Source organism: Caballeronia sp. Lep1P3 (assembly GCF_022879595.1).
In the GTDB taxonomy this organism is placed as follows: Bacteria; Pseudomonadota; Gammaproteobacteria; order Burkholderiales; family Burkholderiaceae; genus Caballeronia.
The window spans coordinates 514456-572126 of sequence record NZ_CP084267.1 but is presented as its reverse complement, the minus strand read 5'-3'; the positions used below and the strand labels follow the sequence as shown (position 1 = coordinate 572126).

At 61.2% G+C, this 57671-nt stretch carries 52 protein-coding genes and 7 pseudogenes (1 of these 59 running past the window's edge); 19 read left to right on the top strand and 40 right to left on the bottom strand.

Features of this window, described 5'->3' with window-relative positions; genetic code table 11:
• Positions 1 to 25 precede the first annotated feature (25 nt).
• Positions 26 to 253, bottom strand: coding sequence for a hypothetical protein (locus tag LDZ27_RS23210; protein WP_244817459.1), 228 nt, complete (start codon positions 251 to 253; stop codon positions 26 to 28).
• A gap of 377 nt (positions 254 to 630) precedes the next feature.
• Between LDZ27_RS23210 and LDZ27_RS23205 the strand changes: the two genes are divergently transcribed.
• The 7 genes from LDZ27_RS23205 (at position 631) to LDZ27_RS23175 (ending at position 7803) form a co-directional block, all read left to right on the top strand.
• A complete protein-coding gene (locus LDZ27_RS23205; protein WP_244817458.1) occupies positions 631 to 1233 on the top strand; it encodes an amino acid synthesis family protein in 603 nt (200 codons plus the stop codon).
• Positions 1202 to 2020: an alpha/beta fold hydrolase gene (locus tag LDZ27_RS23200; RefSeq protein ID WP_244817457.1), complete on the top strand. Its 819-nt coding sequence runs from the start codon at positions 1202 to 1204 to the stop codon at positions 2018 to 2020. The genes LDZ27_RS23205 and LDZ27_RS23200 overlap by 32 nt, the downstream gene beginning before the upstream one ends.
• 70 nt (positions 2021 to 2090) lie before the next feature.
• Positions 2091 to 2954, top strand: coding sequence for a flavin reductase (locus LDZ27_RS23195; RefSeq protein WP_370653484.1), 864 nt, complete (start codon positions 2091 to 2093; stop codon positions 2952 to 2954).
• 11 nt (positions 2955 to 2965) lie between these two features.
• Positions 2966 to 4003: an LLM class flavin-dependent oxidoreductase gene (locus LDZ27_RS23190; RefSeq protein ID WP_244817455.1), complete on the top strand. Its 1038-nt coding sequence runs from the start codon at positions 2966 to 2968 to the stop codon at positions 4001 to 4003.
• Between the two features lie 10 nt (positions 4004 to 4013).
• Entirely contained in the window at positions 4014 to 5483 is a 1470-nt protein-coding gene (locus LDZ27_RS23185) for an aldehyde dehydrogenase (protein ID WP_244817454.1), read from the top strand.
• Between the two features lie 99 nt (positions 5484 to 5582).
• Positions 5583 to 6995, top strand: a complete 1413-nt coding sequence (locus tag LDZ27_RS23180; RefSeq protein ID WP_244817453.1) for a cytosine permease — start codon at positions 5583 to 5585, stop codon at positions 6993 to 6995.
• 79 nt (positions 6996 to 7074) lie between these two features.
• Positions 7075 to 7803 (top strand): glutamine amidotransferase, encoded by a 729-nt coding sequence (locus LDZ27_RS23175; RefSeq protein ID WP_244817452.1) that lies wholly within the window; start codon positions 7075 to 7077, stop codon positions 7801 to 7803.
• A gap of 9 nt (positions 7804 to 7812) precedes the next feature.
• Here LDZ27_RS23175 and LDZ27_RS23170 read toward each other — a convergent pair whose 3' ends face one another.
• The 12 genes from LDZ27_RS23170 to LDZ27_RS23115 form a co-directional block, all read right to left on the bottom strand.
• On the bottom strand, positions 7813 to 9141 hold the full coding sequence (locus tag LDZ27_RS23170) for an aromatic acid/H+ symport family MFS transporter (RefSeq protein ID WP_244817451.1): 1329 nt from the start codon (positions 9139 to 9141) through the stop codon (positions 7813 to 7815).
• Between the two features lie 20 nt (positions 9142 to 9161).
• Positions 9162 to 10628 (bottom strand): NAD-dependent succinate-semialdehyde dehydrogenase, encoded by a 1467-nt coding sequence (locus LDZ27_RS23165; protein WP_244817450.1) that lies wholly within the window; start codon positions 10626 to 10628, stop codon positions 9162 to 9164.
• A gap of 69 nt (positions 10629 to 10697) precedes the next feature.
• A complete protein-coding gene (locus LDZ27_RS23160) occupies positions 10698 to 11816 on the bottom strand; it encodes a porin (RefSeq protein WP_244818020.1) in 1119 nt (372 codons plus the stop codon).
• Between the two features lie 129 nt (positions 11817 to 11945).
• Positions 11946 to 12653: a GntR family transcriptional regulator gene (locus tag LDZ27_RS23155; protein WP_244817449.1), complete on the bottom strand. Its 708-nt coding sequence runs from the start codon at positions 12651 to 12653 to the stop codon at positions 11946 to 11948.
• 3 nt (positions 12654 to 12656) lie between these two features.
• Positions 12657 to 13745: an ABC transporter ATP-binding protein gene (locus LDZ27_RS23150; RefSeq protein WP_244817448.1), complete on the bottom strand. Its 1089-nt coding sequence runs from the start codon at positions 13743 to 13745 to the stop codon at positions 12657 to 12659.
• A 10-nt stretch (positions 13746 to 13755) separates the two neighbouring features.
• Positions 13756 to 14559, bottom strand: coding sequence for an ABC transporter permease (locus LDZ27_RS23145; protein WP_244817447.1), 804 nt, complete (start codon positions 14557 to 14559; stop codon positions 13756 to 13758).
• Between the two features lies 1 nt (position 14560).
• Complete coding sequence (locus LDZ27_RS23140) at positions 14561 to 15442, bottom strand: ABC transporter permease (RefSeq protein ID WP_244817446.1); 882 nt, start codon at positions 15440 to 15442, stop codon at positions 14561 to 14563.
• Positions 15443 to 15493: 51 nt separating this feature from the next.
• The gene (locus LDZ27_RS23135) at positions 15494 to 16522 is read right to left on the bottom strand and encodes an ABC transporter substrate-binding protein (protein WP_244817445.1); all 1029 of its coding nucleotides are present in this window, start codon (positions 16520 to 16522) and stop codon (positions 15494 to 15496) included.
• 68 nt (positions 16523 to 16590) lie between these two features.
• Positions 16591 to 16905 carry an NIPSNAP family protein gene (locus LDZ27_RS23130; RefSeq protein ID WP_244817444.1) on the bottom strand — a complete coding sequence of 105 codons (315 nt, stop codon included), beginning with the start codon at positions 16903 to 16905 and terminating at the stop codon, positions 16591 to 16593.
• 17 nt (positions 16906 to 16922) lie between these two features.
• Complete coding sequence (locus LDZ27_RS23125; RefSeq protein ID WP_244817443.1) at positions 16923 to 17879, bottom strand: flavin reductase; 957 nt, start codon at positions 17877 to 17879, stop codon at positions 16923 to 16925.
• Positions 17872 to 18744 carry an alpha/beta fold hydrolase gene (locus LDZ27_RS23120; RefSeq protein WP_244817442.1) on the bottom strand — a complete coding sequence of 291 codons (873 nt, stop codon included), beginning with the start codon at positions 18742 to 18744 and terminating at the stop codon, positions 17872 to 17874. Before LDZ27_RS23120 ends, LDZ27_RS23125 begins: the two co-directional genes overlap by 8 nt.
• A 215-nt stretch (positions 18745 to 18959) precedes the next feature.
• Positions 18960 to 19637, bottom strand: coding sequence for a GntR family transcriptional regulator (locus LDZ27_RS23115; RefSeq protein WP_244817441.1), 678 nt, complete (start codon positions 19635 to 19637; stop codon positions 18960 to 18962).
• Between the two features lie 263 nt (positions 19638 to 19900).
• Here LDZ27_RS23115 and LDZ27_RS23110 point away from each other — a divergent pair, with 263 nt between their 5' ends.
• From LDZ27_RS23110 to LDZ27_RS23085, 5 genes and pseudogenes are all read left to right on the top strand, one after another.
• On the top strand, positions 19901 to 20341 hold the full coding sequence (locus LDZ27_RS23110; protein ID WP_244817440.1) for a LysR family transcriptional regulator: 441 nt from the start codon (positions 19901 to 19903) through the stop codon (positions 20339 to 20341).
• Positions 20248 to 20796 carry an SDR family NAD(P)-dependent oxidoreductase gene (locus LDZ27_RS29095; RefSeq protein WP_370653461.1) on the top strand — a complete coding sequence of 183 codons (549 nt, stop codon included), beginning with the start codon at positions 20248 to 20250 and terminating at the stop codon, positions 20794 to 20796. Before LDZ27_RS23110 ends, LDZ27_RS29095 begins: the two co-directional genes overlap by 94 nt.
• A 395-nt stretch (positions 20797 to 21191) precedes the next feature.
• Positions 21192 to 22574, top strand: a pseudogene (locus tag LDZ27_RS23095) (IS5 family transposase); the annotation flags it as partial.
• A 484-nt stretch (positions 22575 to 23058) separates the two neighbouring features.
• Positions 23059 to 25230 carry a hybrid sensor histidine kinase/response regulator gene (locus LDZ27_RS23090; RefSeq protein ID WP_244817439.1) on the top strand — a complete coding sequence of 724 codons (2172 nt, stop codon included), beginning with the start codon at positions 23059 to 23061 and terminating at the stop codon, positions 25228 to 25230.
• A gap of 355 nt (positions 25231 to 25585) precedes the next feature.
• Complete coding sequence (locus LDZ27_RS23085) at positions 25586 to 26854, top strand: hypothetical protein (protein WP_244817438.1); 1269 nt, start codon at positions 25586 to 25588, stop codon at positions 26852 to 26854.
• A gap of 12 nt (positions 26855 to 26866) precedes the next feature.
• Here LDZ27_RS23085 and LDZ27_RS23080 read toward each other — a convergent pair whose 3' ends face one another.
• Together LDZ27_RS23080 and LDZ27_RS23075 are read right to left on the bottom strand one after the other, a co-directional pair.
• Entirely contained in the window at positions 26867 to 27802 is a 936-nt protein-coding gene (locus LDZ27_RS23080) for a glycosyltransferase family 2 protein (protein ID WP_244817437.1), read from the bottom strand.
• Between the two features lie 50 nt (positions 27803 to 27852).
• A complete protein-coding gene (locus LDZ27_RS23075) occupies positions 27853 to 28536 on the bottom strand; it encodes a glycosyltransferase (protein ID WP_244817436.1) in 684 nt (227 codons plus the stop codon).
• Between the two features lie 132 nt (positions 28537 to 28668).
• On the opposite strand from LDZ27_RS23075, the pseudogene LDZ27_RS23070 reads away from it, so the two are divergent.
• From LDZ27_RS23070 to istB, 4 genes and pseudogenes are all read left to right on the top strand, one after another.
• A pseudogene (locus LDZ27_RS23070) lies at positions 28669 to 29463 on the top strand (IS21 family transposase); the annotation flags it as partial.
• Between the two features lie 61 nt (positions 29464 to 29524).
• Positions 29525 to 31101, top strand: a protein-coding gene (locus LDZ27_RS23065; protein ID WP_244814132.1) for an IS3 family transposase whose coding sequence is annotated in 2 segments (ribosomal slippage) — positions 29525 to 29993 and positions 29993 to 31101 — 1578 coding nt in all. Because the reading frame shifts where the segments join, the coding sequence is not laid out codon by codon here.
• A 40-nt stretch (positions 31102 to 31141) separates the two neighbouring features.
• Positions 31142 to 32041: pseudogene (locus LDZ27_RS23060) on the top strand (IS21 family transposase); the annotation flags it as partial.
• A complete protein-coding gene (istB, locus tag LDZ27_RS23055) occupies positions 32038 to 32808 on the top strand; it encodes an IS21-like element helper ATPase IstB (protein WP_244815404.1) in 771 nt (256 codons plus the stop codon). The pseudogene LDZ27_RS23060 and the gene istB, both read left to right, overlap by 4 nt.
• A 144-nt stretch (positions 32809 to 32952) precedes the next feature.
• Here istB and LDZ27_RS29090 read toward each other — a convergent pair.
• The 17 genes and pseudogenes from LDZ27_RS29090 to LDZ27_RS22970 all read right to left on the bottom strand — a co-directional run.
• Positions 32953 to 33348 (bottom strand): annotated as a pseudogene (locus LDZ27_RS29090) (glycosyltransferase); the annotation flags it as partial.
• A 106-nt stretch (positions 33349 to 33454) separates the two neighbouring features.
• Positions 33455 to 35005 (bottom strand): GMC oxidoreductase, encoded by a 1551-nt coding sequence (locus tag LDZ27_RS23045; RefSeq protein WP_244817434.1) that lies wholly within the window; start codon positions 35003 to 35005, stop codon positions 33455 to 33457.
• Positions 34995 to 35810, bottom strand: coding sequence for an aldo/keto reductase (locus LDZ27_RS23040; protein ID WP_244817433.1), 816 nt, complete (start codon positions 35808 to 35810; stop codon positions 34995 to 34997). Before LDZ27_RS23040 ends, LDZ27_RS23045 begins: the two co-directional genes overlap by 11 nt.
• Positions 35811 to 35822: 12 nt before the next feature.
• A complete protein-coding gene (locus LDZ27_RS23035; protein ID WP_244817432.1) occupies positions 35823 to 35966 on the bottom strand; it encodes a hypothetical protein in 144 nt (47 codons plus the stop codon).
• Between the two features lie 49 nt (positions 35967 to 36015).
• Positions 36016 to 37251, bottom strand: coding sequence for a glycosyltransferase (locus LDZ27_RS23030; protein ID WP_244817431.1), 1236 nt, complete (start codon positions 37249 to 37251; stop codon positions 36016 to 36018).
• 56 nt (positions 37252 to 37307) lie between these two features.
• A pseudogene (locus tag LDZ27_RS23025) lies at positions 37308 to 37706 on the bottom strand (GDP-mannose 4,6-dehydratase); the annotation flags it as partial.
• A gap of 144 nt (positions 37707 to 37850) precedes the next feature.
• Positions 37851 to 38462 (bottom strand): annotated as a pseudogene (locus LDZ27_RS23020) (transposase); the annotation flags it as partial.
• 55 nt (positions 38463 to 38517) lie between these two features.
• Positions 38518 to 40104: an IS66 family transposase gene (locus LDZ27_RS23015; RefSeq protein WP_244817430.1), complete on the bottom strand. Its 1587-nt coding sequence runs from the start codon at positions 40102 to 40104 to the stop codon at positions 38518 to 38520.
• Positions 40105 to 40186: 82 nt separating this feature from the next.
• The gene (gene tnpB, locus LDZ27_RS23010) at positions 40187 to 40537 is read right to left on the bottom strand and encodes an IS66 family insertion sequence element accessory protein TnpB (protein ID WP_244817429.1); all 351 of its coding nucleotides are present in this window, start codon (positions 40535 to 40537) and stop codon (positions 40187 to 40189) included.
• Entirely contained in the window at positions 40518 to 41006 is a 489-nt protein-coding gene (locus LDZ27_RS23005) for a transposase (RefSeq protein WP_244817428.1), read from the bottom strand. The genes tnpB (LDZ27_RS23010) and LDZ27_RS23005 overlap by 20 nt, the downstream gene beginning before the upstream one ends.
• 18 nt (positions 41007 to 41024) lie before the next feature.
• A complete protein-coding gene (locus tag LDZ27_RS23000; RefSeq protein WP_244817427.1) occupies positions 41025 to 41561 on the bottom strand; it encodes a helix-turn-helix domain-containing protein in 537 nt (178 codons plus the stop codon).
• Positions 41558 to 42055 carry a transposase gene (locus tag LDZ27_RS22995; RefSeq protein WP_244817426.1) on the bottom strand — a complete coding sequence of 166 codons (498 nt, stop codon included), beginning with the start codon at positions 42053 to 42055 and terminating at the stop codon, positions 41558 to 41560. The genes LDZ27_RS23000 and LDZ27_RS22995 overlap by 4 nt, the downstream gene beginning before the upstream one ends.
• Before the next feature lie 328 nt (positions 42056 to 42383).
• Positions 42384 to 43519 (bottom strand): annotated as a pseudogene (locus tag LDZ27_RS22990) (IS3 family transposase); the annotation flags it as partial.
• A 50-nt stretch (positions 43520 to 43569) separates the two neighbouring features.
• Positions 43570 to 45105 (bottom strand): IS66 family transposase, encoded by a 1536-nt coding sequence (locus tag LDZ27_RS22985; protein WP_244817425.1) that lies wholly within the window; start codon positions 45103 to 45105, stop codon positions 43570 to 43572.
• Positions 45106 to 45135: 30 nt separating this feature from the next.
• Positions 45136 to 45480, bottom strand: a complete 345-nt coding sequence (gene tnpB / locus LDZ27_RS22980) for an IS66 family insertion sequence element accessory protein TnpB (protein WP_244818019.1) — start codon at positions 45478 to 45480, stop codon at positions 45136 to 45138.
• Positions 45477 to 45896: a transposase gene (locus LDZ27_RS29085; protein ID WP_370653460.1), complete on the bottom strand. Its 420-nt coding sequence runs from the start codon at positions 45894 to 45896 to the stop codon at positions 45477 to 45479. Before LDZ27_RS29085 ends, tnpB (LDZ27_RS22980) begins: the two co-directional genes overlap by 4 nt.
• 482 nt (positions 45897 to 46378) lie before the next feature.
• The gene (locus tag LDZ27_RS22970; protein ID WP_370653459.1) at positions 46379 to 46927 is read right to left on the bottom strand and encodes a putative colanic acid biosynthesis acetyltransferase; all 549 of its coding nucleotides are present in this window, start codon (positions 46925 to 46927) and stop codon (positions 46379 to 46381) included.
• Positions 46928 to 47400: 473 nt separating this feature from the next.
• Between LDZ27_RS22970 and LDZ27_RS22965 the strand changes: the two genes are divergently transcribed.
• A complete protein-coding gene (locus tag LDZ27_RS22965) occupies positions 47401 to 48777 on the top strand; it encodes a glycosyltransferase family 1 protein (RefSeq protein ID WP_244817423.1) in 1377 nt (458 codons plus the stop codon).
• A gap of 13 nt (positions 48778 to 48790) precedes the next feature.
• Here the strand turns inward: LDZ27_RS22965 and LDZ27_RS22960 are convergent, their stop codons facing one another.
• Both LDZ27_RS22960 and LDZ27_RS22955 read right to left on the bottom strand, forming a co-directional pair.
• Complete coding sequence (locus LDZ27_RS22960; RefSeq protein ID WP_244817422.1) at positions 48791 to 49933, bottom strand: GNAT family N-acetyltransferase; 1143 nt, start codon at positions 49931 to 49933, stop codon at positions 48791 to 48793.
• Positions 49934 to 49986: 53 nt separating this feature from the next.
• On the bottom strand, positions 49987 to 50910 hold the full coding sequence (locus LDZ27_RS22955; protein ID WP_244817421.1) for a class I SAM-dependent methyltransferase: 924 nt from the start codon (positions 50908 to 50910) through the stop codon (positions 49987 to 49989).
• A gap of 294 nt (positions 50911 to 51204) precedes the next feature.
• Here LDZ27_RS22955 and LDZ27_RS22950 point away from each other — a divergent pair, with 294 nt between their 5' ends.
• Together LDZ27_RS22950 and LDZ27_RS22945 are read left to right on the top strand one after the other, a co-directional pair.
• Complete coding sequence (locus LDZ27_RS22950) at positions 51205 to 51939, top strand: PadR family transcriptional regulator (RefSeq protein ID WP_370653483.1); 735 nt, start codon at positions 51205 to 51207, stop codon at positions 51937 to 51939.
• Positions 51940 to 51959: 20 nt separating this feature from the next.
• Positions 51960 to 52799, top strand: coding sequence for a siderophore-interacting protein (locus LDZ27_RS22945; protein WP_244817419.1), 840 nt, complete (start codon positions 51960 to 51962; stop codon positions 52797 to 52799).
• Between the two features lie 19 nt (positions 52800 to 52818).
• Here the strand turns inward: LDZ27_RS22945 and LDZ27_RS22940 are convergent, their stop codons facing one another.
• The 6 genes in view from LDZ27_RS22940 to LDZ27_RS22915 are tightly spaced (at most 41 nt apart) and all read right to left on the bottom strand, a layout consistent with a single transcriptional unit that may run on beyond the window.
• Positions 52819 to 53700 carry an oxaloacetate decarboxylase gene (locus tag LDZ27_RS22940; RefSeq protein ID WP_244817418.1) on the bottom strand — a complete coding sequence of 294 codons (882 nt, stop codon included), beginning with the start codon at positions 53698 to 53700 and terminating at the stop codon, positions 52819 to 52821.
• 41 nt (positions 53701 to 53741) lie between these two features.
• Entirely contained in the window at positions 53742 to 54359 is a 618-nt protein-coding gene (leuD, locus tag LDZ27_RS22935; RefSeq protein WP_244817417.1) for a 3-isopropylmalate dehydratase small subunit, read from the bottom strand.
• Positions 54356 to 55777 carry a 3-isopropylmalate dehydratase large subunit gene (leuC, locus tag LDZ27_RS22930; protein WP_244817416.1) on the bottom strand — a complete coding sequence of 474 codons (1422 nt, stop codon included), beginning with the start codon at positions 55775 to 55777 and terminating at the stop codon, positions 54356 to 54358. Before leuC ends, leuD begins: the two co-directional genes overlap by 4 nt.
• A 3-nt stretch (positions 55778 to 55780) precedes the next feature.
• Complete coding sequence (locus LDZ27_RS22925) at positions 55781 to 56557, bottom strand: ABC transporter permease (protein ID WP_244817415.1); 777 nt, start codon at positions 56555 to 56557, stop codon at positions 55781 to 55783.
• Positions 56554 to 57312 (bottom strand): ABC transporter permease, encoded by a 759-nt coding sequence (locus tag LDZ27_RS22920; RefSeq protein WP_244817414.1) that lies wholly within the window; start codon positions 57310 to 57312, stop codon positions 56554 to 56556. The genes LDZ27_RS22925 and LDZ27_RS22920 overlap by 4 nt, the downstream gene beginning before the upstream one ends.
• Positions 57309 to 57671: the final stretch of an ABC transporter ATP-binding protein gene (locus LDZ27_RS22915; protein WP_244817413.1), read on the bottom strand. Its footprint extends 498 nt past the window's final position; only the last 363 of its 861 coding nucleotides appear in the window; the start codon falls outside the window, past its right edge — the gene reads right to left on this strand; the stop codon is at positions 57309 to 57311. The genes LDZ27_RS22920 and LDZ27_RS22915 overlap by 4 nt, the downstream gene beginning before the upstream one ends.

Below are 57671 nucleotides of genomic sequence, written 5' to 3'. Positions count from 1 at the left end.
CGACGCTCGAGGCCAGGCTCACAAGTCAATTGGCATGGGCCCAGTTGTTCTCGACGACGTCGCCAAGCAGGTCGTGTAACGTCAGAAGCCGTTGCCGGTCGCGGATCGTGATGTCGGCGCCGCCCAGCAGACGCTCGACTTCCGATCTCCAGTATTCGCGGCGGATCAGTCGCGGACGGTTCACAAGTGTGAGCACCGCCTTTTCGATTGTCCCAATGTCGCCCTTCGCGTCATCCAACGACTTTCTGTTCATTCCTGTGACCCCCGAGTTTTCCATCCAGCCGACGTTTGCGGTCGATGGGTTGTGATAGTGCTCGCCGCGACGACGCGTCGGCTTCCGAATCACGCAAACGTTTGGCCTTGAATAAGACGTTTGAGCTGACGTTTGACGCTGAGTTCTGTGCTCAGGCTTCGTTCGGAATTTATTACGCGCGCTTTGGCAGCGAACTAGTGCATATCGGCAGGTATGGCTTTTACTGAAATAGCGTTAACCCTGATGAGCGCGCTTTGATCTTGAGGAGAAAAGATGCGTCCATAGGAGACCCCTACGCACCGGGTAAACGCCGATGGCATGCCGTACTATGGAATACCAAAATACGACACATCATCAACGTACCCGAGGATGCTCCCGTGACCCTTATCCGAAAGTCAGTCCTGCATGTCGAAACCGTTTTTGTCGATGGCGACAAAGACGCGAGCAAGCCGCTCAAGATGATCGGCGCGGCGGCCGTCATCAAGAATCCGTGGGCCGGCCGGGGCTACGTCGAAGACCTGTCGCCCGAGATTCGCGAACTGGGTCCGCAGTTGAGCGCGCACCTGACGAAGCTGATCCTCGACGAGGCCGGTTCGGGCGAAGCGGTCGAAGCCTTCGGCAAGAGCGCGATCGTCGGCGTGAACGGCGAACTGGAGCACGCCTCCGCGCTGATCCACACCCTGCACTTCGGCAACATCTATCGCAGCGCGGTCGGCGCGAAGTCGTACCTCGCGTTCAACAACACGCGCGGCCCGGCGAATGCACCGCTTCTAATCCCGATGATGGACAAGAACGACGAGGGCCGCCGCTCGCACTACCTCACGCTGCAATTCGCCATTCCCGACGCGCCCGCAGCCGACGAACTGGTCATCGCGATCGGCGGCGCAACCGGTGGCCGCCCGCATCACCGCATCGGCGATCGTTACAAGGATCTCGCAGAGCTCGGACATGACGCAAAGAACCCTGCAGCTGTCAAATAACCGCGCCGTTCACTATCTCGAGCGGGGGATCGGTGAACCGCTGGTCTTCATCCACGGCGTCGGCATGCAGGCGAACGCGTGGTATCCGCAGATCGAGAACCTCTCGGCCGATTTCCGCGTGATTGCCGTCGATATGCCCGGCCACGGCAAAAGCGCATCGCTCGATGCAGGCGCCGGCTTGCCGCAGTTCGTGGAATGGGCCGCCGAATTCATCGAAGCGCTGGACGCCGGACCGGTCAATCTGGCCGGTCACTCGATGGGTTCGCTGATCGCGGCGGGCGTCGCGGTCACGCGTCCCGATCTGGTCCGGCGCGTCGCGGTGCTCAACGGCGTCTATCGGCGCACGCCTGAAGCGCGGCAGGCGGTGCTGCAGCGCGCGGCCGAACTGCGCGCCGGAACCATCGACGTGGAAACGCCGTTGCGCCGCTGGTTCAACGCCGAGGAAGCGCAGCAAATCGCCGCAGTGCGCGTCGAGTCGTGGCTGCGGTCCGTCGATCTGGATGGCTACGCGACCGCGTACACGGCCTTCGCCAAGGGCGACGAGACCTACGCTGACGGCTGGCACGACATCGCGTGTCCGGCGCTCGTGCTGACCGGCTCCGACGATCCGAACTCGACGCCCGCCATGGCGCGGCAGATGGCCGAGGCGGCGAAGCACGGCAAGGCGGTCGTCATCGAAGACGAACGCCATATGGTGAACCTGACCGCGCCCGATCGGGTCAATCGGGCCCTGCGCGCGTGGCTGCAATTCGAGCCGCATGAAGCAATCATCAAGTCGGAGGTTTGACGTGAGCCAGGAGACCGTTCCCGCAGTTCCCCTCAACACCCGCGAGTTGCGCGACGCGTTCGGCGCCTTCATGACCGGCGTGACGATCGTGACGACCGCGACCAGCGACGGCAAGCCGCTCGGCTTTACCGCCAACTCGTTCTCGTCCGTGTCGCTCGATCCGGCGCTCCTGCTCGTGAGCATCGCGAAGACGTCCGGCAACTTCACGACGTTCTCGACGACCGGGCACTTCGCGATCAACGTCCTCGCGGAAGGACAGAAGGACTTGTCGAACACGTTCGCGCGTCCGAGCGACGACCGCTTCGCCCACGTCGACTGGCAGATGAGCGCGCACGACAACCCGCTGCTTTCCGGCGTGAGCGCGTGGTTCGACTGCACGACGCACGAGATCGTCGATGCGGGCGATCACGCGCTCATCATCGGCAAGATCGAAGCGTTCCATTCGGCGGGCTATGCGGGCCTCGGCTACTACCGCGGCGGCTATTTCACGCCGGCCAAGGTGTCGGCGGAAGTGATCGCCGGGCCGAAGGTGATCGTGAGCGCGATCATCGCGCGGGACGACAAGGTGCTGCTCGCGAAGACGCCGGATGACAAATGGGGACTGCCCTCGCGCGAGATCGGTCAGGAAGGCGCCGACAAGGCGCTCGCCGCACTCTTTCGCCGATACCAGCCGGACGCATCGGCGAGCTTCATCTACTCGGCGTACAACAACACCGAAACCCAGCACCAGTACATCACTTTTCTCTGCAGCGCGCCGGATGAATCCGCCGCCGCGGGCGAGTTCGTCGATCTCGACGATATCGATTCGCTCGCATTCGAGGACAGTGCACTCGCCAGCATGCTCGAGCGCTACCGCAAGGAAAGCCAGTTGAAGAGCTTCGGCCTATATCTGGGCGACCATAGCAGCGGCACCGTCCGCCCGCTTCATTCCTGAAAGGTCACATCATGCGTTTTTCGCTTTTCGTTCACATGGAGCGCGTCTCCGACAAGACCAGCCAGAAGCAGCTCTACGACGAGATGGTCGAGCTGTGCCAGATCGCCGATCGCGGCGGCATGCATGCCATCTGGACCGGCGAGCATCACGCGATGGACTTCACGATCGCGCCGAACCCGTTCATCAATCTCGTCGATCTCGCGAACAAGACGAAGAACGTGAGGCTCGGCACCGGCACGGTCATTGCACCGTTCTGGCATCCGATCAAGCTCGCGGGCGAAGCGGCGATGACCGACATCATCACGGACGGACGGCTGGAACTCGGCATCGCGCGCGGCGCGTACTCGTTCGAATACGAACGTCTGCTGCCCGGCCTCGATGCATGGAACGCCGGTCAGCGCATGCGCGAACTCATTCCTGCGGTCAAGAAGCTCTGGGAAGGCGATTACGCGCACGAGGGCGAATACTGGCAGTTCCCGTCGACGACGTCTTCGCCGCTGCCGCTGCAACAGCCGCATCCGCCGATCTGGGTCGCCGCGCGCGATCCGAACAGCCACGAATTCGCGGTGGCCAACGGCTGCAACGTGCAAGTTACGCCGCTGCATTTTGGCGATGAAGAAGTCGAAAAGCTCGTCGGCCATTTCAACGCCGCATGCCGCAAGTTCGACAACGTGCCGCGTCCGCAGATCATGCTGCTTCGCCATACGTATGTGGCGAGCAACGAAGAAGATGCGCAAGTCGCCGCCGACGAAGTGAACGTGTTCTACAACTACTTCGGCGCGTGGTTCAAAAACGAGCGTCCTGTGAGCCAGGGCATGATCAAGCCGCTGACGCAGGAAGAGATCGCGGCGCACCCGTTCTATACGCCCGAGGCGATGCGCAAGAACAACGTCATCGGCACGCCGGAAGAAGTCATTGCGCGCCTGAAGAATTACGAAGCACTCGGCTTCGATGAATACTCGTTCTGGATCGACACCGGCATGAGCTTCGAGCGCAAGAAGGCTTCTCTCGAACGCATGATCCACGACGTGATGCCCGCCTTCGCGTGAGGTTCTCTCCATGAACGATCAATTTCAGCTTTATATCGACGGACAGTTCGAAACTGGCGCGGCCACCTTCGGCAGCGTGAATCCGGCGACGGGCAAGGTGTGGGCGCAGATGCCCGAAGCACGCACCGAGCAGGTCAATCGCGCAGTCGATGCAGCCGAGCGCGCGTTGAGCGATCCCGCGTGGGCGGGCCTGACCGCATCGAAGCGCGGCAAGCTGCTCTACAAACTTGCCGAACTCGTCGAGAAAGCCGCGCCGCGTCTCGCCGGGATCGAAACGAGCGACACAGGCAAGATCATCCGCGAGACGTCGAGCCAGATTGCGTATGTGGCCGAATACTATCGGTACTACGCGGGCATCGCCGACAAGCTGGAAGGCAGTCACATTCCCGTCGACAAGCCGGACATGCAGGTCTGGCTGGAGCGCGAACCCATTGGCGTAGTCGCGGCCATCGTTCCGTGGAACAGCCAGCTTTTTCTGTCCGCGGTGAAGGTCGGTCCGGCGCTCGCCGCCGGTTGCACGGTGGTGCTGAAGGCATCGGAAGACGGCCCCGGCCCGCTGCTCGAATTCGCGAAGCTCGTTCACGAAGCCGGTTTTCCGCCGGGCGTGGTCAACGTCATCACCGGCTTCGGACCGGAATGCGGCGCGGTGCTGAGCGGCCATCCGAAAGTGTCGAAGATCGCGTTCACCGGTGGCCCCGAAACCGCGCGGCATATCGTGTCGAACTCGGCGAACAATCTCGCCAAGGTCTCGCTCGAACTGGGCGGCAAGTCGCCGTTCATCGTGTTTGCGGATACCGACATCGAAAGCGCGGTGAACGCGCAAGTCGCGGCCATCTTCGCGGCCAGCGGGCAAAGCTGCGTGGCCGGTTCGCGGCTGCTGATAGAGCAATCCGTGAAGGACCGTTTCCTTGCGATGCTGGTGGAGCGCGTCGAGCGCATCCAGATAGGCGCACCGAACGAAATCGCGACGGAATTCGGGCCGCTGTGCACCGAGCGCCAACTACGCAACATCGAGTCCATCGTCGAGAAGTCGCTTCAGCAAGGCGCGAAGGCGCTCACGGGTGCGAAGACGCTGGAGCGCGACGGCTTCTATTACGCGCCGACGATTCTCGACTGCACGGGCGTCGATCGTCCCGACTGCATCACGAAGGAACTGTTCGGGCCGGTGCTGTCGGTCGATACGTTCACGTCGGAAGAGGAAGCCATCGCGAAGGCGAACAGCACGGTTTTCGGTCTCGCCGCGGGCATCTTCACGACCAATCTGACGCGCGCACACCGCGTCTCGAAGCGCATCAAATCCGGCATCGTCTGGATCAACACGTATCGCGTGGTTTCGCCGCTCGCACCGTTCGGCGGCTTCGGCCTGTCGGGACACGGACGCGAAGGCGGAATGAGCGCGGCACTCGAATACACGACAACCAGAACAGTGTGGCTGCGCACTTCGGACGATCCGATCAGCGATCCGTTCGTGATGCGTTGACCGCAGCGTATTCGAAGGCCATTCGGCTTCTCGCCGATCCGGCTGCGCCTCGTCAGTGACATGGCGTAGCCGGCCCCATAAGCTGGAGATGGAGACACCATGAAGGATGCAGCAAACGACAACAGCGTTCTGGCGATCGAGAGCAATTCGATCGAGTACGTCGGAGCCGAACATCGGCATGGCAAGCCGAGTGATCTATTTACCCTCTGGTTCTGCACGAACGTCGCACCGCTGGCGGTGATTTCCGGCGCGACGTCGGTGCTGGTTTTCAAGCTCGACTTCGTGAGCGCGATTCTCGCGATCCTGGCCGGGCAGTTCTTCGGCGCGCTCTTTCATGCGCTGACGTCCGCGCAAGGGCCGCTCGTCGGCGTGCCGCAGATGATCCAGAGCCGTGCCCAGTTCGGTCGATACGGCTCGTTGCTCGTCGTCGGATTCACGACCGTCATTTACCTCGGCTTCTTCGTATCGAACATCATTCTTGCGGGCAAGACGCTTCATACGGCAGCGCCCGCGATACCCGCTTCGGTCGGGACCATTCTGGGCGCGATCCTCGCCACGCTCATCGGCGTGATCGGCTATAACTTCATTCACCGCTTCAACAAGGTGGGCGCGTGGTTCATGGGCATCGCGCTCATGATCGGCATTGCACTGATGCTGCCGGGGCTCGACGCGCAGATGCTTCAGCGCGGACACTTCGAGTTGTCGAACTGGTTCGCGATGTTCGGCCTGTGCGCGGTCTGGCAGATCAGCTTCGCACCCTATACGTCCGATTATTCGCGCTATCTGCCGAAATCGACCGGCTTCGCGAGGACGTTCGCCTTCACGTACTTCGGCACGTCGCTCGGCACCATTTTCGCGTTTATCTTCGGCGTGCTGGCCGTCAGCACGAGTCAAGGCACCGATGCGATGGACGCGGTTCAGACCCAGACAGGCATGTTCGGCTACGTGCTGATTTTTCTCTTTCTCGTGAACATCATCGGCCACAACGGGATGAACCTCTACGGCGCGGTGCTCTCGTTCATTACGGCCGCGCAGACATTCCGTCCGAAGTGGGTGCCGGGCCGGGGCGTGCGGATCGGCGTATCGGCGGTGCTGTTACTGGCATCGACGATGACCGCGCTGTGGGCGTCGAGCAACTTCCTTTCGATCTTCCTCACCGCCGTCTTCGCGATGCGTATCGTGCTCGCGCCGTGGATCGCGATCAATCTCGTCGACTTCTATCTGATCAATGACCGGCACTATCAGGTGTCGGAGATAATCGGCAGCACGCGAGGCGCGTATGGCCGGTTCAACGCGAAGGCGATTTTCATCTATGTCGTCGGCATCGTCGTTCAGGTGCCGTTCATGGAAGAGAGTTTCTTTCACGGGCCACTCGCGCATATCGCGGGCGGCGCCGATGTGTCGTGGATGATCGGCCTCGTCACCACGGCGCTCGTCTACTACGTGTTCGCAACAAAGCGCGATCTTCGTTCGCATCACAGTGCGCCTGCAGGCGCTCAAGTCACGAAATAAGCGGCAAGCTGATCGTCTCTATGCGGTAGCCGTGCATCGCACGGCTACCGCGTTTTCGTTTTATCAACTCCATTGAACGATGACTTCGCCTTCCCTTCTGCTCATACAAACCGGCACCCCGCCTGCAGACATCCGGTCATCGCACGGCGATTTTCCTCTTTGGTTCAGGCGCGTGCTGGGTAGTGAATCGGAAACGATGCGGGTCGTTCGCGTCTTCGAGGGCGAGGCATTGCCACGGCCTCAGTCGAATCAGATTGCTGTGATCACCGGCTCATGGTCGATGGTCACGGACAGACTTGCGTGGAGCGAAGCGACGGCTCAATGGATTCGTGAGGCGATGACAGTCGGCGTGTCGATGTTCGGCGTATGTTATGGCCACCAACTCATGGCTCATGCGCTCGGGGGACGTGTCGACTACCATCCGCGAGGACGAGAGGTCGGATGCCAGCGGATACGTCTCTCATCCGAAGCCGCGAATGACGCGCTACTCGCCGGCAGCCCGCAGACGTTCGAAGCCCACCTGATGCACGAGCAATCGATCGTGAAACTGCCGCCTCACGCGCAAGTGCTCGCGTCGTCGGCCCACGATGCGTATCAGATCGTGCGTTACGGGCCGAACGCCGTATCGACGCAGTTCCATCCAGAGTTCACGCCGGGCATCACCGAGGCATGCATCCGCCGGCGCGCCGACGCGTTATCGGAAGAAGGGTTGAACGTCGATGAATTGATCGGCAATTTGCGGGACACGCAGGAAGCGCGCGACTTGCTCACGCGCTTCGTCGAGTCCGCCGCTTTGCGCGGCTCGTAAAGGCTTACGTCACTGCGGCTCGCTGGCGCTCTTCGGCACCAGCGCGAGCACACACGCAGCCAGAACACCCGCAATCGCGAAGACATAGAAGTTCCATGTCAACGGCGCATCGAACTGCACCATCAATCCGCCGATCAGCGGACCGGCGATCGCGCCGAAGCGCCCCACGCCGAGCGCCCAGCCGATTCCGGTCGCCCGGCTCGCCGGCGGATAGTAGCGCGTGATATACGCGCCGAGTAGCATCGTGTTGCCTATCGTGCCGACGCCCGCGATACCGACCAGTACGTAGATTCCGGCGAGTTCGTGCGTAAACGGCAATGCGCAGAGGCTTGCCGCCGCCAGCACGTACAGCGTGCCGACGACCGGCTTCGAGCCGAACCGGTCCGCGATCGCGCCACCGGCGAGCGATCCGAACGCCGCCGTGAGGTTCAGCACGGCGAGCAGCGCCAGGCTCGATCCCAGCGGAAAGCCGGCCTTTCGCATCAATTGCGGCAGCCACGTGCTCAGGCCGTAAAGCAATAGCAGACCCATGAACATGGCGATCCAGAACGCGACTGTCGCGCGAATGGACGACGCATCGAAGAGCGCGCGAACCGGCGCGGCGCGTCCATCGCGCGGCACGTCACGCGCGTCGCATGCGTTCGAAGGCAAGTGAATGCCGAGCCGTCGCGCGACCGAGCGAGCTTCATCGATACGTCCTTTCGCGACGAGAAAATCGATCGATTCCGGCAAGTAGCGCGCGACCAGCGGCATGAGGGCGAGCGGCATCGCGCCGAGCCAGAACATCCCTCGCCATCCATGCGAAGGCAGCCACGCGATCGCGAGCAGCGCAACCGCGATGCCGCCGATCGAATAGCCGGTGTAGATCAGCGCGTAGTTGAACGAACGCCGGTTCTCGGGCGAGTATTCGACGGTCAATGCCGCCGCCGTCGGCACGACGCCGCCAAGCCCGAGCCCGCCGATCACGCGCGCGATGACGAACCATGTCGGCGTTGGGGCGAGCGCGGCGGCGGCCATCATCAGCGAGAAGAGGCTCGCGCTGCCGAGCAGCATCGAACGTCTGCCGACGATGTCGCTCATCGTTCCCGCGCCCATCGCGCCGATCATCATGCCGGCGAGCGAACAACTCGCTATCGCGCCGAGTTGCAGCGGCGAGAGCGACCAGTCGGTGCCGTGCGTGAGCATCGGCAGCACGGCGCCGTAAATGGCCACGTCGTAGCCTTCCGCGAAGATCATCAAAAGGCAAATCGCGACGATGCGCAATGTAACCCGTGACGGTATGCGCGAGCGCGCCATCGACGCACGAGCTTCGGCAGTGTTGAACGACGACGTGTCCATATCGGTCCTCTCTTCTCGATTCAAACAGCCATGCAGAGATACTTGATGACGAGATAGTCGTCGATGCCGTAGTGCGATCCTTCGCGTCCCAGCCCCGACTGCTTCACGCCGCCGAACGGCGCGACTTCGTTCGAGATCGCGCCTGTGTTGATGCCGACCATGCCGTATTCCAGTTGCTCGGCCACGCGCCAGATGCGCCCGATATCGCGGCTATAGAAATACGCGGCGAGACCGAACTCGGTGTCGTTGGCGAGGCGCACGACTTCTTCATCGCTCGAGAAGCGGAACAGCGGCGCGAGCGGGCCGAACGTCTCCTCTTTCGCGACGCACATATCGACGGTCGCGTTCACGAGCACGGTCGGCTCGAAGAAGCCGTGTCCCAGCGCGTGACGCTTGCCGCCCGCGACCACGCCGGCGCCCTTGCCCACCGCATCCGCGATATGCGCTTCGACCTTTCTCACGGCGGCATCGTCGATGAGCGGCCCGAGCGTCACGCCCGCCTCGGTGCCATGCCCGACCTTCAGCTTGCCGACGGCAACGGCCAGCTTGCGCGCGAATGCGTCGTACACGCGTTCGTGCACATAGAAGCGATTCGTGCACACGCACGTCTGCCCGTTGTTGCGATATTTCGATGCGATCGCGCCTTCGACCGCAGCGTCGAGATCGGCGTCGTCGAACACGATGAACGGCGCATTGCCGCCCAACTCCAGCGTGACTTTCTTGACCGTCGGCGCGCTCTGCGCCATGAGCAGGCGGCCCACGCCCGTCGATCCGGTGAACGACAGCTTGCGAACGATCGGGCTGCTGGTGATCGCGCCGCCGATGGCCTTGGGATCGCCCGTCAGGACGTTGAGCACGCCTGCCGGAATGCCGGCGCGCTCGGCGAGCACGGCCATCGCAAGCGCGGAAAACGGCGTGGATTCGGCCGGCTTCACGACGATCGGGCAACCGGCGGCAAGCGCGGGGCCGACCTTGCGCGTGATCATCGCGGCCGGGAAATTCCACGGCGTGATCGCGGCGCACACGCCGATCGGTTCCTTCACCACGACGATGCGCTTGTCGGCGGCGGGCGTGGCGAGCGTATCGCCGGCGACGCGCTTGCCTTCTTCCGCGAACCATTCGATGAATGACGCCGCATACGTAATCTCGCCCTTCGCTTCGGCGATGGGCTTGCCCTGCTCCGCCGTCAGGATCAACGCGAGATCGTCCGCATGTTCGAGCATCAACTCGTACCAGCGGCGCAGCAGGATCGCGCGCTCCTTGGCCGTCTTCGCGCGCCACGCGGGCCACGCTGCGTTGGCGGCGTCGATGGCGCGCAGCGTTTCGGCTTCGCCCATCTTCGGCACGTGGCCGAGCGAGCGGCCCGTCGCCGGGTCGAACACGTCGAAGCTCGCGCCTGAATCAGCCGCACACCACTGCCCGCCGATAAAAGCCTCGTGGCGAAGCAGCGATGCGTCCTTCAGCATGGATTTGAGTTCCACGATCATTCCTTTACTGTGAGAAAGCGCCGGAAGGCCCGCTGTGAAAGCGAGCCACGGCGCGTATGACGAAGCGAATCAGAAGAGGTGATAGATGCCGACGCGTCCCATGAGCTGATGGTTATTGGTCGACGCAGACGCGATCGCGCCATCGAATATGTCGGCGTTCGCGGCCGCGCCGGCCGCCTTTTGCCAGACGCCCATCGCGTAGAGCGACGTGCGCTTCGAAAGCGCATAGGCCGTGGTGAGACCGACCTGGTGATAGATCGGAATGGCCTGGCTATAGCCGATATTGCCGTGCGTGTAGACGTACTGTGCGCCGACATACCACGCTGGCGTCAGGTTGTAGCGTCCCCACGCTTCGTAGTTGTCGAAGCGCACGGTGCCGTTGGTGCCGTTCGCGTCGTTGAACTTCGTGTCGGTGTAATCGATGCCGAGCGTCGCCTTGCCGAGCGCATAGTTGATGGCCGCGCCGAAGATCTGCTCGTTGCCCGGATTGCCGACATAGCTGAACGGTCCGGACGCGCCGATGGCCGCGCCTGTCGTGTTGCCGATATAGTTTCCATCGGACAGCAAGAGCGCCGGGTTCTTCGCATACAGGTATGCGCCCGCGACGTTCACCGGACCGAACGCATAGTTCACGCCGACGCTCCACAGGCCCGTGGTGCCGCGTCCTGTCGCATTTGTATTGGTGAACGAATACAGTCCGCCAAACGTCAGGCCGCCGATTTTCGGGCTCGCGTATTTCACTGAATTGTCGACGCGAAACGAGTTGTCGGTATTGTCGATATCGCCTGCATGAATCAGCGGCCCGGCGAGTTGTCCAGGCGCGGTCAGTGGCTGCAGATAATCGACGACGGAATCGTATTGACGGCCGAGCGTAACGGTGCCGAAACGCGCATCCGAAAGACCCACATACGCCTGTCGCCCGAAGAAGCGCCCACCTTGCCGGCTTTGTCCGTTCTCCGTGCTGAAGCCCGCTTCGAGCTTGAAGATCGCGCTCAATCCACCGCCCAGGTCCTCGCTTCCCTTCAGGCCCCAGCGGCTGCCGTACACGCCGTCATACGTGCCGTCGCGCATGCGCCAGAGCGCGTGCCCGCCGCTGTTGTTCACATAGTCGATACCTTCGTCGATGACGCCATACAACGTCACCGACGACTGCGCGTGTGCGTTTGCCGCGAGCAATGCGCCGCCCATCAATGCGCATGCGACGTGTGCCTTGACGAAACCTTTAGCCATGCTTTCTCCTCCAGACCCGCTGGATGTTTATGGTTCGGTATTGGAAAACGCTTCTGAAACGGAACGGCCTTCGGAATGGCTAGATTTTTATCCGGCGCGCTTTTGCAGTGCGTGCTCATGTCCTTCGCCCAGCAGTCTCTGCGCGATCTCCGCCACGCGTTCGACATGCGCGCGAGCGGCATCGCGCGCCTCTACAGGTTCTTTCGCGCGTATCGCGGCGAGAATTCGACGCATCTCCTCGACCGCTTGCCGGCCACGATCGTCGGAGGCGATCGTCAACGCTCTCAGGCGATTGATACGCGCGGTCAGCGACTGAACCACTTCCCACGCGACACATCGTTGTCCGCCCCGAAACATGCGCTCATAGAACGCCGTGGTGAGGTCGCGCACTTCGTGGTGATCGCGTGCGTCGAAAGCGGTCTGAATCTGCTCGATGCACTCGGCGAGCGCCGCGACCACACTCTCATCGGCGAGCCGCGCGCACGCCATCGCCGCTTCTCCTTCGAGGAGCGCACGGATATCGTAGATTTCGGCGGCGGATTCCATGTCGAGGATCGCGACGATCGGACCCTGGTTCGGCAGAGACTGAATGAGCCCTTCCGTTTCCAGATGACGCAACACCTCACGCACGACGGTACGGCTCACGCCGAGTTCTTCGCAGAGCGCGCGCTCGACGAGACGATCGCCGGGCAAGAAGCGCGCATCGAGGATCGCAGTGCGCATCTTCTGCAGTGCAAGCTCGCGCAGCGTGACGGTCGGGCGTTCGACTTTCAGGGAAGGCAACGTCTCGCGCATACATCAGGCCTGTGCAAAGAGTCTGACATCGCGTGCATCCCAATCGACCAGCGCCTCGGTTCCGATCGCAAGCCCGCTGTCGCGATGATCGCCCGCGGGCATGCGAATCGAAATCTCCTGCTGCCACGGCGTCTGGACCGCATAGTGCATCGCGTCGCCGAGATACGTGATGTCGCGCACCGTAACCGGCAATCCGGCCGATCCGTTCGATACACCGAGCGGGCGGATGCGCATCTGTTCCGGACGCACCATCAAGGCGCCGTCATCGCCTGCACAGAGCGCGGAGCTGCCGGTAGTGGCGACGGCATGGCCATTCGGAAACACACCGGTCGATTGCCCGGCGTTGCTCGTCGTCACGCGAACCGGAAGGAAGTTGGAATTGCCGATGAAATTCGCCACGAACTTCGATGCCGGATTCGCATACAACTCCTCGCCCGTGCCGCATTGTTCGATGCGCCCCTTGTTGAACACCGCGATGCGATCCGACAACCGCAGTGCCTCTTCCTGATCGTGCGTGACATAGAGAATCGTCACGCCCGTCTCCTGATGAATACGGCGCAATTCGAGCTGAATCTCTTCGCGCAGCTTCTTGTCGAGCGCGGAGAGCGGTTCGTCCATCAACAAGACCGGTGGATCGTAAGCGAGCGCGCGCGCGATCGCGACGCGCTGCTGCTGTCCACCGGACATCTGCGCGGGCATGCGGTCGCGAAACTCCGACAGATGCACGAGCGCGAGCATCTTCTCGACCTTCTGCCTGACTTCGGCCTCCGGCCTGCGACGCACACGCAGCGGAAACGCCACGTTTTCGCCCACCGTCAGATGCGGGAACAGCGTGTAGCGCTGGAACACCATTCCGATGTTGCGCTTGTTGGGCGCAACGGACAGCAGCGGCTTGCCGTCGAGTAGCACGCGTCCTTCGGTCGGCTCCTGAAAGCCCGCGACGATATACAACGTGGTGCTCTTCCCGGAACCCGACGGCCCGAGAAAAGTCATGAACTCGCCTCGCTTGATTTCGAGCGAGACATTGTCGATGGCGACGACCTGATCGTAGGTCTTGCGCAGGCGCTGGATTTGCAGGAATGCGGATGTCATGACGGCTACCTCAATTCACGGAACGGGGACGGCGCAGCACGGCGGCTGCCAGCATCAAAAACGTCGTCAGCGCGACGAGCAGCGACGAAGCCGCGGCGACGACGGGCGTCAGGTCCTGGCGCAGCGTCGACCAGATACGCACCGGCAAGGTCTGCAACGTCGGGCTGGACATGAAGATGGACACGACGACTTCGTCCCACGATGCGAGGAAGGAGAAGATCGCCGCCGCGAACAGCCCGTGATGAATCGCGGGCAAGGTGACGCGCAGCTTGACCATCAGCGGCGATGCACCGCAGATCATCGCCGCGTCTTCGAGCGCCGTATCGAACGTCGAGAGCGAATTGCTGATGGCGATGATCGAGAACGGCAACGCGATGATGAGATGGCCGATGACGAAGCCGGTCGTCGTGCCATTGAGTCCCACGCGCAAGCTGAACGCATACAGTGCGACCGCCAGCACGACCACGGGCAGGACCATCGGCGTCAGAAAGAACGCCTGCACCGCGTTGCGCCCGCGAAACTTGCCGCGCGTGAGCGCAAGCGAGGCGAACAGTCCGAGCAGCACCGACAAGACGGTGACGATCACCGCGAGCTTGGCGCTCGTGAGGAGCGAATCCACCCAGCCGGAGTCCGTGAACAACTGGCGATACCACTCCAGCGTCCAGCCAGGCGCGGGAAAGATGAGCCATTGCGAGTCGCCGAACGACAGCGCGACGATAAAGAGAATCGGCAGCAGCAGAAAAAGCCCTACGGCGCAGCCAATCGCGATCAGCATCCACTTCAGCGAACCTAGACGATCGAAATCGAGCAACATGTCAGCGTCCTCCCATGCTTGCACGCGCGCCGCCGGTAAAGCGCAACTGCAGCGTGAACAGTCCGAGCGTGACCGCGAGCAGAACGAACGCAGCCGCGCCTGCAAGACCCCAGTTGAGCACTCCCTGCACGAGCTGCGCGATGAGTTCCGCGAGCATCATGTATGACGGTCCGCCGAGCAGCGCGGGCGTCACGAAGTAACCGAGCGCCATCACGAAGACCATCAGCGCACCCGATGCGACGCCTGGCGCCGCGAGCGGCACCAGCACGCGCCAGAACGCTTGCCAGCGGCTCGCACCGCACACGGCGGCCGCGCGCAATGTCGATGCATCGATGCTGCGCAACGTCGCGTGCAGCGGCATCACGAGAAACGGCAGCATGATGTAAGTCATGCCGATGGTCACGCCGACGAGGTTGTTCACCAACGCGAGTGGCTCGTTGATGATGTGCAACGCCATCAGCGCGCGATTGATCGGCCCGGTCGATTGCAACAGCACCATCCACGCGAAAGTGCGTGCGAGCAGATTCGTCCACATCGACAGAAGCAGGATGGAGAACAGCAGCGAGCTGATCCTGCGCGGCGCGATGGCGAGCAGCCACGCAGTCGGAAAGCCGATCAGCACGGTCGCTGCCGTCACCACCGTCGCGACGAGGAACGTGTTGCCGAAGACCTTGAGATACGTCGTCGAGCCGAGCAGCTCCGCGTAGTTCTGCAGCCCCGGCGTCGGCTCCATGATGCTGCGCAAAAGGAGTGACAGCACGGGCACAACGAAGAAGATCGCGAGCAACAGCAGCGCGGGCGCGAGAAGACGCATGCTGCGCCAATCCGGCTTTCGCCGCGCTTTCGCGGCAGGAGGTGCAACGGTACTCAGGACGTTCGGCATGATGACTCCAACAGGCTGTGTTCCCCGGGATTCAACGGTCAGTGCGGCGGCTTACTTCGACTGCCACGCGTACCAGCGCTTCGCGATGGCGTCGCGATTGTCGGCCCAGTACTTCATGTCCAGATTGATCTGCGAGCTCTTGTATTGATCGGGCAATTGCTTTGCGACATCCGCGGGCATCAATGCGGGCGACTTCACGTTGATCGGCGCGTAGTTGGTGTTCGTGGCGAACTTGGCCTGCGCTTGCGCACTCGTCGCGTAAGCGAGGAACTTCATCGCTTCGGCTTTGTGCTTCGAGCCTTTCGGCACGACCAGCATGTCCGCCGCGGTCAGGTTCTGATTCCACGAGATGCCGACCGGCACGCCGGTTTGCGCGAGCGCATGCAGGCGGCCATTCCAGAACACGCCCATCGGCGCTTCGCCCGAGGCGAGCAATTGCTGCGATTGCGCGCCGCCGCTCCACCACACGATGTCGCTCTTGATGGTGTCGAGCTTCTTGAATGCGCGATCCAGGTCGAGCGGATAGAGCTTGTCGGCAGGCACGCCATCCGCGAGCAACGCAATTTCGAGTACGCCGGGCGCGGACCATTTATAGAGCGTGCGCTTGCCGGGGTACTTCTTCGTGTCGAACAAATCGCTCCAGTTTTGCGGCTGCGCGCTTGCGTACTTGCCCTTGTTGTAGCCGAGGACAAACGAGTAATAGAAACTCCCTACCGAAGCGGGCGTCGCAAAGCGTGGATCGAGTTCGTCTTTCTTGACCACGTTGTAGTCGATCGGCTCGACAAGCCCCGCCTTCTGCGCCGCATAGGCGAAGTCGCCTTCGACATCCACAACGTCCCATGTGACGTTGCCGCTTTCCACCATCGCCTTGAGCTTGCCGTAGTCGGTCGGGCCGTCCATCAGCACGTTGATGCCGTTGGCCTGCGAGAACGGCTGCGCCCAGTCCTTCTGCTGCGAAGACTGCGTCGTGCCGCCCCAGCTCGTGAAGACGATCGGCTCGGCCGCATGCGCCACCGCGCCATAACCGTAAGCGCATGCCGCGATGATCGAAGCCGCGATAAGGCTCTTCGTCGAATTCATTGCTGTCTCCTGCCTGATGAGTGTGTGAAGCCGCCGTTGTCAGCGGTCTGGTGCGTGTTTATGCGTCGTCACGCGAGCGGCGAGAAGCTCGTCGGTCGCATGATCTTGTTTTCCATCTCTTCCATGAGCGCCTGAATCTTCGGCGCGAAGGCTTGCCACGCGGGATCGTTGGCGAGCGCGGTGCGTCGGCGGTCACGTTCGTCGAGCGACGGATACGCCCAGATATGCACGATCTGGTTCTGCGGGCCGATCTCCGAATAGAAGTAGCCGACGAGGTCCTTCAGATACTTCTTCTGCAACTCGATGCCTTCTTCCGCGACGAGCTTGAGATAAGCCGGGACCGCGCCCGTCCTGATTCGATAAGTACGGATTTCGTAGAACATGCGTCAGGTCTCGTGATTTAGTGAGAGGGTGCGAGCGACTGGACCTTGCCCGAAGCGGTATCGCCTACGTAGATGCCGAAGGCGTCCTCGCTGCGCTCGCGCACATAGCGTTGCAACATGGCGCGCACGGCGTCGTCGCGGATGCGGTCCCACGGCATCCCGCTCAAGGGGACGACGCGCACGCGGGCCGAGCGCGGCGCGAGGCCGTCGCTGCTCACGCGTCCGCGGTAATAGACGTGAACGCCCGGCGCGTGCCGCGTGCCTTCTTCGAAGACGGCGAAGAGGAAGTCGAGATGCGCATCGAGACCGAGCGAAGCGAGCACGCCGCGCAGACTGTTCGCATCGCTCGACGGCTCCAGCCGAATACCGGCTGGTAGCTCGAGACCGTTCGGCGTATCGAGCAGCACGATGCCGTCGTCCAGTTCGAGGATCGCACCGACTTTCGCGTGCGAACCCGTCGCCGCGAGCGCCTCCTGCGACAAGCTGAAATTGACGTAGGCGCCACGGCAGTAGCCGAGCGGTGACGACGTCGTGTGCGTGAAGTCGATGACGCGGCCGATCAGGATGATGTGGTCGCCCGCATCGACGACATCGTGCGTCTTGCAGTCGAAGCTCGCGGCGGCGCCCTTCATCAGCGGTGCGCCGGTGGCGCGCGTATGCCAGTCGACCTGCGCGAACTTGTCGGCCATCTTCGATGCGAACACGCCGGACACCGCCTTCTGGTTCTCTGCCAGCACGCTCACCGCGAAATGGTCGGTCGTGGAAAAGACCGCATGACTCGACGCCGTCTTGGCGATGCACACGAGGATCAGCGGCGGATCAAGCGATACCGACGTGAATGAGTTTGCGGTGAAGCCGCGCGGCGAGCCGTCCGGCTGAATGGTCGTGACGACCGTCACGCCGGTCACGAATGCGCCGAGTGCGCGACGAAATTCCGCGGCGTCCAGCGCGTGCTCTTTGATCGTGTCAGTCATGACGTGCTCCTGTGCGTGCTTGCTGAGTGGATGGCTCGCCGATGGCCTCGGTCAGGAACGCGAGAAGCCGCTCGTTGACGCGGTCGGGATCGGTGACGTTCATCATGTGGCGCGCGCCCGCGATGATCTCGGCGCGGCCCTTGGGCGTCGCCGACGCCATTGCCTCGGACATCGACGGCGTCGAGTTCGGATCGGCTTCGCCGGTCAAAAAGAGCGCGGGCACGTCGAGCGATTCGAGACGGCCGACATGCGCGTCGTCGGAACTGGCGAACAGGCGATACGTCCGCGCGTAGCCGACCGGATTCACGCCGACGAGCAGCGCACGCAGGTCGCGCGCGGCGGCTTCGAGATGCGCCGGCACCGGCTCGCCGAACCATCGCGCGATGGTCCCATCCACGCCGGCAGCGGTCGCGCTTGCATCGAGCGTCGAGGCGCGATCCATCACCGCCGCGCGCTGCTCGGGCGTGCGGTCATAGACGGCGTTAAGGGCCGCGACGCTCAGCGTGCGCGCCGGATACGTCAGCGCGAATTCGAGTGCGACGAGCGCGCCCATCGAATGCCCGACGACATGCGCGCGGGCGATGTTCAACGCATCCAGCAACGTCGCGAGTTGCGTCGCGTAGTCGGCGAGCATCGGATCGGCGCCCGGAATGGCGCTATCGCCGTGGCCCAGCATGTCGTAGGTCAGTACCTGAAAGCGGGCCGTCAGCGCGTCGATTTGAGGCGCCCAGACGGTGCGATTCATGCCGACGCCATGAACGAGCACGACGGTCGACGCGCGGTGACCGGCGCGCGCTTCATAAAGGCTGTAGCGCGTGCTTCCCGCCATACCGTCGGACGAAAGGTGGCTCGCTTCCGGCTTCATACGGCGGCCCCCTTCCTGTAATGGTCCTGCTTGCGCGCGGCTACCTTCATGGACGCTCCGACGGCTAATCGACGAGATGATGGTATGCCATATTACGGACACGCCCATCGACTCGGTATTATGGAATACCATAATCGTGCACAGGCACGGGCTGGGCTTTCGACGGCCAAAAAAAAACCGCCCGAAGGCGGTTCTGCGTAACGTTGGCGGGACAATTAGTGCGGTTCGGCGAGTCTCCCGAGCGCTTCCTGCGCCAGCTCCGACACACGCCGGATATGAGCGGTCGATGCGTCATAGGCCGCTTCGCCGTCCCCGCGTTCGATGGCTCGCAGCAGCGTGTTCATCTCCTGATTGGATTCGACGCCGCGCCCCGCCGATGAAATCGTCAAAGCCCGCAGCCGGTTGATTCGCGTGTTCAACGTCCGCACGACGGACAACGAAACGGATTTGCCGGCGCCTTCGAAGAGCGCGTCGTAGAACGCTTCGGTTTGCGCCAGAACCGCAGCGAAGTCGCCGGATTCGAATGCGGTTTCAATCTTTCGCCGGATTCCACGAAGATTCTCGATGACCTCGGGCGTCGCGTTCTGCGCACAGGCGCGGGCGGCGTTGGCTTCCAGCAGGCCGCGCAATTCGTAAATCTCGGCGACCTGCGCGGGGTCGAGCCGCGCGACGATCGGCCCCTGACGCGCGACGGTCTCCACGAGACCTTCGGTCTCCAGATGGCGCAGGACTTCGCGCACCACCGTGCGGCTTACACCCAGTTCGTCGCACAAGGTTCGCTCCACGAGCCGCGCGCCGGGGCGGAAGTATCCCTGGACGATGGCTTCGCGGAGCTTTTCGAGCGTCAATTCGCGAAGGGTCTTGGCATTTCTATCGACTTTGAGATCGGACATCGAGGCGTTCGCTCTTGGAGACAACGGATTGCAATTGGAATGCCATATTATTGCCTAATCGTAAGGCTGTGTCGTCGAGCGAGTGGAATGCGCTTCGCAAATGGGATGTCTGCATCGTTTCGACTGGTTGGCGCTTTGCCGTTCAGCGGCGAAGAATGTGCCTGCAGCGTGGCGCTATGAGCGTCACGAGATGATCCGGGCACTTTCCCTACGATAACGGCTCGCCTTTCACGCGAGCCAACGCGGTGGACCGACTCGAAGCCATGGAAATGCTGGTGATCGCCGTCGACGAAGGCAGCTTGTCGGCGCCAGCTCGGCAGCTCAAAACGCCGGTAAGCACGCTGACTCGCAAGGTCGCCGATGTTGAAGCGCTGCTCGGCACTCGCCTGCTCATACAAACCACCCGCAAGCTCACGCTGACCGACACCGGTACCGCCTATGTCGCGGCGGCGAGGCGCATGCTCGCCACGGTGCGCGAACAGGAGCACGAAGCCACCGGTGAATTCGCCACCGCGCGCGGCGAACGGGTCGTCGCCGCGCCCGTGCAGCTTGGCCGTCTACATGTCTTGCGGTCATCAATCAGTTCCTGGCCCAATGTCCGGACATCACAGTGCGGCTGCTTCTCTCTGGCCCAAACGTCGACCTCATCGATACGCACGCCGATCCCGCCGTGCGTATCGGCGAGTTGCCGGACAGCAATCTGATCGCCACGCGCAGCGGTTCGCTGCGCCTGATCGTGTGCGCGAGTCCGCGCTTTCTCGCCGGCATTGCGCTGCCATCCAAGCCCGACGATCTCGTCAAGCATGCGTGCGTCGTCTTCAATAGCCCGTACCTTTCGCCGTGGCGGACGCATCGTCTCGATCGGCAGCTGTTTCGCCGACCGTGTGCCCGCATCGATGCTAGGTGTCACTGCGCATCCAAGTCCGCGCTCGTTGCGTTCGCAGAAGGGCTGGCGAGAGAACTCGGCACGCAAGGCGTCACAGCGAATCTGTTGCAGCCCGGCTCCATCGATACGGACATGAATCCTGTCGAAGGTCCATTCGGGCCGACACTGGAAGCACTGACGGCCACCGGCGACTATGAAAAAGGCGAGGACATTGCGCAAGCTGTGGTTTCCTCGCGAGCGCCAGCGCGAATTGCATCACGGGCGCGACGTTAACCGTCGACGGCGGTGCCAACGCCTGAGAGCATGTCGCAACGTGCGCACGCGTTGTCGCTGGTTGTGGTTAGTACTCGACGGCAACCCCGCGAAGCAAGTCGCGCGCCGCGAATCAGGCAGTCGCAGGAAAGAGATTCAACTCCAACATAACGTTCAACGGGCAAAGCAACCTCGCGAAGTCCATTGCGCGCGATCGGGAGTCGCGGGGATCATATCCGGGCGGCATCCCACGCCATGCCTATTTGTCCACGGCTTACGCAGATACCCGTGTAAATAGTCGGTCTTGCAGAATGCCGTGAAGCCAGGCGCTGCGTGGTAATAGGTGCAAACAGAGGGTTGCGGAACTCCCAGTTCCAATATGGAATTGGCCTATGTTCTGGGAGTGAGAAGCGCCGATGAGCACACCGGATTTCTTCCGCAGCCGCCTGGATGCAATGATCGATTTGCGGCACCCGCTGGCCGTACTGGCTAACCGAATGCCCTGGACGTCGATAGAAGCGACGTTGACACCGATCTTCGAGCGGCGTGCTCGCGAAGGCCGGCTGAGCGCAGAGGTTGATCTGTTCGGCACGGCGCCCAAGCTGGCGGGCGCGGGCCATAGCGCTGCCGGACGTCCGCGCCTGTCGACCCGGCTGATGGTCGGACTGCTCTACCTGAAGCACGCATACAACGAAAGTGATGAGTCGGTTTGCGAGCGCTGGGCACAAGACGTGTACTTCCAGTACTTCTGCGGCGAGGACTATTTCCAGCCGCGCCTGCCATGCGATCCGACCAACCTCGTGCGCTTTCGGCAGGCGCTGGGCGAAGCCGGCGTCGAGGAGATGCTCGCGACAACAATTGCGGCGGCCGTGCAAATGAAAGCCGTAAGGCCGGCCGAGTTCGAGCGCGTGATTGTCGATACGACGGTCCAGGAGAAAGCAATTGCCTACCCGACTGACAGCCGCTTGCTGGAGGTTGCACGAGGAAAACTCGCAAGGCTCGCCCAACGCGCCGGACTGACGCTCAAGCAGACCTACCAGCGCGAGGGGAAACAGTTGCGTCGCCGGGCAGGCGGCTATGCGCATGCCAAACAGTTCAAGCGTCTGCGCCGGGTGCTCAAGCGTCAGCGCACGATACTCGGACGATTGCTGCGTGACATCGAACGCAAATTATCGGGTGCATCCGCTGAGCAACAGGCATCCTTGCGAATCTGGCTGGAGCGCGCCTGGCGTATCTGCCGTCAGCGTGCGAAGGACAAGCACAAACTCTACGCGCTTCACGCGCCAGAAGTGGAATGCATATCCAAAGGCAAGGCCCGCCAGCCCTACGAATTCGGTGTCAAAGTCAGTCTCGCGATCACGGAGAAGCAGGGTCTGATCGTCGGTGCGCGCTCGTTTGCAGGCAACCCTTACGACGGGCACACGCTGGCCGCGCAACTTGAACAAACGAACATCTTGCTGCAGGATTTGCCGGGCACGCCGACGCCGAAGATCGTGCTGGCCGACCTCGGATTTCGCGGTGTGGATGCCGATGTTGCGCCGGTGCAGCTGATTCATCGAGGTAAACACAAGGCGCTAAGCAGTACGCAGCGAAAGTGGTTAAAGCGCCGCCAAGCGATCGAGCCGATCATCGGGCACGTAAAACAGGAGCACGGCATGCGGCGTTGCTGGCTAAAAGGGCAAATCGGCGACGCGTTACACGCAGTGTTGTGCGCGGCGGGCTACAACTTGCGCTGGCTGTTGCGCGCCATCGTCCGCCTGGGGCTTGCGCCCATATTTTTTGTTCTTGCGTGGCTGCGCTGCTGGTTCAAAGACTCGCCCGAAGCCTTGTTCGCGCCCCGCGCGACCGTCCGAGATGGAAAGGTGGGACTGCGCCCCGATCGACCACTCGGGAGCACGCGCGAGCGAGATCGAATTTTGCAGGTGAGACTAAATAACGCGTCGAAACCGGACGCAGCTTTGATATGCAATCGGCGATCTGAGCCTTACTACGCACCGTGCTCTTGCTTTCGGTCGCGTCTTCCGCGTGTCGTCGCACCGCGCCTGCATCACCGCACAAGCACGGCTATGCGAAAACAATGCTCCCCTTCCACGCTGATCGCTCGTTTGCGCCGATGCCCGCCCCGAGCATCGGGCAGTGCAATGCCGCCTCCGACTTTCCGGCCCTTTCTTGGCGACAGCTTAGATATAGCTCTATATTCTTAGCATAGCGGTCGCATACTTTCACGCCGCACCAACGCGCCACAGCAGCCAGGACTTGGCGGCCTTACAACGGAACCTCGCAATGGACGAAACAGACGACATTCCGTTGGAGCTGCCCCCGCCGCATCGAGATTTCTCGGCGACCCGTTCGATTGTCGTTCTGCTCGCCATAATATCTTTACTAGGGCCGCTACTCTTCATTGGCGGGTACGCCTGGTTCGACTATCACCGACGCCTCACGGATGCTTTCAATGACGTCGATCGCCTCACGTTAGTTGCGGAGGAACAGGCTGCCACTGTGCAAGAACTCAATGCCGAGATTCTCGCGCGGATGGCGGAACTCGTGGGCGAACAGAAGCCCGAGTGGATTAGCCGTCTCGAACCGACAATGCATCAATCGCTCAACGCGATCGTTGGGCACTTCCCGCAGATTGCCAGCGCCTCGGTATTCACTGCAACGGGGGCACTGCTTGCCGACAGCCGGTTCTATCCAGTTCCGGCGGCATCGATCAGCGGTACAGAGACGCTCGAAGCTGCTTCGGAACCTGGCAGACAGCCTCATATTTCTTTACCACAGCCCGGGATAGTCCATTCCGAAAACGTGTTCGCCGTCAGCACGTCCTGGGTTGACTCCGAAGGCCGGTCCCTTGGTGTCTTATCGATCTCATTGCGACAGCAGTACTTCCTGGAGTTCTATCACGCGCTGACAGGTAATGACCCGGCTGTCCTCATCGGGCTCTATCGAGCGGATGGAAAGACGCTGGTCCGATTCCCCGATACGGTCACTGACAAGAGCGCACCAGTGAGTATATCGGGGGTGCCGCAGGCGATAAGTAACAATCCGCGCTTTGGCCATCTGCTTTCCTTATCGCCGGTCGACGGGCTTAAGCGGGTCCTCGCCTACCGACGCGTCGCGGGCTATCCGCTGTATGTCATAGCGGGTATCGAAACGTCGTCTCTCGCAGCGAGTTGGCGCGCCAATCTCGGTGCGATTGCGGCGATCATGCTCGTGCCATGCATCGTTGTATGGATACTGCTGTGGGTGTCACTGCGCAGGCTGCAGGAAGAGGAACGTGCCTGGCAGAACTGGCATAGCGAAGTCAGCAGACGCGTGTCGGCCGAAACATCCAATCGGCAACTGCGCCGCATGGGGGCGCTTGGCAATCTAGTGGCCAACGTCGCGCATGATTTCAATAACCTGCTGATGGTCGTGAACGCGAACATGGAACTCGCGCGACGCAAGCGCTACATGAACCTCGAAAAAGAAGTCCTGGCCGTGCAGCAAGCTGCGAAAGGTGCGCAAGGACTCGCCCGTCGTTTAATGAGCGTCGCGCGAAAGCAGCCCGTGAAACTGGAATGCGTCGATGTGTGCGACTGGCTCAACTCATTGCATGACATGATCGAGACCTCGGTGGGCGAGCACGTCACGGTCGATATTCAGATGGCCGAGGAGACCGGCAGCGTGATGGTCGACCCAGTCGAGTTGGAGGCTGCTGTCATCAATCTTTCCGTTAATGCAAAAGACGCTATGCCGGACGGAGGAACGCTCACGATACGATGCGATGTGATCAGCCTCCCAGACAGTGAGTCCGCGTTGGCTCCCGGTGAGTACGCGCGCGTCCGCTTTACCGACACCGGTAGCGGCATGTCCGATGCAGTCGCACGACGCGCATTCGAACCGCTTTTCACAACGAAGGCGAAGGGGGCTGGCACCGGGCTCGGCCTTGCTCAAGTCATGACAACGTGCGAGCAGGCAGGCGGCACCGCGCGGATAGAGAGCACGCCTGGCGGCGGCACGACAGTCAGCCTCTATCTGCCACGTCTTGCACATGGCGAGCGTTGCGAAGAACCAGCAGTCGAACCGGTGCCGGAGCAGGCGACCGATGTCATCGCGCAAGGGATAACCGTATTGCTTGTTGAGGACAACCAGAGCGTCGCGGACGGCATTGCTGCGGTCCTCGACGTTTTCGGTTGCAACGTCCGCCATGAACTAACGGCGGACAGCGCGATCGCCCTGTTTGAGAACGGACATCGCTTCGATCTCGTGTTATCGGACGTTCAAATGCCTGGCAAGCTCGATGGACTGGATCTGGCTGAGAGTGTCCGGCACCGTTGGCCAGATCAGACAATCGCTTTAATGACCGGATACGCGCAGGAATTAACGCGTGCATCGATGGCCGGTGTCGTCATCCTCGCAAAGCCGTTCGACATCAACGAACTGAAATCGTTGGTGAAGGATTGCATGCGCACATAACGAGCCGACGCGGGCTTTGCATGGCCGTATTCCATGGCGAGTTCACCGAGCTCGGATGCGTTCCACATCGCGTGCGCTTGACCGGTCGCCCTCGAGGACGAGAACACTACGCGATCATTGGCGTCCGTTATGTTCGCGAATCCGGCACGACCTCGAGCTTCTCAACGCTGGTTGCGTAGGCTTGCGTGTTGCGACCCCTGCCTGAAGATTGCCTCCGCAAGGCGTATCGCCGGACAAGCTCATGGCATTTTCGGACGGGCCAACTCGCTCTCCTCACCAAAGGTCTACAAAAAATAGTCGAATGACCTTGTCCGAAGATCGAACCGTCGCAGGTAGCACAAACCTCTGCTGACCTATGAGCCATCTGGCCGCACCTGTCGGAACCGCGCCGTCTCTGGAACGCCGCGTGAAGCCACTCAGTCTGATCGTGGTGACTGCAACGGTCGCGTGCGTGCTCGCGATCCAATTCGGCTACACGTCCCACCTCTCGGTGGCAGGAGCATGTTTCGTATTAGCGGTCCTGACCGCTATCCGAAAACTGAATGCGTTGTGGTTCGCGCTGGCGATCATCGGCGCGAGCGTGATGATCCTCCCTCATTTATTCATGCCTGACGAGTTTCATCTCGATGGCCTGTATCGGTCGTTGCGGGAGGCGGCGTGTTTCTTCATGATAGTGAGTCTGAAACGAGTCAGGTTCGACTTTACCGATGGCAACAAGACCGCGATCAAATGGGGACTTTGGGTGCTCATGATCGCGCTGCTCGTCATGACGACATTGCAGACGATCGACCTGCAACTCGATCGCACCGGACGGTTCTTCGTTCCATCGATGTACTACCCCGCGACCATCAACTCGACCGATTGCTGGACGTCGTCGGCATGTTGGCTGGACTTCGAGAAACTTCACGGCATCCGTATTGTGATGCGTCCGTGCGCGACCTTCGCGGAGCCGTCCTATTTGGGCTTCGTCGTGGTATGTCTGGTGTTTGTCGGTCACAAACTTTTGGCGGACAGCCGGCGCGAGATGATTGCGTTCATGAGCGCCGCGATGGCGACGGTCCTGATGGCTCAGACCGCTAGCGGCATTCTTGCTCTCGTGGTCATGTTTCTCGTCCTGAACAAGCAGTCTCCGTTGAGGACACTCCTGGTGGTCCTCGTCACTTTTCTCTTTCTGAGTGTGGCGTTCGTGTTCATGAGCAACAGGTGGAACGACATCTCGGACGGTTCGGACAGTTCGTCGCGCTCCCGGCTGACACAACCGCTCAGCGCAGCAGGCGAGACGCTCGCGCAAGGTTATGTGTTCGGCCTGCCGTCGGAGTCTCTGGGTAAAGTGGTACCGGCCGATCTCATTCCCGGCGCGCGGATCGAACGCGGCGCAAGCGACAACGCGCTCATCAACATCTTTCTGCAGTATGGCGCAGTAGGAGGCACGATCGTTCTATTGATTTTGCTTCTGCGCTGTAGCGCCCCCGAGGTCTGCCTCCTTCTTTTATCGATGCAATTCAACGGTGCCTTCTTCTGGTACGACAAAGTGGTCCTGCTCGCCCTCGCGTTGATTCTGACGAAGGCCCGGTTCGGAAGAGTAGACCGGCGACCGACGCCGCCGACGGCGCACTACTCATGAAACTCACGCGCGCTATCGTGTGAACGGGCTTTCGTGCGCGTCCTGGCCGGACGACATGGCGATTCGCGCATCTTCGACACTCGATGCATCGATTGCGGAAGCCTCATCCGTGGCGACCATGCGATTGTGCATCGACTGGCTTTCCACCGCCTCCCTCTCCTTCAGTGAAATCATGTATTCGTAGAAACACTGAAGCATGGTGTAGTTGATGCCCGCGCGCCCGTCGAGGAATGACCTTCTTACGAAAAACATATAGCAAAACTTGATCAGCGGACGCAGTGGCATCCTATAGAAGAAGACTTTCTGATGCTTGCGCCGCAGATTGAAATCTGGATGAAACAGCGCGGTTCTGAAGGATGCATCGGCAGTGCCTTTCATCTGCGCCGCCTCCATCGACGAATAGACATTGTGCTTCGTGAGCCAGTGCGACATGCCCTTAGAGAAGGGATAATGATCGAGGAATCCCTCGACAGGCGCGATATCACCGTCGACGATCATGACCTCGTTGACTTCCCGTTCGTATCTGACCCGTGAATGCCTGACAAGCCGGATGAAATACGGAGAAATCTGCGCGTGCCTGAGCCAGCGGGACATATAGAAGTCGCGCCTGCGTAACCGCCCGGCCGATACCTCCTCGCTTGCCTCATCGATGAACCGGTAAATGGACGACGTCAGACGTTCGGTCGGACGTTCGTCCGCGTCCAGAATAAGCAGCCATTCGTATTTGAACGGTATATTTCGCAACCCGAAGTTTCTCTGCGATGCAAACCCGTCGAATGGTCTGACGCAAACCTGGGCTCCCATCGATATGGCGATCTGCACCGTCTGATCCTCACTCCCGGAATCGAGAATCCAGACGTCGTCGCACCAGTCCACACTCTGCAGGCAGGCGGGCAAATCCGCTTCTTCGTTCTTCGTGAGGACGAGTACAGATGCGTTGCAGGACATGGCATCGACCTATCGTGTGTTCGGGAACGAGACGAATGACGACGGCGGGTTCATGCCGCCGGAAGTGCCACCTCGTCGAGTCCGCCTAGCAGCGCGAGATAATTCCGCGCGACATGCCTGACGTGGAACCGCTCATTGAAGCACCGCTCCGCCGCGCATCTCATGGCGGACTGTTCAGCGGCCGGCATCTCGGCCCAACGGCGCAGGAGCCGGGTGATGCCCGGTTGCGTGTCGTCATCGGCGAGGCCGGCGCCATCCGCGACGACTTGCTGCCACACGCCCACCTTGTTCGAGAGAAGCGTCGGAACGCCGCACGCGAGCGCTTCCGCGACGACCATCCCGAAGTTCTCGTGATGTGAAGGGAGGATGAGCACATCCGCCGCCCGGAGCAGCGACCACTTGTCCGCGCCCCGGACCATTCCGGCCCAAGTGATCGCGTCCGCGATGCCGAGCGCCGCCGCCTCGCTTCTCAGTTTCGACTCGAGTCCGTTGTCGTCCGGACCCGCTACTACCAACTGATAGTCGTGCCCACTCGCGCGCAGTTCGCGGAAGGAGCGGATCAGCAGATCGCATCCTTTCACTTCATGGATTCGGCCGAGAAAGAGAATGATCCTTCGGCTTTCGACGGTCCGCGCCGAGCGCCATTGTTCGACATCGAAGTGCTGTATGGGTGGCGGGGGCGCCGTGCCGGGAATCGCGAGCGCCTCGGCCGCCCGGTACAGCGGATAGGTCACACGCGCCAGTTCCCGTTCGCTTTGGGCCGAGAAGCCCCGGCGGGCACCCAAATTCCTCCGGGGATGGGCGCTTCAAATTCCTCCACCCCGCGCCCCCGGTTGAGTAGCCGGTAGCGACATCGCAGGACGTTTATTTTCTTCTCCTTCAGGCATGAAGGAGACCGAGAGGTGAACGTCTTGAAGCAGCATCTCCAAGCCACGATATTCACGCTGCTCGAACGCGGGGCAAGTCAGCGCAAGATCCACGAGGTCACGGGGATCGACCGCAAGACGATCCGCCGCTATCAGTCGATCTTTGAATCGCAGCGAGTCACGGGCGACGCAAATTCCTCCACCCCCGCGCCCGCCGGCATGGCGGAGCCGGTGGGCGCGCAAATTCCTCCACCGCAAACTCCTTCACTTTCGCGCCCGCCGGCTTCTCGGATCGTCGCACCGGTCAAACCGTTCAATTTCGCCCGTTCCGCCAGCGAACCCTATCGCGAGTGGATTGAGCAGCAGATACGCTTGAAGCGCAATGCCCAAGCGATTTACCAGGATCTGGTCGACCAGTTCGGCTTTACTGCGAGCTACGACAGCGTCAAACGCTTTGTGCGCGCCCTCCGGCACGTCGATCCCGAGCAGTTTGACCGCCTCGAGTTTGCTCCGGCTGAGGAAGCTCAAGTCGATTATGGTGAGGGCGCGCCGACGCGTGATCCGAGGACGGGCCGGTATCGGCGCCCGCGCTTGTTCGTCATGACGCTACGCTATTCGCGGCGCAGCTTCCGGCAAGTGGTCTGGAAGTCGAGCAAGCAGGTTTGGGCGCAACTACATGAGGACGCCTTCCGGTACTTCGGTGGCAGCGTGAGTTACGTCGTCCTCGATAACCTCCGGGAAGGTGTCATCACCCCCGACCTATATGAGCCGGAGCTGAACCGGCTCTATGCGGCCCCCGGCGTCAGACTAGTTGTCGCCTCTGAACTTTCTTATCGAGAAGAGTCAGAGGTACAGGGTGAAGGCGAAACAAACGTATTCTGTTGAATTTAAGGAACAGGCGCTGTCGAAGGTCCTGCAGCGCGGCCCCCGAACGGTTGGAGCAGTGGCCGACGAATTGAACGTGAACGTACTGACGTTAAGGAAGTGGATGAGAGGCGCCGCCGCCGCGAAGCGGAGCTCGGGCTCCGAACACGCAAGACGTCCGGAAGACTGGTCGCTGGAAGAACGGCTGATGGCCTTGCAGGAGAGCCACGGGTTGGTCGACGAAGCGTTGAACAGCTGGTGTCGCGAGCGCGGCCTGTTCGCACATCATCTCGCGCAGTGGCGAGCGGATTTTTGCACGGTCGGTGGAACCGGTAGTCGGCGCGAGAGCGCCACGGAAGTCCGGGATCTGAAGCAGGCCAATTTCGAGCTGCAGCGCGAACTCAAACGCAAGGAGAAGGCGCTGGCTGAAGCTGCGGCGCTGTTGGTGCTGCAAAAAAAGCACCGTGCGCTGTTCGGGGGCGAGGCCGAATGACGGTCCCTGAAGAGCGCAAGGCATTGATCGACCTGATCAGCGAGGCGACCCTGGCCGGGGCTCGCCAGGCGCGTGCGTGCAGCATTCTAGGGCTCAGTGCTCGAACGGTTCAGCGCTGGCAGCGCGGCGAACCTGACGCGGTGGACGGGCGCTCGTTACGGCATCACGCGCCGCGTCACAAGCTCTCTGCCGACGAACGCGCCGAGCTTCTGGCGATCGCGAACTCGCCCGAATTCGGTCATCTGCCGCCAAGCCAGATCGTGCCTCGACTGGCAGACCAGCAACGCTATATCGCCTCCGAATCGACGTTCTACCGGGTCCTGAAGGCCGAGAAGCAACTCGCACACCGGCGCAGCGAACGGCCGGCACAGGCACGCAGCAAACCCCGTTCGGTTTGCGCCGATGCACCGAACCAATTGTATAGCTGGGACATCACGTATCTGCCGACCACGGTTCGTGGGCAGTACTTCTACTTGTATCTGTTTCTCGACGTGTTCAGTCGCAAAATTGTCGGCTGGCAGGTGTATGCCGAGGAAAGCAGCGTGCTGGCCAGCGAAGTCCTCAAGGACCTCTGCGCGCGCGAAGCGATACAGCCCGCCCAGGTGATTTTGCATTCGGACAACGGCGGCCCGATGAAAGGCGCGACGATGCTTGCCACCCTTCAGGCGCTGGGCGTCATGCCGTCGCTGAGTCGCCCGGGCGTGAGCAACGACAACCCTTACTCCGAGTCGTTGTTCAAGACCCTAAAGTATCGACCTGCTTATCCGCTCAAGGCATTCGATACCCTGTTTGCCGCGCGCACGTGGGTGGGCGCACTGGTGCGCTGGTACAACGAGGAGCATCGTCACAGCGCGATCCGGTTCGTCACGCCGGCGCAGCGTCATGCCAACCTCGATCAGGACATTCTGGATCGACGCGCGGCGCTCTACGAGTACGCCCGGCAACGCAATCCGCTTCGGTGGAAAGGCCCAACGCGCAACTGGCAACGCGTCGATGCTGTGCACCTGAACCCGGATCGAATCGATAACCAGGGCGGTACCCCACGACGCCCTAACCAGGAGAGAAAGGCAGCCTGAAATTATTCGTTGAGGCGACAACTAGCTTGAAAATTTCCGTGCGGCGATGCTTGAGCATTACGGCGTCGTGGCCGACCCTGCTCGCGTACGAGACCCGAATCGAAAGGGCACCGTAGAGAACGCGATCCAACACACGCAGAACACCGCGCTCACCGGCCGGCGTTTCGAATCACTCGAAGCTCAGAACGAATTCCTTATGCATTGGGAGGAGAACTGGGCAGCCAGGCGCATCCACGGCAGAGCGCGGCGGCAGGTCGAAGCGATGTTCCAGGAGGAGAAGCCACATCTGCGGCCGCTGCCGGCCACCGCGTTCCGCTACTTCACCGAAGTCGTACGCACCGTCTGGGACGACACCACAGTAAGTATCGAGCGCAGCAACTATGCGGCGCGCCCTGCGCCCATCGGCAGCCTCGTCAGCGTGCGCATCTACGACACCACGATTGAGATCCGCGACCGGCGCACTCAGGAGTTGCTGCGCACCCATCCACGCCACACGCAGCCCGGTTCACTCGAATTGCCCGAGAGCGAGCGACCGTTCAATCCGTCGCGCCAGACGAGCCTGGCGCTCGCTAGCGCCGGCGACATCGGCCCACAAACGAAGGCACTTTGCCAGCATCTGTTCGACGCCGAAGGACGCGTCGGACATCGCGGCATGTGGGGCATCGTCGCGCTGGCGAAGAAGTATCCCGCCTGGCTCGTCGAGCAAGCCTGCGACCACGCGCTGCATCATCACCTGTATCGCTACCGGCAGGTGCGCACCGTTGTCGAACGGCTGTTCGAACAGGCACTTGAGCGCCTCGATCGGGCGCCCCAACTCGCCTTGCCGCTCACCCAGGAGCACCCGTTGATCCGGCCCGCAACCGAATACAGCGAGCTCTTCGACGCCGGCGCGCAGCACAGCGCCACATCTCGATCCTCCACGACGGGAGAAACCGTATGACCACCACCTTACCGGACATCGAACGCGCGCTAAGGCTATTGCGTCTGTCAGGCGTACGCGACACGCTCGAGACACGCGTGCTGCAGGCCCAAGGGAGCCAGCAACCATTTCTGGAGACCTTCGCGCTGATTCTGCAGGACGAACTCGACCGGCGACAGTCGCGCCTCATCGAGCGTCGCTACCAGCAATCGGGTCTCGAGGAGAGGCTTACCCTGACGGAATTCGACTGGTCGTTCAATCCAAAGCTGCCTCGCCAAGCCTGCTTCCAGCTACACGCACTGAAGTTCATCGCCGCTGGCGAAAACGGTTTAATTGTCGGCAAGCCTGGCACCGGCAAGTCGCACGTGGCGAAGGCCGTCGCATATCAGGCCGTCCTCCACGGGCACAAGGTGCAGTATCTCGAGACCGATGACTTCTTCAACCGTTATGCGCTGAGTGCGCAGGAACAACGGCAGGCGCGGCTGCGTGCCATTCTCGATTGCGACCTGCTCGTGCTCGACGACCTGTTCCTCTCACGTACGATCCCCGACGACGCCGGCGCACTATTGCAGACCCTGATCCATCAGCGCTACAAGTTGCGTCGAAGCGTGGTGGTCACCTCCAATCGCGTCGTACAGGACTGGGGCGCCTATCTTGGCGACAACACGATGAGCACCACGATCCTTGACCGCCTTATGCATCATTGCCACCTCCTCGAATTCAATGGTCGCAGCTACAGGCTCAAGGAAGCTGCCGAGGCGCTTGCGCAGAAAACGAAAGAAGGCTAAAACTCGACGACGTCCTGCGTTACGGGGTGGGGGAATTTGGGCGCCCATAAGTGGAGGAATTTGAACTGCCCGTCCGGGCGAGAAGAGCACAGCCTTCGCGCCGCCGACGATATGCCGCTCGATGAGCACCCAGTACACGAGCTTCTTCACATGCCTGAATCCATGCGGATCATTGCTGCATGGACCGAGCATCCCGTGCGGCACGACGTAGTACGGAACGTTGCGCAGGCGCAAGGCAAACAACACGGCGGCGCTATGGAATTGCCACAGTCCATCAAGGACGATCGCGTCGTATTCGCTGACGTGATGCTTGAGCCATCGCACGAGTTCGAGGTTGAATCGGTACCTGCCCAGACGGTGTCCGAGCCGGATCACTCGCGCAAAGGCCGCGTCGTCTTCATCGACATCTGCGGGATCGTCCAGACACACCACATCGATGACATGGCCAGCGTTGCGCAGTTCTCCCGCGAGTCGCTTGAGGACTTCCGGCGGTCCGCCGTATTGTCTCTGAACCGATGAAATGATGTGAAGTGTTCTCAATCGAACGTTCTCCCTGCTTCGCCTGAATGCTTCGTTATCCTTCTCTCATCTGTAAAAGCCACGATAGTGTTCGCTTCACGCGCTTACATGCGGTTGGCGGAAAGCATCAAGCTTCTGGCCGAACACATTCGTTCGCGTGTCGATTGACACAGCGCATGGCGAGCAGGAGCAGCATCATTGTGGGATTCGCACCGCCTCCCGTCGGCAGAACGGACGTGGCGAGCAATTGCACGTTGGCAACACCAAAGAGATTGAGATCTTTATCGACCACGCCCTCCGCCGGGGTCGCGCCCATGCGGGTCGATCCGGTCGGATGAAAGATTCCTTCCGAGTCATCGAGGCTGTTCCAGATGCGCTCACGTTCGAGAGGCTTCCACGCGCCCATCCGCGCGAAGGAGGTCGTCTCCCATGTCTTCCTGAAGAGGTCCGAAGTCTGAACGACGTTCCGCTTGTCCGTCTCGGTCACCGACCATGTGATTTCCGCAAGCGGCAGCCCGAACCGGTCGCACCGTGTCTGACTGAGTTCGATGCGGTTATCGCAAGTCGAAACTTGTTCGACGACTGCATGTACGATGAGCCGCGAATGAGCCGGGAAAAGCAGACGTTTGTTGATGAGACGCCACCAGACTGCGCGCGTGAGCCACGGCGCATTGGCGATCAGGTCGCAGACCACGCGCGGTTGCGGCAGGCGGCGCTTTTGCACACTCTGGAGCACGGCGCGCACGACATCGAAACCACCCGGCTTCTCTATCTTGAAGCCGATATGACAGAAGCCCGGAGGAACCGCTTGGCGCGCAGGCGACTGCGGCGCCAGTTCGAAGCGGATGTTGCGCATCGAACCCGCCGCGCTGAATCGAAAGCCGACGATCTTGTTCAGCACGTCATGCCTGGAAGGAACGATCTCCGCCACTTCCGCAGAGATATGATCCGCGAAGTAACGGCCAAGCGCCGGCGTCACGGCCGAAACCGCACCGCCGTTTTGCCGGTCGATCAGTAACGCCAGCCGCGTCGTTTCGATCGCCCCCGCCGCGACGATGAGTCTCCCGCCTTCGACTGTCAAGCGGTCGCCGTTTGGCGAAACGGCTTCCAGATGAACGCGCGCGGCATCAGTCCTGATTTGCACGACATGGGCGTTGAGCCATACGTGTAGGTTGCCCGCCGCGGCAAGTTCGGCGCTCAGCAGCGCGGCGACATTGCGCTTTGTGAATCTCGGCCATTTCGCGAGACGATTCACATGCGTCTCGCCGAGATCGAACGGAAAAGACTGATCCGAATACGGGCCGGAGTCGAGGGAAAAAAGACGCTCGACATCGGAGATGAACGGCGTCAGTTCATCGAGTTCGATGGGCCATCTTGCATTGCTGAGGTCCGAATGCTGGAACGGAATCAGCGCGCCGCCCCAGCGCATCGAGGTGCCACCCAGGCATCGGAAGCGCCCATGCGACGCGCCTTTGTACGCCATGCCGAGTTGCACGACTTCGTTGAGCGGATGCGTGTCCTGCTGCTGGCGCAGCCCGCCCGTTTCGAGGCAGATGACGGTCTTTCCGGTCTTGCGCGCAAGCAGCACGCTCGTGGGCAACCCGACTGTACCCGCGCCTATCACGATGAAATCCGCCTCGAGCGACACCTTTCCTTTACCGTTCAGATCACGAAGCATGAGTGCGCTCATCGACAAGGCGTGCGTATTGGGATAAGCGCGATGGCTGTGTCGTGCTGACGATGATGGCGCCATCGGCATTGCGCTCGAGCGCCTGGCGCAGCACTTCCGACACCGGCAGCGGCGACCCTGCCCTGCGGGACGCGGAAACATAACCGTAAGTGATTTGAAACGGCTTTCGATAACGCGTAAGGATGTCGGCTTCACGCGTGTCCAGGCTGTCGTGAACCTGAATAAAGCGAGTGAGTTGGGAGCCGGCCGCGAGAAACGGCTCCGCCTTCTCGCGAGTGAGCGCGAGTCCGAACGTGCGCACTTTGCCCGCGTGAATAAGGCTTTCCAGCCATCGCAACCACTCGTCGGTGTCGATCAGCTTAAGGTCCGGATCATGCAGCGTATAGATGTCGATGACATCGCGACCGAGACGGCGCAGGCTGCCTTCGAAGGTTCGTTGCGCGCGGCTCAGCGAGAAGTCCACCTGAGGCCGGGAGACCGCTCGCAGCAATCGACCGCTTGCCTTGCGCATGAAATCGGCGGCGGCGCTTTGCTCTTCGCCGCCGGGCGAGTAAAGGCCTACCTTGGTCGTCACCGTGACGTCCGGGCGCTGTTTCAGCACGCAGCTCAGGTCGCGCTCGGCGAGGCCGAAGCCATAGTAAGGTGCGGTATCGAAATGAGTGAAGCCGGCATCGGCGGCAGAAAACAGCAGCCGCCGCCTCGTTTTCTCGGAGCCGCTGTTGAACAGCCCGGCGGTACCGAAGACAAATCGCGAGACCACGACTGGCGTTCCGGTCAGTAGGACGGTGCGCACGGCAAGCTCTCGCTAGAGGTTCACGACGCGCGGCCGTGCGCCAGATCCGTTCGAGTGCATGCACACCGTCTCGTATGACTCGAGTATCGCCTTCAAATCCTTCAGCGGCACCGCAGCGGATTGCATGCGCAGCATGTCGGCGCGTTCGACGAGCATCCTCACGCGTTCGAACGCCTCATTAGAATCATATTGCCGACTCGTCCTTTCAGGCATGTCGATGTTCCTCGCGATTGGAGTTTGGCTTGACAGCATCGGCGTCGTCGGCGCGTTCATCCGGCGATGGTTGCGGACCGAAGAGCATAGAGGTGATGGCATGTTCGAGCGCGTTCGCGGACAGCATATCGCGCGTCACGGCCATCGCCTTCTCGATCTTCTGTCGCTTGACCGCGTAAAGGTGTGGTGCGTCGGACAGCGCATCCTGAATCGATTCGACGCGAGGCGCAACGAAGTGCACCGCTTCTATCACATCGTGCAAGCTCATCGGCGGGAGATCGGTGGATATCACGAGCCGGCCTGACGCGACATACTCAACGACCTTGAACGGAAAGACCCCGTTGCCCATCTTTTCGATGGACGCGTGCACATTGACAAGAACGTCGCACTCCGCGATCAGATCGAACAGCGTCGCATCGTCCACCTGTCCATGAAAGCGCACATCGCCGGATAATCGACTGACTTCTGCGAATGCATCGGCGAGCGGGCCGTTGCCGCAGACGTGGAAGAGAAAGCGTCCGCTCGATCGTTTCACGAGTTCGAGCACGAGATCAGCGCCTTTCTCAGGCCACAAGCCGCCGAAATAGCCTACGACCGTTCGCCCGGAATCGGGCTTCTGGAATGGCTGACGTCCCGCGCAGGCGGCGACCAGTTCATTGGAGACCACGCCCGGGCACGGCAACACTGGACGGCCGCTACGCTCATGCTCGCGAGCCGCGACATGATCGTTCACCGCCAGGCACACCGAAGGCGGCGGAAGCAGATAACGCCAGGCGAGAAAGTCGATCAGCGGTTTTGGATGCAAGGAACGACGCGCTAGCATCCAGTCATCGAACTGGAAGATGAGTCGCGCGCCGAAATCGCGCGTCAGTGCGCGCGCAAGCATCACCTCGAACGCGTAAGCGTTATAGATCCATACTGCGTCTGGCCGGCCAAACTGCGCTACTTCACGACTCACTGCATCGACTTCGAGCAGGTTCAGAAACTTACCGAGGATGCGCACGGGATAGCGACGGAGTGCAATTTCGCGAATTCGTACATTGCCGACCGTGCATTTGCGAACTTCACGCGGCACCCACTTCGTACTCTCATGCAGCGTGTTCACGAGCACGACGTTGCTCGTCATGCGCGCGGCCATCGCCAGAAAGAACTCGATCTTGCGCGTGGCGCCGAGGTTCCGATTGCTCCCGCGCCTCGCGGCGCTGTACGGTGCAATGAACACGATCATGCCGGCTCCTCGAAAGAGTCTGTACCGCCTTTGATCTGAACTCCCCTTCGCTCGCACTATTCATGGTGTTGCAGCGCGCGATATCCGGCCAGCGTCACAAGCGCATCCCGTTTGGCAAGCTGATAATCCGCCAGCACCATTTCCCTGACTAGTGCGTTGAAGCTGATCGACGGTGTCCAGCCGAGCTTGACATGCGCCTTGGACGGATCGCCCAGCAACGTCTCCACTTCGGTCGGACGGTAATAGCGCGGATCGACCCGCACGATGACCGTTCCCGGCGCGATGCGGTGCTGACTGTCATGAACACGATGCACGATCCCGACCTCGTTCGCGCCGCTGCCTTCGAAGCGCACTTCGATGCCCAGTTCGATCGCGGCGCGCTGAACGAACTCCCGCACGCTGTATTGGACGCCGGTCGCAATGACGAAGTCTTCGGGTTTCTCCTGCTGAGTAAGCGACTCGGCTGGGCCAGTTCCTCATTCGCGCGCGCGTGAGGCATGATGGTGCTGTCGTGGTGGAATTCGTATAGATCACGGGGATCGTGCCCATGATCGGCAATCGGAAATTTTCAAGCTAGTTGTCGCCTCAACGAATAAATATCAGGCGGCTTTTCTCTCCTGCTTGCGACGTTGTAGTGTGACGCCCGGGTTATCGATGCGATCGGGATTCAGATGCACGGTGTCAACGCGCTGCCAGTTGCGGGTGGGGCCTTTCCATCGGAGCGGATTGCGCTGCCTTGCCGCCTGGTAAAGCGCAGTGCGTCGAAGCAAAATGTCCTGATCGAGGTTGGCATGACGCTGCGCCGGCGTCACGAACCGGATCGCGCTGTGTCGATGCTCCTCGTTGTACCAGCGCACCAGCGCGCCCACCCAGGTGCGCGCGGCGAACAGGGTATCGAACGCCTTGAGAGGATAGGCAGGCCGGTACTTCAGGGTCTTGAAAAGCGACTCGGAATAGGGGTTGTCGTTGCTCACGCCGGGGCGACTGAGCGACGGCATGACGCCCAGCGCCTGGAGGGTAGCGAGCATCGTCGCGCCTTTCATCGGGCCGCCGTTATCGGAGTGCAGGATCACCTGTTCGGGCTGTATCGATTCGCGTGCGCAAAGGTCTCTGAGGACTTCGCTGGCCAGCGCGCTGCTTTCCTCGGCATAGACCTGCCAGCCGACAATCTTTCGGCTGAAGACATCGAGAAACAGATACAGATAAAAAAACTGTAAGCGCGAATTAACACGCACCACGGCGGACCACTGAATAATCTGCGCTCGATCACGTTGACGCGGATTCGTCGTTCCGCTTCGTGAAGTTGAATGGGAGCAGGTCCCGGATATCGGCATCCGCTGAGCGCTGCGGCAGCTCGGTCAGCACGCGCAGCAGATAGGCATACGGCTCGACTCCGCATGCACGGCACGTCAGCATCAAGCTGTAGATGATCGCACTGGCCTTCGCGCCAGCGACTGTGTCGCTGAACAGCCATGCCTTTCTTCCGGTCGTAAATGGGCGGATGTCGCGCTCGAGCAGATTGTTGTCGATGGGTGAGACCCCATCATCGACATAGCGTCGCAGGTATGCCCACTGATTGCGTGTGTAGCTGATAGCCTTGCCGGTCAGACTTTCAGGCAGCACTTGCGACGCCTGTTCATCGAGCCAGATTTTGAACGCCTCCAGCAGAGGCACGCTGTGCGCCTGGCGCAACTCATACGTGTGCTCGGCACGGCTTCGACCTTCGGGCAGTACGCCGCGTGCGAGGGTCTCAACCTGGTAAAGCGCCTTGAAGTATTCGAGCGCCTTGCGTGCGCGGCCGTCGGGTTTCCTGTGAGCCTTGTACGCCTCATCAAACCCGCGGCGCGCGTGAGCCATGCATCCGAGATGGGTCACACCTTCCAGCGTGCGCCACGCACTGTACCCGTCGGTCATCAGCGTTCCGGCGTAGCCGCCCAGAAAGGCCTGCGGATATTGCTGCCCGCGTCCTGGCTGATATTCGAACAGCACGACCGGTTCGGTACTGTCTTTGGCGCTGCGATACACCCACATGTACGACTTGCTCTGCGCTGTCTTGCCGTCTTCCTTGAGCACCTGCACTGTCGTCTCGTCGCCATGAAGCAGGGACTGCGCAAGCAGTGTTCTGCGCATCGCTTCATACAGACGGGACAGGTGCAGCTCGGCGGGACGGATAATCCAGTGTGCCAGCGTACCGCGACTGACCGCAATGTTCGAGCGAGTCAGCGCCTCTTCCATGCGATACAGCGGTGTGCCGTCCGCGTATTTGGCCGTCATCACCGTAGCGATCATTGCCGGGCTCGCGTTGCTTCCTGGCAGCGGCTGCGTCGGCATGGAAGCGATCACAACCGGCGTATGTTCGGCGTGGCGCTCGCAATGGCGACACGCATATTTGAAGCGCACGTGTTGCAATACCGATGCCTTGAGCTCGATATGCAACTGCTCACAGGTCTGCTCGCCCATCCGGTGCATCGCGCCCTTGCAGCACGGGCAGACCTTTTGGTCTTCGGGCAGGTCGTATTCGATACGGGTGCGGGGCAGATCGGCGGGCAGTGGTTTGCGACCGCGCTTCTGATGGGGTGGAGCATCCACGGCAGGCAGGCTGGTGGCGGGCAACGCGAAGACACCGTCCGGATCGTCTTCGACAGGTTCCACCGCGGCGACCTGCTCGGCTTCGTCGAACACGCGATCCTTGAGCTTCTCGCTGCTCGGCGCGAAGCGCTTGAGTTGCGCGAGGCGAAACAGCTCCTCGAGTTGCTCGACGCGTGCCTTCAAGTCCCGGTTGCTTGCCTCGAGCTCGCGGATGTAGGCGAGCACTTCGGGCGGCAGACCGGCGGTGGAATCGGGGGCTGACATGACCCTTACCTTAGCGAAATCGCCGGGCGCGTGGGTTTACGGAAGTTGTAACGACGAGGCCAGTTCAAGGGTCACGGATGCGTCAACCCGTGTGTCGATACTGTCGCGCAGGATGACGACGTACTGCGTCGATATCAATCCCCTCAAGCAACCAGTGCAGTTGCTCGGCGGTCAATTCCATCACGGCCTGCTGCCGGCGTGGCCAGGCGAAGCGGTCTTCTTCGAGACGCTTCATCATCAGCCAGAAGCCGTTGCCGTCCCAGCCAAGCAACTTAATGCGATTGTGGCGCTGGTTGCTGAACGCGAATAGCGCTGGCGCAAACGGGTCCAGCCCTGCCTGTTCTACCAGGGCGGCGAGTCCGTTGATCGACTTCCTGAAATCGACGGCTTCGCGATGAACATACACCTTGAGTCTAGCGTCGAGTCTGAACATCGCAGCGTCCCAGACTCTCGATCATGGCCGATACCAGCGACGCATCGCCGGCTGTGCAGTCCAGCCGCAGCGTCACTCCGTTGGGCATCTCCACCGTCAGTTGCGAGCGCAAGGCCGGATTTGTGCCCACAGGCTCGGAGTCGGGCTTTGAGATGCTGGTCCGCTCAACGACCCCACTGCGGCCAGCCTCGCGGACCATCACAAATGCCGACGGCACGGCGAGTGTCGTCGCATCATCGACAATATCCGGCGCCCCCGCGGCGCGGCGGCGTTGCTCATGCAGCTTGATCCATCGGCGCAGCAGATTCGCGTTGACGCCGGCTTTGAGCGCCAATCCGGCCACTGAAACACCAGGTTGCAGGCAGGCCTCGATGAGCCTAAGTTTGGATTGGGAGTCGTAGCGACGCTTGCCGTCGCGCCCGACTAGGGTAACGGCGAGAAGCGCCGTATCTGGACCTGTTTGAGTCATGGGTGTGTCCACAGAATATCAGTGGACGCAGCTTGCCTTGCTCCGAACCCAGACGCTATGTGCGCATAAATTCGCGCTTACAAAAAACTGTCCACGAATCGTCGCCGGCAGGTAAGTAATGTCCCAGGAATACAGCTGGTTCGGCGCGTCGGCGCAGACTGCGCGCGGTTTGCTGCGTGCGCGGGTCGGCCGTTCGCTGCGCCGGTGGGCGAGCTGGTTCGCTTCGCGCAGCACCCGGTAAAACGTCGATTCCGAGGCAATGTAGCGTTGCTGGTCGGCCAGTCGTGGCACGATCTGGCTCGGTGGCAGATGAGCGAATTCAGCAGAGTTGGCCACCGCCAGCAGTTCGGCGCGTTCATCGGCCGACAGCTTGTGGGCAGGCTCATGGCGGCGCAAGGTGCGCCCGTCCACCGCTTCAGGACCGGCGCCTTGCCAGCGCTGCACGGTGCGCGCGCTCAGCCCCAGCATCGCGCACGCACGTGCCTGGCGAGCCCCGGCTGCGATGGCCTCGTCGATCAGAGCCTTCAATGTCGCGCGCTGTTCGGCAGAAGTCATTCGTCCTCGTCCCCGAACAGCGCCTGATACTTTTTTGAGAGCACCAGCAACGCAGCCGCTTCCGCCAGAGCCTTGTCCTTACGCTTGAGTTCGCGCTGCAATTGCGCATTGGCCTGTTTGAGATCGCGCACTTCCGGCGCGTTGGCGCGTGGGCTCACGGTGTCGCCAGAGCAGAACTGCGCACGCCACTGGGCCAGATGATGGACAAACAGGCCCCGTTCGCGACACCACGCGTTCAGTGCTTCCTCATCCAGTCCATGGCTCTGTTGCAAGGCCAGCAGGCGCTCTTCCAGAGACCAGTCTTGTGGGCGCCGTGCATCGCTCGGGCCCGGATTGCGGCTTGCGGCGTTAGACACCCGGATCCATTTCCTCAAGGTTAATACATTCATGTTCAGTTCCGCGGCAACCGCTCCTACGGAGCGGTTGCCGCGTTGCAGGGCCTTCGCCAGCGCCTGCTCTCTGAAGTCTACAGAATACGTCTGTTTCGTCTTCAACCTGCACCTCTGAGTTCTCTTCAAATGATGAAAATTCAGAGGCGACAACTAGTGTGACGCCGGGGGCAATCGTGGACACGATCCACGCAAATCTGTCCAGATCTACCCGGTTAAGGGTGTAGGCGGAGTGGCCGGCTTCAGTTTGTCTGAGATTGACCCGCTCCGACGGACAGATTTGCAGTTAAAGATTTGTCGTGGCCCGGCCTCCGTTAAGCGTTGAGTTGCGGGTTGTCCACGGATGGGCAGCGGGTCGCTTCTCACGACCGCGACGCTGCCCGTCGGTGGGCAACTCGCAGGGTGATGCGGTTTTTGTCTTCGCGCTCAGGTTTTCGAATTCGAGCGGTGAACAATAGCCGATGCTGCTATGCAGGCGGCGTACGTTGTACCAGCCTTCCAAGAAGGAGAAGATGCGCCTCCGTGCTTGTTCATGGGTCGCGAAGTGTTCGCGCGCCAGGAGCTCTGCTTCAAGCGTCCCAAAGAAGGATTCGCACATCGCATTGTCGTACGCGTCGCCGGCTGTACCCATCGACGGTTGCACGCCGGCTTCGCGGCAGCGTTTTCCAAAGGCAATGGATGTGTATTGGGCCCCCTGGTCGGAATGCAAAATCACACCCTCATGACGTCGCTGCTGGAGGGCCATGTCGAGCGCGCGCAACATCAGTTCGGTGTACAAGTGGTTCGACATTGCCCAGCCGACGATGCGCCGGCTGAAGACATCAAGCACCACGGCCAGATAGAGAAAGCCTTCTGTCGTCGGAATGTAGGTGGCATCTGCGACCCACAGTATGTTGGGCCCTTCAGCATTGAAGTGCCGGCGCACGAGGTCCGGCGCACGCCGTGCCCCCGCACGCTGGCGCGTTGTACGGGGCCAGCGCCGTCGGCTTGCTCCCCGTAGGTCCGCGATGCGCATCAGGCGCGCGACTCGCTTGCGTCCCACGTGCACTCCCTCGCGCGCAAGTTGCGCATGGATGCGCGGCGCCCCATACGTACCTCGCGAACTCGCATACAGCGTACGAATGCGCGTCAGTAGCTGAGCATCGCTACGTGACCGCCTTGATGGCTCCCGCACCAGCCACGCGTAGTAACCGCTGGTCGAGACTCCCAGCAGCCGCGCCATCGTAGCAATGGGCCAACGGGCCTGGTTTGCTCTCATGAATCCGTATCCTTCGAGGACACGGCTCCTGTCTCGCGGGCGAACCAGGCTGCGGCGTGAGAGAGAATGTCGCGCTCCGTCTTTAATTGCCGATTCTCGCGGCGCAAACGGGAGAGCTCTTGGCGCTCAGCCGTGGTCAACCCCTCCTGACGCACGCCGGCGTCAATATCCGCCTGCGCCACCCAGTTGATTATCGTCTGCACACTAGGCTCGAACTCTCGCGCAAGCTCCTCGGGTGTTCGCCCCGCCTTCACCAGCTCGACTATGTGAGCCCGGAACTCCGCCGGGTACGGTGCTCGATGCTTGCCCATTTTGGCACCCCCTTTTCCAAAGGATAGGTGTCCGTTTTGGCGGGTCAATCTCAGTCTGCCACGTTCCAAGGCAGCAATTCGTCGATGCGTGAGATCTTGTGATCAGCGATATGGGTCAGGACGTATTCCAGATAGGCACGCGGGTTGATCCCGTTGAGCTTTGCCGACCCGATTAAGCTATACATCGCGGCGGCTCGCTCGCCCCCGCTGTCGGAGCCGACGAACAGATAGTTCTTGCGTCCGAGCGCGACACAGCGCAGCGCATTCTCGGCAAGCACGTTGCTGATCTCGACTCGACCGTCCTCGCAGTAGAACACGAGCGCCGCCCAATGGTTCAGCGAGTAGTTGATTGCTTTTGCGAGCGCGGACTTCGTCGATAGCGTCGCGAGTTTCACCCTGATCGTCTCTTCGAGCTTCGCGAGCAACGGCTTGCTCTTTTCCTGCCTGAAGCGCAGACGCTCGTCAGGCGCCTTGCCGCGGATGTCGGCTTCGATGTTGTAGAGTTCGCCGATCATCTCGAGCAGTTGCTGGGTATCTGAAGTCGGTGTGCGCGCGTGAACATCGTAAATGTACCGCCTCGCGTGATCCCAGCATGCCGCTTCGTGGATCTCGCCGCTCGCATACAGTTGATCGAAACCGGCGTATGCATCGGCCTGCAGGATGCCGCGGAATGCGGCGAGTCGGGTCTGAGGATGGACGCCTTTGCGATTTGAGGAGAAGTCGAACCATACCGCAGCCGGCTCAGTCGAGCCCGAGCGGTGATCGTCACGCACATAGACCCAGAAGCGACCGGTCACCGTCTTTCCGTTGCCTGGCGCGAGCACCGCAACCGGTGTGTCGTCGACGTGTACCTTGCCGGGGACCAGCACGTAGCGCTGGATTGCTTCAACAAGCGGTCCGCAGAGCTCGGCGATCTGCCCGATCCAGCGGCCCATACTGGCCCGATCCAACGTGACGCCGTCGCGTGCCGCAATCTCCGATTGGCGGTACAGCGGTTGGTGATCTGCGAACTTCGATACCGCAATGTCGGCCAGCAGGCTCGGATGCGCGATGCTGTGCTCGATGGGCAGGCTGGGCATCGCGGGCTGTTCGATGTGGCCGCAGTCAGGACAGCACAGCTTGTGACGGATCGTGCGGATCACTTTAAACGCAGCCGCCACGCGCGCGAGCTGCTCGGAGACATCCTCGCCGAGTCGCTGCATCGTTGTCGCACACTTGGGGCAAGCCGGATTCGGCGTGAGTTCGATTTCATCGCGTGGCAAGTGCGGCGGCAGCGGCTCTCGCGTGGGCGCTCGACCGGGCGGCGCCGTCGATGTCTTCTGTTGGTGCTTTCGCGTCTCGACAGCGCCCTGACCGGCCGTCAGGTCTTCCAACTGCGCCTCGAGTTTATCGATCTGCCGGGCCAGTTTCTCGGACTTGCTCCCGAAGTACATCCGCCTGAGCTTGTCGATCTGCGCCTTCAGGCGTTCGATTTGGTCGTCCCGTGCGGCGATCTCCCGCACCATGTTCTCGATCGACGCCTGCTGCTCGAGCACCAGAGCCTGGAGCTCCGCGACGGTGGTGGGAAGCGGCGCAGATTGGGACATGCGTCGCAGTTTACGAGCCTTCGATGTGGTTTACAACATCGACAGAGCAGCGGTGCGTTGCGGGTGTCGCCAGTCGATGCCTTCGAGGAGCATCGACAGCTGTGCGCTCGACAGATGGATTTTTCCACCGTCGGCCTGGGGCCAGATAAACCGGCCTCGCTCCAATCGTTTTGCGAGCAGCCAGAGCCCATCGTCGGTCGCCCAAAGCAGCTTCACGAGATCGCCGCGGCGGCCGCGGAAGATAAATACGTTGCCGCCCAGCGGATTCTCTTCGAGCGCCGTCTGCACTTTCGCGGCCAGCCCCTGGAAGCCGCAGCGCATATCTGTCACGCCGGCCACGAGCCAAACGCGCGTACCTGCCGGCAGCGCGATCACTTCAGGCATTCCTGCAGAAACGCTTCAGCGCGCTCGGCAGACAGGCCGCGAATCCTCACACGCCGTTTGCCGATTTCCACCTCGATTTCGCACACGGGCGCCGGCATCGGTACGCCGCTCGTCGCTTGCGACGCCATTGACGACTCAGGCGGTCGAAGTACCAATGCCGAGTCGATCACGTCGACGCTCAGCAGCTTCGTGCTGGGCACGCTCGGCGCAGCTTCGAGTGCAGGAATGACCAGCTTGCCTTCACGGTATTGCTTGCGCCATGCGAACACCACATTGGCGTTGATGTCGTGCCGTCGCGCAACGATCGACACCGACATGCCGGGTTCCAATGTCTCCCTGATCACCTGCTGCTTAAATTCTTGCGCATACGTGCGATGGGGATGCGTACGGCCCGCTGCGTTCGACATGGCTGACTGTCTCCGTCAAGCTGAACGCGCCTATCATGCGTCGAAATATTCAGCACTGAGATACGGTCGTGCCGAGTCGCTTACGACATAGTGCAAAGGCCCTGAATGAAAATGCACGCGAACGGCCGGCCATCACACGATGGCTAGTGCCTGCGTTGTTGACAGGTCACGGGGCAATGAGGAACGAACATGCATTCGCGGGGAGAGCGAAACGCTAACGCACGTTCGTCTCTGCGTTGGATGATTTCCAACCGCCGATGAAACTACGATATGACGTAACTGTCAGTAAGTAACTGAAACAGGACGTAAGCTCTTTCGGTTACTAGACGTCGACATCAGAGGGGAGACTGATGCACGTATGAGCGGCCTTTTATTTCTTTTCAATGCTCGTCCGTGCGGCGTTGTTTCATCACTCGCCGCGAGCGACGCAGCGAATTCGCGTCGTTCATTGTCCTGCGCGAAAGCGAACACGGGGGCGTGAATCATTCCGACTCGTCAGGCCGGGTCCGAATCGCGATCTTGCGCGCGGGCGTTCCGGCATACACCGTCCAGTCATCTTTGAGACTTCTCGTGACGACCGAGCGCACGCCCACCACGGCACCGGGCGCAATCTCGACACCCGGACAAACGAAGACCTCCGAACAAACCCATACATCCGCACCGATGTCGATAGCCTTCGCCGTCAACTGGAACGATGGACTATTGAAGTCATGACTACCCGTGCACAGTTGCGCGCCTTGCGATACCACGCATCGCTCCCCGAGGCGGATGCGCTCGATCGAATACAGCGTGACGCCATTGGCGACGGCCGCAAAATCGCCGATGGAGAGATTCCACGGCGCCCAGATTTTCACGCGCGGATAGACGTGCGCCTCGCGCCCCACTGTGGCGCCGAACAGTCTCAGCAATACGCGACGCCACTTGTGCGCGACACGCGGCGTCGGTACGAACAGCAGGTAATACACGACCGTCCAGACGACCCTGGCCAGTCTGTCCGACAGCGAGAACGAAGGTCCGACACGTGAATTCACGCCCTTCAAAATCATTGACTGACCCCGGATGAGTTTTCATTGGCCGCAAATGGAGATTCCGGCGATTCACGCGACGCGCGGCTGCGCCGGGCTGAATTCGGATAGTCTGGGCATAAGCGTAAGATGCCGCCTCTCCACTTGAACCGTTTGGCGGAAAGTCTCAGGCTTTTGGCGGGGAAGGCGCGCAGCCGGAACATTCATCACCGTCGGACAAGGTCTTGCCGGCATCCGTCAAACGCTGCGCTCGGTTCCGATCGCCATTACCTTTCAACCATTCATGCCTGGGCAGGACGCCCAACGGGAACACATGCCTGCGCTGTGGAGAGTGTTCCCCTTCTTGTCCTTATTCGTCCGGCGGATAAAAAGACCGACATGCCCCAACGACTCATTACCCCGTCTACAACGAGTCCTGGGCGGTTGAAGCAGACCCCATAAAGGTCGATGACCGAATGGATTCCAAACCATACAGATCAATGCAGACCAGCGCATATTCCCGTTCATCCCGACCCATTCGGCTCGTCGTGCTTCTCGAGCAGGATAATTCGACCGGAGGCGGATATCAGCAGGCGATCAACGCCGCGCTCCTTCTGAAGGGCCTGCCATCCGATCTTTGCAACGTCACCTTTGTCACGACATGCAGTTCATCGATTGAAGACCTGCAGCAGCGCGGGATCGAGGCCCGATACTTCCCGATTCAGCGGTGGCAACGGCTTTTCGTGCGACTTCGTATCAGTTGGCGCCAACTCAATATACCGCCCGTTCTGCCTGCGCGGTTCTCGATCAACTACCTCGACCGGTTCCTGAGTGAGATCGAGGCAGACCTCGTCTACTTCACTTATCCCTCGCATCTTTCGCTCGTGACGGAGAACTACAGTTTTCTCTTCACGCTGTGGGATTTGAGCCACCGCGACGAAGTGGATTTTCCAGAGGTCCGCGTAAGAGGCGAATTCGAGCGCCGCGAGAATCTTTATACGGCTGCATTGAAGAAAGCGACCGGCATCGTGGTCGATTCGCAAGCCGGCCGCGACAACGCGATCAGACGATACGGCGTGGACTTCGAAAAGGTGCATGTGGTGCCGTTTTCTCCGGCGGTCGGCACCCAACTATCGGACAACGAATACCAGCGAAACTATGTCGATATACGAGCCAGATATGACATGCCGTTCGATTACGTCTATTACCCCGCTCAATTCTGGCCGCACAAGAACCACGTCTATCTCTTGAGAGGGTTGCGTGCCTTGGAAGACCGCTACGGCATGCGTGTCGGTGCGATTTTCTCAGGACGCGATTTCGGCAATATGGCGCACGTACAGGCCGTGTCCGAGGAACTCGGCCTGATGCAGCGCGTGCGCTTCGCCGGCTTCGTGCCCGATAGCGAAGTCGCGTATCTCTATCGTCAGTCCATCGCGCTGGTCATGCCGACTTACTTCGGGCCGACGAACCTGCCGCCGCTGGAAGCGTTCACGCTCGGCGTACCCGTTCTCTATTCCGACCCCGATAGTCTTCGGGACCAGATCGGCGACGCCGGCCTGCTGATGGATCTGACGCGGCCCGAGAGCATGGCCGAGAACCTCTACCGGCTCGTCACCGAACCCGCGCTCGCACCCACGCTCGTCGGCTGCGGCAAACACCGCCTCATGTCGCTGACGGACGCTCAGCGGCTGGAACCGCTCCGCATGGCGCTCGAAAAGTTTCGGGCGAGGCGGCTCTGCTGGGGCGACAACCCGTGGACGCCGCGCGATCCGAAAGCGACTCGGCCCGTGACGGGTCGGCCGGCGAACGTGGATGTCAGGCACGACGAGCCGATCAACACCGCGGCACGCACGCCGTTGAGGTCCGACGCAAAGTAGCGCGCGTCGTCGATCAGCCGCTGCTGCCGGTTTCGGCCGACGTCGCGACTTCTTGCCCGCGCTGTGTTTCGGCGCGCGCCGCCGATATCTTGGTGGCGGCGCGACGCATGGCGAACGCGACGCGTCCCCACCTGGACTGCGCAATCTGAAAGCTACAGGCCACTCCCGTATTCCCCTTGCTCCAGTATGCTTTGAACGATTCAGAACCAATTCCAAGATCGAAATCACGCCTGTTTTCCAGCGCCCAACGCACCCATTCCTCGGTCGCAATGGAACCCGGGGCAAACTTCGCATACTGACGGTCAAATCCGGCGATGGCCCCGATGACGCTTGCCTTGCCGAGTCCCACCATATTCGCCGCGACCGGCACGCCGTTCAATTCGACGATCATCACTCTCGCGCACGCGTTGTCACCCTCGCTGTCGCGATGATTCGCGAGCGCTACCAGAAAATCGCGGTAAGGCATCGAATAGAGCCACTGTCCCTTCTTGTCGACACGTTCCGCCCAGTCGCGCTTGCAGGCCAGCATCCAGTCGATGATGCGCGCGTTCTCATCGGCGTCGTCGGGACCGAGTACGCGTATCGCGACCGTGCCTTGCCGCTCCAGACGTCGTCGCAATGCGCCCGGCTTTTTACCCGACAGTGTGCCGAGCGATCCTGCGAATTGAGCCCAATCTTTTTCGCACGACAGTCTTGCGATGGTATAAGGCGCTTGCGTTGCCGCAATCAATCCCTCATGTGACATCGCGACCTGATACAACGCGCTGTCCTGAGCCACGTAAGGCAACGTGACGATGTCCACCCCACTCTTCTCGCACGCCGTGCGCCACATCGATTGCATCAACTGGACCGACGCGTGAGCAGGATCGCATAGCAAGGTCGTATAGTCGGCCGATTCGGGACTCAACGGACGGAGCACTGTCCACAGACGATTGCGCATTCGCACAAGCGGCCATACCGCGATCAGTCGCCTTTGCCGGCGCGCGGTGACGATACAGAGAGATGACCCGGTCTGCCTGAGGATGCAATTCCAGACCAGCCAGCACGCTATGAACGATTCGCCATGTGTTCCGCTCACGTCATTCCACAGCGCCGTCCATTCGGCCCGCAACGCTTGGAACTCATTCTGATTTCTAACTATATCGATTTCATTCATTTGGATTCCGGTGTGCCTTGCGAAAGACGAGTGGAAGGCTTCGAACGCGGAACCTACGCACGCGGCTTCGTCTTCCAGATGCGCAATTCTTGCCTATCCGCCGCGTCATATCCGATCTCCTCGTCCGCGTAAAACTCGGCGCCCGCGTAGTGGCGCTCCAGCAGCGGCGACGAATCGAACACGGCTTCGCAGAGCGGATGCAGATAGACGATCCAGAAGGCCTCGATTGTCCCCCGCTCATAGGCCGCGGCGAGTTGAGAAAGGAGCCGCGTCATGATCGGCGCGCCGAAGGGATTGAACAAATAGATGACGAGCTTGCCGGGCGGGAAATCCAATTGCAGCGCATCGGCCGCGAAAGCGCGCATCGGGACACGCTCAGGGTATTGCCGTGCTACGAGCTGCGCATTCCGATTCGCCACATTCACCAGACGCACGGACAGGTCATATCCGATGACTTGCCGGAACGGAAACTCAGTCGCGACGATCATCGGGCGTCCCTTGCCGCAACCGATGTCGATAAATGAATGGTCGCGCACATCGCCGAGCCGTTGCAGCGCGCGGCGGACCACGCTCGGCTGAGCGCCCATATAAGGAAAGCTGCCGGCCTCGATGCCATCGCCATAGATGGCTTCGGGCGGCTCGATTCCGCCGGTATCCGTTCCGAGTGCCCGGTCGATCGGATGAGTGCGATAGCAACCGGTGTAGACCACCTTGAGCACCGGCACACGTTGCCCAAACTTCCGAATGCGCGGAATGAAGAGCATCGTCTGCACCGGGTCGGGCAGAGACGCGACGAAGGAGATCAGCGGCCACTTGATACGGCGCTTGAGCCGCTTGCCGAAATTACCGGTCGGAACAGTATGCATCCGATGCCCGCCTGAGCTGACTCGATAACGGGTCGGGCAAGAGGTCTTACCCGACTCCGACCTCGCGTGTTGGCCGTCCGAAGAGTCGCGATGAATGCGTTGGACATTCATCGACGGCTTCAATCTAGTGTCTCCCTCGCTCCAGAAACAAAGTCTTGGCGGAAAACATCAAGCCTTTGGCCGGAGGTCCGCAAAGACGGTCGTTCTCTTGGCGTGTTTGCACCCGTTGACGCGCCCAATTCTTGTCTGAGATCCATGAATTCGAGCGTAGACGGAGCCGATATCTGATCGCCGCGAAGTTCGGCCGGTTTCGCAGCCGTCGTAAGCCTGGCGCAAAACGCCTTGACAGACGCTCTTACGATATATATCTTTAGATATGTTTTACGATATATCAGGAGTTATCTCATGAGGTCTCGTTGCTTTCAAGACGGAACTCAGCGCGCCGGCCGCCGCGCGTTCGGTTTCGACTTTCCCTTCGACGCGCTCGCGCGATTGAATCCTTTCGCGTTCGAGCGATGGAGCCTGGCCGGGCGTCACCGGCACGGCGGCGGTCCGGGTGGCATAGGTGGCATGGGTGGCATGGGCGGCTTCGGCGGTCCCGATGACATCGGTGGCATGCCGCGCGGCCGCAAGTTTTCGTCCGACGATCTGCAATTGCTGCTCCTCGCGATGCTCGCCGAGGCCCCGCGCCACGGCTACGAACTCATCAAGGCGCTGGCGGACCGCTCGAACGGCTTCTATGCGCCGAGTCCCGGCATGGTGTATCCGGCGCTGACGTATCTGGAAGAAATCGGCCATGCGACCGTCGAAATGGACGGCAACCGCAAGCGCTATGCGCTTTCCGACGCGGGCCGCGCGCATCTGGCCGCGAATCGCGAACGCGTCGATCTGATGCTCGCGAAGCTTTTGCATTTTGCACGCAAGATGGATCTCGTGCGCCGCGCCTACGCCGGCGAGGACATCGAACAGAGCGCGACGGATGGCGGCTGGGTGCCCGAACTGATCGCCGCCCGTCATGCGTTGAAGCGCGCCTTGCTCTTGCGCACCGATGCATCGCCCGACGAGCAGCGCCGCATCGCGGCCATTCTTGCGCGCGCGACCGCGGAAATAGAAAAGGGCGATGCGCCCGGTCAAGCCTGAACAACGAAAGGAACGTAACGATGAACGATTCCCTCCTCAAAGAACGCCAGGACCGCGCGGACCTCGAAGTCACGCGGGTTCGCCACCCGCTCAAGTTCCGCATGCTGCAGGTGAAGCGCGTGCATGCGCTGAACCCGCGTTTCGTGCGTGTGACGCTTGGCGGCGATGCGCTCGCCGACTTCGAAAGCGCGTCTTTCGACGACCACGTCAAAGTGTTCTTCCCGCTGCCCGGCGAGTCGATGCCCATGCTGCCGCAAGCGGGCCCGGACGGTCCCGTGTTCGATCCCGCGAGACCCCGGCCCATTGCGCGCGATTTCACGCCGAGGCGTTTTGATCGCGGCGCGCTGGAATTGGATATTGAATTCGCGATTCACGATGCCGGCCCGGCGACGGCGTGGGCAACACAAGCCGCGCCCGGCCAGTACCTCGGCATCGGCGGCCCGCGCGGATCGTTCGTGATTCCGGCGCAGTTCGACTGGCACCTGCTCATCGGCGATGAAACGGCGCTGCCAGCCATCGCGCGTCGGCTGGAAGAACTGCCGCAAGGCACACGCGTCGCGACGCTCGTGGAAGTCGCGGATCGCTCGGCTCGCATCGAATTCGACACGCGTGCCGATCTGTACGCGCAGTGGTGCTATCGCGACGAGACCGCGCATCCCGGCGGCGCGCTGCTGCTGGCGCTGCGCGGCACGTTCCTGCCCGACGGCGAGGGATTCGTATGGGCTGCCGGCGAAGCCACCCTCATGCGCGCCGTGCGCCAGTTGCTATGCAACGAGCGCGGCATCGACAAGCGGCGCATTCGCGCATCGGCATACTGGAAGCGCGGCGAACAGGGCGTGCACGGAACGATTGAAGAATGAGCGCCTCGTCGCGACGCTTTCACTCTTGAGCGGCGAGCGTAAAGCGCTTCTCGATGGCGACCGCCTCGCCTAGTCCAACGAAGCGGTTGTATTCGTCGAATGGTGTCATGCGGTCGGCAATGGCATCCGTCGTTCCTTCGCGCATGAAAATCGTCATGATGTCCTTGACTGCCTTGTGCATGGCGAGCATCGACTCGATGGGCGCAAGCGTATAGTCGAAGCCCAACTCATAGGCTTCGCGCATTGACACATAAGGACTCTTTCCCGTGCGCGCCTGATTGAAAAGAATCGGCTTGCCAAGCGGCTTGAGCCTTCGAGTCAGTTCGCGCATATGCTCGATGCTTTCGGGCGCATCGGCATAAAGACCATCCGCGCCCGCTTGCGCATAGGCTTCAAGGCGTGCGATGGCGTCTTCTATTCCTGTCACCGCGATCGCATCCGTGCGCGCAACGATAAAGAAATCGGGATCGCTGCGCGCCGCGATCATTGCGCGCAGCTTCTGCACCATCTCTTCCTTAGAGACGAGCTGCTTGCCGGCATAGTGACCGCATTTTTTAGGCAGCGCCTGATCTTCGAGATGCAGCACGGATGCGCCCGCCTCTTCCCAAAGGCGTACCGTGCGCTGCACATCGAGGATGCCGCCATAACCGGTGTCCGCATCGGCAAAGACCGGCACCGACGTGACCCGACAGATTCGCCGGATATGCTCGAACATTTCCGTTTGCGAGAGGACGCCCACATCCGGCTGTCCCGCGATGACACCCGACGCGACAAAGCCGCTGACATAGAGCGCCTTTGCACCGGCCTCTTCGGCGATTCTGGCGGTAAGCGCATCGTGCGCGCCCATGCAAACGAACGGTCCTTCCTTGAACAACTCGCGAAAGCGTGTGGAACGGCTCAAGATGATTCTCCCGAAAACGATGCGACAAGAAAAGCGAATCGTCAATCGAAGTAAGCCCAGCCGCGCGCTTGCTTGTCGGCATGCCTGAAGCGCGCGATTTCTGCGGACATGCGCCGCGTCTCGTCGATTTCGTCGAGCCCCTGGAGCAAGGCCTGTTGCCGCGCGCGATCGAATTCGAACGCGATCGTCTCGAGGCCGGGCGCACGAATTTCGAGTGCACGCAGATCGACTTCGACGTTCGCGCCATCGCGCGCTGCATCGGCGATGCATCGAATATCACCCGCATTCAGGCGCACCGGAAGCAAGCCGTTCTGCAGACAGTTGTTGTAGAAGATGTCTCCAAAGGAAGGCGCGATCACACAACGAATACCCGCTTCTTCCAGCGCCCATACCGCCATCTCGCGCGAACTGCCGCAGCCGAAATTCTGTCCGCCGAGCAGCGTGCACGCATGACGGAAGCGCGGCTGATTGAGCACGAAGTCATCGCGTTCGCCGCTTGAGGGACCATCGCCGCGATAGCGGAGCGTTTCGAGCAGATAGAGCCCAAGCTGCCCGCGCACGAGCTGCGAAATGCGTTCGATGCGGATGATGAGATCGGTATCGACGTTATCGCGCAAGAGTGGCGCGGCCGGGCCGACGATGGTCGTAATGGCTTTCATAGCATGGTTTGCGCATCGAGCGCACCACTTAGGGGCGCCGCTATATGGCCCGCGAGCGCGCTTGCCGCCGCGACCGCGGGACTTGCAAGGTGCGTACGTGCGCCCGGCCCTTGCCTGCCGATGAAATTGCGATTCGACGTGGAGACACAGCGCTCGCCGGGGCCAACGACATCGCCATTCGCTCCGACACACATGGAACAGCCCGGCTCGCGCCATTCGAATCCGGCCGCGCGAAAGATATCGTCGAGCCCTTCACGCTGCGCCGCGCGCGCAACCGTCAGCGAGCCCGGCACCACCCACGCTTTCACGTTGCGCGCCACATGATTGCCTTCGACGATTCGCGCAGCCGTGCGCAAGTCCTCGATGCGGCTATTCGTGCACGAGCCGATGAAAACGCGATCGACGCTCAGGCTATCGAGGCGTTCGCCCGCGTGAACGCCCATATAGTCCATTGCGTTTTGCGCCGCATTGCGACGCGACTCCTCGGCAAGCTCGGCGGGATCGGGAATGGCATCTTCCAACGCGATGACGTGTTCGGGACTCGTGCCCCAGGTGACCTGAATGCCAATGCGGCTTGCATCGACATGCTCTTCTCTGTCGAAGCATGCGTGCGCATCGCTTGCAAGGGTCTTCCAGTCCTCGACCGCCTTAGAGAATTCGTGCCCTTTAGGAGCATACGGCTTGCCGTCGAGATAAGCGAACGTCGTTTCGTCCGGCGCGACCATGCCGAATTTCGCGCCTAGCTCGATGCTCAGATTGCAGAGCGTGAGACGCCCTTCCATCGATAATGCCTTGACCGCTTCGCCAGCGTATTCGATTGCATAGCCGGTTCCGCCCGCCGCGCCGAGCTTGCCGATCAGATAAAGAATCATGTCCTTGGCGCTTACCCCTTCGCGCAAGGGATTATCGAAATGCACGCGCAGGGTCTTTGGACGCTTCTGCCGGATAGTCTGCGTGGCAAGCACATGCACGACTTCCGTCGATCCGATGCCAAAGGCGAGCGCACCCATCGCGCCATGCGTGCATGTGTGGCTGTCCGCGCATACGATGGACGCGCCCGGCAACGAAAGCCCAAGCTCCGGCCCGATGACATGCACGATGCCCTGTTGTCCCGCGTTACCGATGTCGAAGATTGGAATCGCGTGATGCGCCGTCTTCGCGCGCATGGCATCGACCATTTGCGTGCTCCACTCCGCATCTCCCGCTCGTCTTCCAGGCGCAGTCGAAATGACGTGATCGACGGTCGCAAAGGTAAGCGAAGGACTTTCCACGGCAAGACCGCGGCGTTCGAGCACGCGCATGGCTTCGACAGCCGTTAGCTCGTGCAGCAGATGGCGGTCGACGTGAAGAAGGTCGATGCCGCCCGCGAGATGCGCGATGGTATGGCTATCCCACAGCTTGTCGAAAAGCGTTCGCATGAATCACTCGCTATGCGTGAGGTACCGTTGCCACTTTAGAAAAAGCAGATTCACGAGCGTTGCGAAGACGAAAAGCATCAGCGCGAGCGCCATGATGGTGCTGGTCTCGTTACGGTTCATCGCGATCATCAACATGCGTCCGATGCCGCTTTGCGATGCGAACATCTCGCCAATCAGGGTGCCGAGCAGCGTCAGCGAGAAGCCGATTCGCAAGCCCGCCACCACTTCCGGCGTACAAGCCGGAAAGAGAACATGACGCGCAAACGCGACCGGATTCATGCGATACGTTCGCGCGGCTCTTTCATAAATGGGCGGCATGTTGCGCACCGCGTTCATCGTGAAGAGCGTGATCGGAACGATGCCGTGAATCACGCCGAAGACGATCTTCGCCCAGAGGCCGAGGCCGCAAGCGAGGAGCACGACGGGATAGAGCGTGACTTTGGGAATGGAATAGAAGCCCATCATCAGGGGTTCCATGACGTCGCCCGCCAGGCGGCGCACGCCTAATACAAGGCCCAGACAAACGCCCGCGATAGCGGAGATAACAAACGCGGATGCGAACGCAAGCGAAGTCACGTATAGACTCGCCGGAAAATCCGGGTCGCTGACGATGTGGAATGCCCGCTGCACCGTGCGCGCGGGCGTAGTCAATACATCCGGTCCGAGCATCTCGCTCAAGCCTTGCCATAGCGCGGCAAGCACAACGATCAGCACGAGCGCATCCATCCATCGCCGTGCATGACGCGGTTTAGCGGCGTGCGTGACAGCGACGGTGCTCATGCCGCCTCCCTTCTGATGCGCCGGTATAGACGCGTCTCCGCCCAGCGAAGCAAAGCGTTTAGCGTCGCGACGAAGACGAGCATGAGAAGCATGAGGCCATACATCGTTGGATTATCGAAGGCGTTGTAAGCGAATGCGATTTGATATCCGAAGCCCGATCCGGAAAGCACGAACTCCCCCGCGACGACCGCGATGAACGCATACACCACCGTCAGCTTGATGCCTGTGAATACGAACGGCAAGCTGGCGGGAAGCGTGATGAGCCGAATCTCGTCGAATGCGCCAAGACGACAGACGCGAGCCGTTCTTAGCAGCACGCGCGGGACGCGTTCGAGCCCGTTGAGCGTATTCACGGCCATTGCCACGACGGCGAACAGGAAGCCGATGCCGATGAGCGGCCAGCGATTGAGCCCGAAGATCACGATCAATATCGGATAAAGGACGAACACGGGCACCGCGTAATACGAGAGCAGCAAGGGATCGAGCACGCGCCTCAAGCGTGGAAGCCTGAAAAGCAGCACGCCGCCGATAAAGCCGACCACGACCGCAAGCGCCACGGCGAGCAACGCGCTGCTCAGCGTCTGTACGATATCGACCGTGAATTGGCCCGAGATCAAAATGTCCCACGCGCTTAACGCCATACGCGATGGCGGAATGAACGAGACAGGGTTGATCCATGCAAGCCGCGTCGCAATCTCGAGCAATGCGAGGAATGCGATGACGACACCCACGCGCCAGCGCGCGGCCGTGCTCATGGATGACTCCCGAGCGCCTTGAGCGCTTCATCCCTGAGAAGGCCCCACACTTGCGCAGTCAGTTCGCCAAAGCGCGGGTCTAGTGCGATCTTGCTGTCGCGCACGCGCGACCAGCCTGTTTCTATCGTCGCGATGAACCGGCCGGGACACGCCGACATCACGCCAATGCGATCGGACAGAAGCACGGCTTCGTCGATCGAGTGCGTGATCAGCATGATGGTCGCGCCGGTGTCGCGCCAGAGCTTGAGCGTTTCGTCGCCCATCAGAAGACGCGTCTGCTGATCCAGTGCGCCGAAAGGCTCGTCCAGCAGCATCAGACGTGGCCGCACGACCATCGCTCGTGCAATGCATACGCGTTG

Coding starts and splice junctions, on each gene's coding strand:
- LDZ27_RS23210 (WP_244817459.1), bottom strand. CDS start 253: ATGAACAGAAAGTCGTTGGATGACGCGAAGGGCGACATTGGGACAATC.
- LDZ27_RS23200 (WP_244817457.1), top strand. CDS start 1,202: ATGACGCAAAGAACCCTGCAGCTGTCAAATAACCGCGCCGTTCACTAT.
- LDZ27_RS23195 (WP_370653484.1), top strand. CDS start 2,091: ATGACCGGCGTGACGATCGTGACGACCGCGACCAGCGACGGCAAGCCG.
- LDZ27_RS23190 (WP_244817455.1), top strand. CDS start 2,966: ATGCGTTTTTCGCTTTTCGTTCACATGGAGCGCGTCTCCGACAAGACC.
- LDZ27_RS23185 (WP_244817454.1), top strand. CDS start 4,014: ATGAACGATCAATTTCAGCTTTATATCGACGGACAGTTCGAAACTGGC.
- LDZ27_RS23180 (WP_244817453.1), top strand. CDS start 5,583: ATGAAGGATGCAGCAAACGACAACAGCGTTCTGGCGATCGAGAGCAAT.
- LDZ27_RS23175 (WP_244817452.1), top strand. CDS start 7,075: ATGACTTCGCCTTCCCTTCTGCTCATACAAACCGGCACCCCGCCTGCA.
- LDZ27_RS23170 (WP_244817451.1), bottom strand. CDS start 9,141: ATGGACACGTCGTCGTTCAACACTGCCGAAGCTCGTGCGTCGATGGCG.
- LDZ27_RS23165 (WP_244817450.1), bottom strand. CDS start 10,628: ATGATCGTGGAACTCAAATCCATGCTGAAGGACGCATCGCTGCTTCGC.
- LDZ27_RS23160 (WP_244818020.1), bottom strand. CDS start 11,816: ATGGGCGGCGCATTGCTCGCGGCAAACGCACACGCGCAGTCGTCGGTG.
- LDZ27_RS23155 (WP_244817449.1), bottom strand. CDS start 12,653: ATGCGCGAGACGTTGCCTTCCCTGAAAGTCGAACGCCCGACCGTCACG.
- LDZ27_RS23150 (WP_244817448.1), bottom strand. CDS start 13,745: ATGACATCCGCATTCCTGCAAATCCAGCGCCTGCGCAAGACCTACGAT.
- LDZ27_RS23145 (WP_244817447.1), bottom strand. CDS start 14,559: ATGTTGCTCGATTTCGATCGTCTAGGTTCGCTGAAGTGGATGCTGATC.
- LDZ27_RS23140 (WP_244817446.1), bottom strand. CDS start 15,442: ATGCCGAACGTCCTGAGTACCGTTGCACCTCCTGCCGCGAAAGCGCGG.
- LDZ27_RS23135 (WP_244817445.1), bottom strand. CDS start 16,522: ATGAATTCGACGAAGAGCCTTATCGCGGCTTCGATCATCGCGGCATGC.
- LDZ27_RS23130 (WP_244817444.1), bottom strand. CDS start 16,905: ATGTTCTACGAAATCCGTACTTATCGAATCAGGACGGGCGCGGTCCCG.
- LDZ27_RS23125 (WP_244817443.1), bottom strand. CDS start 17,879: ATGACTGACACGATCAAAGAGCACGCGCTGGACGCCGCGGAATTTCGT.
- LDZ27_RS23120 (WP_244817442.1), bottom strand. CDS start 18,744: ATGAAGCCGGAAGCGAGCCACCTTTCGTCCGACGGTATGGCGGGAAGC.
- LDZ27_RS23115 (WP_244817441.1), bottom strand. CDS start 19,637: ATGTCCGATCTCAAAGTCGATAGAAATGCCAAGACCCTTCGCGAATTG.
- LDZ27_RS23110 (WP_244817440.1), top strand. CDS start 19,901: ATGGAAATGCTGGTGATCGCCGTCGACGAAGGCAGCTTGTCGGCGCCA.
- LDZ27_RS23090 (WP_244817439.1), top strand. CDS start 23,059: ATGGACGAAACAGACGACATTCCGTTGGAGCTGCCCCCGCCGCATCGA.
- LDZ27_RS23085 (WP_244817438.1), top strand. CDS start 25,586: ATGAGCCATCTGGCCGCACCTGTCGGAACCGCGCCGTCTCTGGAACGC.
- LDZ27_RS23080 (WP_244817437.1), bottom strand. CDS start 27,802: ATGTCCTGCAACGCATCTGTACTCGTCCTCACGAAGAACGAAGAAGCG.
- istB (WP_244815404.1), top strand. CDS start 32,038: ATGACCACCACCTTACCGGACATCGAACGCGCGCTAAGGCTATTGCGT.
- LDZ27_RS23045 (WP_244817434.1), bottom strand. CDS start 35,005: ATGCTTCGTGATCTGAACGGTAAAGGAAAGGTGTCGCTCGAGGCGGAT.
- LDZ27_RS23035 (WP_244817432.1), bottom strand. CDS start 35,966: ATGCTCGTCGAACGCGCCGACATGCTGCGCATGCAATCCGCTGCGGTG.
- LDZ27_RS23030 (WP_244817431.1), bottom strand. CDS start 37,251: ATGATCGTGTTCATTGCACCGTACAGCGCCGCGAGGCGCGGGAGCAAT.
- LDZ27_RS23015 (WP_244817430.1), bottom strand. CDS start 40,104: ATGTCAGCCCCCGATTCCACCGCCGGTCTGCCGCCCGAAGTGCTCGCC.
- tnpB (WP_244817429.1), bottom strand. CDS start 40,537: ATGTTCAGACTCGACGCTAGACTCAAGGTGTATGTTCATCGCGAAGCC.
- LDZ27_RS23005 (WP_244817428.1), bottom strand. CDS start 41,006: ATGACTCAAACAGGTCCAGATACGGCGCTTCTCGCCGTTACCCTAGTC.
- LDZ27_RS23000 (WP_244817427.1), bottom strand. CDS start 41,561: ATGACTTCTGCCGAACAGCGCGCGACATTGAAGGCTCTGATCGACGAG.
- LDZ27_RS22985 (WP_244817425.1), bottom strand. CDS start 45,105: ATGTCCCAATCTGCGCCGCTTCCCACCACCGTCGCGGAGCTCCAGGCT.
- LDZ27_RS29085 (WP_370653460.1), bottom strand. CDS start 45,896: ATGTCGAACGCAGCGGGCCGTACGCATCCCCATCGCACGTATGCGCAA.
- LDZ27_RS22965 (WP_244817423.1), top strand. CDS start 47,401: ATGCAGACCAGCGCATATTCCCGTTCATCCCGACCCATTCGGCTCGTC.
- LDZ27_RS22960 (WP_244817422.1), bottom strand. CDS start 49,933: ATGAATGAAATCGATATAGTTAGAAATCAGAATGAGTTCCAAGCGTTG.
- LDZ27_RS22955 (WP_244817421.1), bottom strand. CDS start 50,910: ATGAATGTCCAACGCATTCATCGCGACTCTTCGGACGGCCAACACGCG.
- LDZ27_RS22950 (WP_370653483.1), top strand. CDS start 51,205: ATGAGGTCTCGTTGCTTTCAAGACGGAACTCAGCGCGCCGGCCGCCGC.
- LDZ27_RS22945 (WP_244817419.1), top strand. CDS start 51,960: ATGAACGATTCCCTCCTCAAAGAACGCCAGGACCGCGCGGACCTCGAA.
- leuD (WP_244817417.1), bottom strand. CDS start 54,359: ATGAAAGCCATTACGACCATCGTCGGCCCGGCCGCGCCACTCTTGCGC.
- leuC (WP_244817416.1), bottom strand. CDS start 55,777: ATGCGAACGCTTTTCGACAAGCTGTGGGATAGCCATACCATCGCGCAT.
- LDZ27_RS22925 (WP_244817415.1), bottom strand. CDS start 56,557: ATGAGCACCGTCGCTGTCACGCACGCCGCTAAACCGCGTCATGCACGG.
- LDZ27_RS22920 (WP_244817414.1), bottom strand. CDS start 57,312: ATGAGCACGGCCGCGCGCTGGCGCGTGGGTGTCGTCATCGCATTCCTC.